This window comes from Burkholderia sp. ABCPW 14, from assembly GCF_001523835.1.
In the GTDB taxonomy this organism is placed as follows: Bacteria; Pseudomonadota; Gammaproteobacteria; order Burkholderiales; family Burkholderiaceae; genus Burkholderia; species Burkholderia mayonis.
This window is the reverse complement of sequence record NZ_LOVS01000001.1, coordinates 1-57,671: the sequence shown is the minus strand read 5'-3', so window position 1 is coordinate 57,671 and position 57,671 is coordinate 1. Positions and strand designations below refer to the sequence as shown.

Sequence of the window (57,671 nt, the reverse complement as noted above, 5' to 3'; positions counted from 1 at the left end):
AGGTTAGGCGTTGGTGGACGGCTCCACGACTTCCAGCAGCAGGTGGCTGGACGTCGCGCGAACCGTCAGGTCGTAGCCGTCATTGACAACACGTACGAACAGCGGGTGGTCCGCATCGAAGTGTTCGGCAAAATCATCGCCGCCCAGCTCATCGTGCGCACGGTCGTACCACGTATCGAATGCAACCTTGGTGGGATTGCATTCCAGTGCATAGGCGATGTAACGTCGATAGCCCGACGGATCGGCTTCGCCGTGTTCGGCCAAGAAATAAACCCCGTGATCCTTGACCAGCAAGACGGAACATTGGTGCGCGCGTGCCTCGAAAAGGACGGGACGTAGGTCAGCAGCCGTGAATCGCAGCATGGCGCAGACTCCTTTGAAAATGAGATGGAATGCCGCGGCATGCGCGGCAGGGGAACGGGGAGTGAGCTTTCCTCATTCGAGGAAAGCCCGCCAGAGTGATGGCCTAGCTGACGCGGCGATCATGCACACCGCTTGCGCGAGGGCTTGGCCAGGACATCGATGCGAATGGCTCTCCAATGTCCGTCATCGATCAGCCGTTCGAGCACTCCGCCGAGCATGTCGACATAGACTTCGTCGATCCGGTCGACCACGGTACCGTCCCGGTGTAGCTCGATGACGTAAGCGTCGAGCCCGCGGTCGTAGAGCATGGTGACTCGCCCGTCGAATTTCATCGTGGTGACTGAAAACGCGATCGACGGTGGCGTGGTGTCGTCCGGCGCAGGATCGACGCAGACGAAATCGCGGGCACCGGCATCCACCAGCAAATGACTGATACGGCGAAAGCGATCGGGTGCCGGTAACTGCTCCAGTTGTTCGATCAATGCCGCCAGCTCCACACAGCGCGGCGTTGGAAGGGGCAACTTGGTCGTCGCGCCACCGAGGATGACGGACTGGACGGTGTAGGTTTGGCCGCCTGTCGTTTGACGGACTTCTTCGACGGGAGCATCCAGGCGCGTACCGTCGAAGTGGTGCCGTGCATACGGCGTGACCGCGACCTTGACGCCTTCCTCCGGATCGTGGCTGGCCAGTTGGCGATCGACGACGGCGAATTGGGCACGTGCGGTTTGCACGATGATGGCGTGGTCGGTCTTGGCAATGACCTTGCCTTCGAACGGCTGCGGATCGATCACGAAACCCAGCGCGGAAACGGGGGGTTGATTGTCGTAGATGCGAAAGTTGAACGACCGCACGTTGCGAGGAAGGAAGGGGCCGACGAGCGCCTGCAATTGGGTACGAAGGAAAGCATGGTCCATGGGGAAGCTCCTTGAACAAGGGGGAGGAAACCCAGGGACGCCGCCCCTTTGGGGCAGAACGCCCCCAGGGGAGAAACGACGCGAACGCGTCGGGAAAGAAAGATGTGGGAAACGCCGTTCAGAAGGCGAACAACGGAAGACCGTCAAGCGGACGTGCATCCGCATCGAAGATCAGGATGCGCACGTCGGCCTCGCCGGCCTGATGCAGCAGATCGATCAGCGTATCGGGCATACGCGCTTCGCGATGCTCCTCGCGCAGTTCGGCGGCCGTTTGCACGCCCACCGCACGCAGGTGTTCATCGGTCCATGGCGTCGCGATCAGCTTGCAACCGATGGCGTGGTTGGCGGGTACGCGAAACGCTTCGACCAGCAATCCGCTGGGCTGACCGGCATCGGCCAAGCGAGTGAGATAGCGCCAGCCGTCCTCGCTCAGATGACGGCTGCTGATTTCCCAGCACCGACTGAAGACGCCGGTGTCGAAACGGATCTGTTCGATCGTGCGCTGTGCCGCTTCGAGCGAATAGACATCACCGACATGCGCCAGCGCGTCACCGAGTCGTCCGGTGATTTCGTAGACGACGTTGCGAACGATGCCGAATCGTCGACACGGGATTTCCAACGCTTCAGGTATCGAGAGCTTATCGGCAACGAGACCATAGTCGTCGCAGAAAATGCAAAGGTTGCCTTGCACATCATCGTCGGACAGGTGCGCCTGCGAAGCATGCAAGGGACGATAGCAAGGCAGACGGTCGTGATCGTCTTCGGTGATGCAGAGCACGCGGCGAACAGTCAGTGCGTAATAGCCGCGATGAAAGGGATTGCGGTGATCGGCCATGGGGACCTCCAGGATGAAAGGCGGATTCCCATCCCCGCATCGGGCATGGAAACCCGATGAGGGAAGAAAGGCCTGCGATCGTCCGCATGGACGGGCAGGCCCGGGGATGACACGCCACGGGACGCGGCGCGAAAACGCCTTACCAGCCGGCGTAATGCAGAAGCAGCGAAGCGATGACCTCACGCCGCTCGGCATCCAGTCCGCCGAGATCGGACAGACCGTGGACGCCAACGCGGCGCAGCAGCGCACCGCCATCGCGCGCGTCGTAGACACTCACCATCGCGGCGAGAAAGACTTTTTCGCCGGAACTCATCGGACCGATGGCTGCTTTGATCAATCGCAGGTTGGGACATAGATCCCATTTGGTGAGGGCAAGATCGAACGCCTCGCGGGTGCCCTGGCCGAAGAACCGCGCACCGGCCAGCTCCACGCCGTGCTTCCAGGCGTTAAAGAACGCTTCGGTCGCGTTACGTTCACGAGCTTCAGCTTCCGCGAGTGTACGAAAGACATCGTGATGGTTCGGATGCATGGATTACCTCGACGGGATGTCAGGGAACAAAGCGTTGGGTCCAGCAATTGGCGACCAACGCGCGTTCGGCGAGATCGCGTGTCGGGAAATACTCGACGGACTCGCGCGAGATGGGACCTTCGTCATCCGCGGTGCCGATGTAGTAGCCGGCGACGCTGCGAAGCACATGCAACGGCAATCGCTTGCCGGTGTATCGCCAGGCGAGCGCACCGAAGTGCGGATTCGTCAGCGGGGTGGAGCACGATGAGACATACGGGGTAGCCATGAAGCACTCCTTTCAAGGGGTAGCGGACAGCCACCCATCCCGACGGGAAGCAGTGACATCCGGTCGAGGGACCACGAGCATCGTCATCCGGTGGGGATGAGCGTCCGCGGCGAGCGATGCGAAGCGGACTGGCGGACAGTCACTGCGATGACACGCAGCGCAGCCTTGAAGACCATCGGCTGCCTGGGCACAGGTCGAGGGGATCGACCGCGTACGGCATGAACATGAAGCAGTTGATCATGACGAGCGACCAGGAATGGGCATTCCGCAGCAGACGCATTGATGGCCGTGGGGCTGGGAAAGGTCAGCGGCCGTCCCTGTACACTTGTGCGTCGTCAGTATTCGATGGGAACGAACGGGGAAAGAGCCGACGCTCAGTCAGGAAGGAAAAATCGGATGGACCTAGAAGATGGCGAGACCTCTTACGAGGAGGCGAAGCAACGGTTTTTTGATCGCGTAGCAAGTGGCGCCGTGTCGCTGGACGGCATCATGTCTCCGTTGACGCGCACGCTTGCCGAACGCTTTGGCGCGGAGAGCGTCGATATGACCTTCGGGTGGGCGTGCACCCCGATGGAGTGGACGTGCCCAGCCTGCGGGCGATCCAAGCCGGAGATCGTTCGTCTGAACACCCACGGACACCTGATGTGCCGGCTGGTCGAGCATCACGACCACATGAAGGATCTCGTCAAGGTGGAATTCGAGCGTCAATGCAAGGCGCAGAAGGTCATCGTCGCCGACGAATTCGCGAAGCGCTTTGCTGCGCGTGCTTCGCAGATGGTGTCGGCCTATGACAACGCCTTCATATGTGACGACTGCAATGCGGCCGACCCTACCGCCAAGGCTGCCGTGGGTACCCACAAAGACTTCTCGTACTCCCCACAGGAAATCCGGCGATTCGTTCGCCCGCGTCCTAATAGTCCTCACGAGGTCGACGTGAAGGAGGCGGCGCGGATCTGGCATGGTCATGAGCAGACGTTTGCATTGCGGCTCAAAATCGTCGAGCGCATCGCAAGCATTGCGGCAAGCAACACGCATTGGTATCAGGAACTCCCGTACATGCAGCGGGCGGAAAACGTGCGTCAGCATGCCGAGTATGTTCAAAGCGCATATGGCGTTCCGGGTGCCATCTACGAATTGGCCGGCGACAAACGTCGGCCTCCGCCCGAGGATGTGAGTGCGTGGCGGCGTGTGGCTCATAAACGTTCGCGCTTGCGACCGCGTGACGAAGATATCGGCTATCTGGCCAAGGTCACGTTTGCCAAGCACTGGAAGGCGGTGGATGACGCGTGGCGCTGTCCGACGTGTAATCGCACCAAGCTTGAAACCGTACGCAAATCCAAGAAGGGCGATTGGAGCTTCGTCCTGTCGGACCGATCCTTCTATGCGCCGGACGAACGATACGGCAGCAAGCGAGCCGTCGTGTGCGGTGACTGCGGCTTGTTGGCGTCCCAACTCGGCAAAGAGGCATGCCTGACCGCCGGGGCGGCGACAGAAAGCAACTACGCGCAATTTCTGTCGGTGTCAGATATCACGTTGGTGGTCGCTCCACAACCGCACGGGCGCCATAACGTCAAGAACGATGACGCCGATGAACTGGTTCTGCGCCTCGTTGAGCGAATCAGCCTGCTCGAGCAATAGTCCTGTAAAGAGGGTGTGAGAGCGCGCCGAGCAGAGTGTCGTACCTCACGTCGATGTGAGAGTAGGGGGCCGGACGCGTAGCTATCCGGCTTGGAGGAAATGGCCACAGTGTCCTGCGATCGACGCGCGGCTGCCGTAAGCCTGTCGTTCGTTCGCAGCAATACACCCGGCTCGTATCGTGGCGAGAGCCGGTACGTGCTGGCGCACATCCGCGCACAAAGGGGGCCCGTTGGTTCGCCGGTGGGCGCCGGCGGCGATCAGACGCGACCGCGACGGGTCGCCTGACCGCACGCGCCGCATGCGGTCAGGCGACCCGTCGACGGGCGAGCCGGAAACAGGATCAGTGTATTCCAGAGGATTGGAGACATGAGTACCTTCGCACGCGCGCGGCGTGCGCACACCTCGCAGAAGGTCGGTGGCTAGGGGGAATGCGTGTCAGTCGTCGTGACCGAAGGAGCGGCCACGGCGGGATGTGTCTGCGGCACGACGTTTCGTCTTGGACTTTTCAATGGGCAGGGTGCCCTTGCAATCGGGATAACGCGTGCAGGACCAGAATAGACCGCGCTGACTGGTGCGTTGCCGCATCGCGCTGCCGCACAGCGGACAGGGTGGCGATGGCGGTAACTTGATTACCAGCGTCGTCTGCGCATATTGCTGCACGAGCTGCGTTATCCACGTCGCCTGCCGCGTCACGAACGCGTCGAGCGTCAGGTCGCCCGCCTCGATGCGTTCGAGCGCCTGTTCCCAGATTGCGGTGGTGCCGGGATCGGCAATCGCGGCGGGGATCGCGTCGATCAGCGTAAACGCAGCATCCGATGCACGCACGGCGCGACCTTTCTTGAGCAGATAGCCGCGGGCAATGAGTCCCTGGATGATGCTGGCACGCGTCGCCTCGGTGCCGATGCCGGTGGTGTCCTTGAGGATCTGTTTCAGGCGCGGATCGCTGACGAGTTTCGCGACGCCCTTCATCGCCTTGATCAGTTCGCCTTGCGTGTACGGGCGCGGTGGCTGCGTGGTGAGCGCCTTGAGCTCGACCTGTTCCATCGCGCAGCGCGTACCGTTCGCCAGCGCCGGCAAGGTTTGGCTGCGCGGCGTGTTGTCGTGGTCGCCTTCGCCATCGTTCGATGCTGACTCGTTCAACACGCTGCGCCAGCCGACTACTGCAACCCGCTTGCCGGTGGCGATCAGTCGTTCTGGCCCACTCGAGAACTGCGCGACGGTGCGGTCGAACTCGTGATGCGGCAGGAACTGCGCCAGATAATGCGCGCGGATCAGCCGGTAGACAGCCTGTTCGGTGTCGGACATGGCGGCGAGATTCACCGGTTCCAGCGTCGGGATGATGCCGTGGTGCGCAGTGATCTTGCCGTCGTCCCATGCACGCGAACGCTGTGTCGGATCAAGTGTGGCGATCAACGGGCGCAGCGACGGATCGGTGGCAACCAGCGCGATGAGAACGTTCGGCACATCCACCAGCATGCTTTCGGGAAGATAGCCACAGTCGGTACGCGGATAGGTCGTCGCCTTGTGCGTCTCGTAGAGGGCTTGAGCGATATCGAGCGTTTCCTGCACGTCGAGTCCAAGCTGCCGCGAACACGTTTCCTGCAAGGTGCCGAGATCGAACGGCAGCGGCGGCGCTTCGCGTACGCGTTCGGTGTCGACGGCGATGACTTCGACGTCGCGCGCGTTCTGAAGCGTCGCGTGGGCGCTTTGTGCCACGTGCTGCCGCAGGCAACGCCCGGCGTCATCGGTGCTGCCGTCCGGCGCCTGCCAGTGCGCGGTGAAGCGTTGGCCATGTGACGAAAGGGCCAGTTCGATGGCCCAGAACGGCACCGGTACGAAGCGCGCGATCTCGCGATCGCGATCGACGACCAGGCGCAATGTCGGGGTTTGCACACGGCCCACCGACAGCACGCCGTCGTAACCGGCCTGCCGCCCAAGTACCGTGAAGAGGCGGCTGAGATTCATGCCGACCAGCCAGTCGGCGCGCGAGCGGGCCAGTGCGGCGTGATAGAGCGGCATCGTCTCGGAGCCGGGGCGCAGCGCGCCGAGTGCCTGCCGGATCGATGCGTCGTTCAGCGCCGACAGCCACAAGCGCTGAATGGGACCGTGATAACTGCACAACGCGATGAGCTCGCGAGCGATCATTTCGCCTTCGCGATCGGCATCGGTCGCGATGACGAGTTCGTCGGCCTTCGCGATCAGTGCCTTGACGATGGTGAACTGTGCCGCCGTCTTCGGATTAACCTCGATGCGCCACGGATCGGGAAGAATGGGCAACTGATCGATGGACCATTGCTTGTACTGCTCACCGTAGGCTTCGGGTTCGGCCGCTTCGACGAGATGCCCGATGCACCAGGTGACCGTGATGGCATTGCCATGAAAGCAACCATCGCCGCGTTGCTTCGCACCGAGTACGCGGGCTATATCCTTGCCCTGCGATGGTTTCTCACACAGGAAGAGGCGCATTGCGACACCTTCGATCCATCACCATGACGGTGATGACGATGGCAGTGCACGACGCGAAGACAGAGCCGAAAACGGAATCGCCGAGTGGCCGCATTGGGGGATGGTACGCGCCACTGGCGCACGGCGAGCGCCAGTCGTTTGGCGCAGGCGCTCGCGAGGCATCAGCTATACCACGGGTATAGCGACGGAGGACTATTCGTCCGGTGCGTCTGTCCGATCGTCGTGATCGGCGTCCCGTCCCGGTTTGGGGCTGAGCGCAATCGCCTCGATGCGATAAGGAAGGATCGCGACGCAGCGCGCTTCGATCACGAAAGTCACGCGCGGGTTGTCGTCCTTGTCGGTCCACTTGTCCTGCACGATGCGGCCGTCAACGAGCACACGCATGCCTTTCTGATAGAGCGTGGCCCAGTGTTCGGCCTCGTCGTGCCACAGCTGCACCGGCGCCCAGAAGCCGCCGCGATCCTCGTATCCGTCTTTCACGGGAACCGGGTTGTCGAAATACACGTTCAGGCGCAGCAGACGATCGGGATCGTCATTGCCGTGTGGGAATTCGCGAAACTCCGGCGCAGAGCCGATGTTGCCTTCGCCAATAAAGCGGATGCTCATGATGGGTACTCCTTGGAGTGGGCCTGTCGGGCGACACGGCGGTGGTAGATGTCATCGGCGTGCGCCATCGCGGAGGCGCCGGCATGCGCCTGGCGGGCGAGGGTGTGGAGCAGGCTGATTTGCATGTTGAGTGCGATGCGCTGCAGCTCCATCGCGTACAGGTCGTCGATCAGCGCCGCCGGCGCGCGGAGATCGTCGAGCAGTGCATCCCACAGCGCGACACCCATCGCGGACCGGTCGAGGTTGCGCCAGCGCAGGAAGGTCGTGCCTGCGCCAGTGGTCTGCTGGGCCAGGTAGATCGGCAGTCGATCGAACGGTGGGCGACGCGCCTGCGGCAGAAGGGTGCGTTCGGCCAGCGCGATGAGCGCGTCGCGCAGTGCCTCGCATTGGCTGGCCCAGACGTCCAGATCCCCCTTACCTTTAAAAGGTTTTAAAAGGCCTTTTAGGTAGGCCGCGTGTTCCAGCCGCTGGAAGGCTGCCTGTTCCAGCGGCACAAAGCGACGGGATGCGCCGACGTCCTCGTGCATGCTGCTCACGATGCCTCCGCATCGTCGGCATGATGATCATCGTCTGCGGTTGCCGCAGCCGGTTCCGTTGGGATCGCGGTGGATGCCGGACGCTGCGCCAGACCACTGCGACGTACGATCGGTGGTGCAAAGCGCGAGCGACGCGTGCCTTCGAGCACGTCCTGCGGCAACTCGCCGAACTTCTCTCTCGCAGCACGCGCTGCAGCATTGTTTGCGGCGAAGTCGTCGCGCTGCGTGCCGGAGTAGCGGTATTGCTGGGCCAGGCTGAAAAGACTGCGCAGCGCGTGCGCGCCCTCGTTGAGCCAACGTTCCAGCGTGCGGCGATCGATCATCGCGGTGTGGTGCGCCAGGATCAGGCGCCGCGCGAGATCGTCGTAGTCGGCGAGCAGATACACCGCCATGAAGCCGAGTTGCGCGTTGATGAAGAGCGGCAGCCGTACCGGCTGAATGTTGAGGTTGTCGCCGAGCGTCAACGCGGGCGGCACGTCGGCCAGCGCCTGATCGACCTGTTCGCGCAGTGTTTGCAAGGTGGCCTTGGTCTGCGTGAGCTTCTCCTCGATGCGCAGCATCCACCCGTCGGAATACGGATCGTCCTGTTCGGCGCCGCGCTTCATCTTGTTCATGATCGCGACGAAGCCGCTGAGTCCGATGATGCCGGGTCGTCCTTCGGCCGCGGCGCGTCCGTGCCAGATACGCGCGGCGTGGTGCGTGTGCAGCGTCAGTTGCATCGCGCTGCGCAGCGCGCCGAGATTCAGTTGCAGGGAGGAGGGTTCGTTCGCCATGGGGACACTCGTCGCGAGGAAGGACGGGTGTCACGATGACGATCGCTGGGAAGGCCGTCAGTGAACAAAGGGCATGGCGCGGCGGCCGGATTAGCGCCGACGAAGCACACGACGGAGTGAGCTATACCACTGGTATAGCTCACGGCCACTATCGATGGATGCGTGCGACGCGCGTTACGCGTCGAAGAGGGAGGGCGTGTCTTCCGCCGGCGTGGAGGGTTGCGTGCTGGACGGTAGACGCACCACCGGCAGTGCGGCGTACAGCTCGCTGACATAGTCCAGTCCGCCCCACTGTTGCGTGTCGCCGATCACGTACAGGCGGCACTTGGCGCGGGTGATGGCGACGTTGAGCAGATTCGGCGCACCGGTTGCCCACGCGCGAGCGCCTGCGCCTTGCTGGCCGGGCGCCGTGCCCAGCACGAGGAAGACGATCGCGGCCTCCTTGCCCTGAAACGTATGGACGGTGCCAACATCGATGCCGTCGAATTTCCCACGTCGCGCGAGATCGCTACAGGCGTTCGCCACCTTGCGGAACGGCGAAATGACGTAGACGCGGGCAGGCTTGTTGTCCTCGCCACGCGCCGGCTCGCGCCGAAGGGCGATGAGGCACTGGCGCAGCACATCCAACTCGTCTTCTGACACGGGATGGCGTACGCGCGTGGATGCCACGTCGAACCAAGCGCTGTCACCGAGGACACAGGAAAACGGCGTGGGAAGCGGTTGCCCTTCATCATCGACGCGCCCCTGCACCATCTGGCCGGCGTAGGCGATGCGGTTGGCGACCGAGAACATGGGATCGTCGCAGCGTCGATGCGTGCGCAACGGCATGCCGGTCCAGATGCGCGTATCGCCGCCGGTGTCGTCGGCCGACGTGCTGACCCAGGAACCGAACGGCGTGATGCGGTCGGTGAGCGTTTGCACCGACTCGTCAGCGGGCGACCAGGCTGAATCGACCTGATGGCGGTGACGCAACGCCTCGGTGAGGCGCAACGGTACGGTGAAGACCGGCTCGACTTGCAGTGGATCGCCGACGATCACCGCGCGACGGCTGCGCCAGATCGCGCCGGCGGCCGATTGCGGCGTGGCCTGGCCCGCTTCGTCGATCAGTAGCCAGCCGATGCTGTCCTGTTCCATGCCGACGAACAGCCGATCGAACGAGGCGAGCGTCGTGGACACGACGGGCACCACGAAAAAGAGCACGTCCCATAGCAGCGGCCGTTGATCTGCGGGCAACTTGTCCTGCAGCGTGTTGGTGAGCATCCCGTTCACGACGCGCAGGTTGCCGATGAACTTGCCGGCGTTGGCGAGGATCGTGGCGCGATGCAGTTCGACGGCGGCAAGGAACAGCCGCGCACGCAAATGATCGAGTGGGGCGCTGACTGCGATGCTCGCGCGATGACGGATGTCAGAGGGCAAGGACCAGAACGCATCAGTCGGAAAGTGCTTCGCACCGGTCGCATAGCCCGCATCGAGCGCCTGCTGGTGGGCGTGACACTGCCGCATCAAGGCGGCGAACTCACGCGATAGCGCTTGATGCCGTTCACGCTCACGCCGAAGGGTGGTCTCCGACTGCGCGATCTCGCGGCTGAGTGCGCTGAGCGTTGCGGTGGTTTCGCTCAGTGCACGCGTCGGGGCCTCGAGTGCCTGGCGTCGCGCGATCATGCGTGGCGTTTCGCGGCCGAGCCATCGCATCAGGCGATCCCAGAGCGAGGGCAGATAGGCGGCTTCGCACTGCGCGAGGACCGCCTGATGGCTTTGCATCAGCGCACGCAGGTCGGTCTGCTGTGCGCGCGACGCGGCCAGAGACTGTTCACTCGCCGTAACCGTGTCCGTCGCGATTTGGAGGGATGCCTCGAGCGTCTCCCGTTGCATGCGGCTGCGATCCAGCTCGCGTGCGGCTCGCTCGGCGGCCACCAACACGGCGCGCTGCTTTTCGACCTCGGCGTGCGCATCGAGGAACGCGCGTTTCGCGGCTTTCCATTCGGCCTGATAGCGCGGGTAATCTTTGTTGGCCTTCTCCAGGATCTGCTTCATCGTCGGCGGACGATCGTCGCGGGGTTCGGCAAGCTGGATCGGATCGTTCGTCGTTGTCGCTTCCGCCGCGTCATCGCCGTCATCGTCCGGCGCATCGGTCGCTGGGTTGGCAGCGGCTGTCGACGGTTTGGCCTTGCGTTCGTCACGGAAGAAACCCGCGGCAAACGATCGCCGATTGCCGACGTTACCCAGTGCGGCGGCGATGATGCCCCAGCCATCGATGGGCTGTTTTTCGTCGTCGAGCACTTTCTGCGCACGGAAGATTTCGCGGATCACTTCGTCGAAGTAAGCGACCGGTTCGAATTCGCGGCTGATCTTGGCACGGGCCGGCAATTCCTGCGTGATGTTCTTGACGGCGTTGTTGTTGTTGCTGGTGACGACGATGGAGGTGCCGTCGATCACGGCGCGCTTGAGCGGCGAAAACTTCATGCCGGCCATCTGCAGCGGCTCTTCGAACAGGGCCGCGGGTTTGTCGAGTGTGGCAATCCGCCTGGCGCGCTCCGTGACGATCTCGGCGATCACGTCGCAGAGCAGCGTGGTCTTGCCGGTGCCGGGCGGGCCGTTCACGCCGAGGATGCCGCTGTCCGGGCTCAGCGTGCGCAACACCTCCGCGACGGCAGCCTGTTGGGCGAGCACCAATGGGTACTTGGAAGACGCCGGCCAGCGCGCGGACGGCAGGTGCGCGGCGCTGACCAACTGCGCCATGGTGGCGTGTTCGGTGAGGATGTCGATTCGTCCTTCGGGCTTGATGGCCGCGCCAAGGTAGCGGGTCAGGGCGGCGCCGAAGGGTTGCTGCTTTTCGGCGCGATCGATCAGGCGGTCGAGATCGTCCAGGTAGAACGAATTGAGGAATTCGGTGGCCGCTTCCTGATTGTCCTTGAGCTTGCTGTGCTTGATCCGGCTGGTGCGCACGACGACACGCCAGTCGAGCGTGGCTTTTTTTGCGCCCTCGCCGAGCAGCGCACAGACCACGTCACGCTCGGCCTCGAGGTCCTCCCATCGCAGCGCTGTGCCCGATGAGGATGCCGTGGTGTCGTCACTTTCATTGGCCGGCGCAAGGCGATGGCAGCGCTGCGCGAACTCTTCCTGCGCACGCTGTAGGCGCGCGTTGACGTTCTCCAGCGTACCGGTCTCGCGAAACGCGTCGACGCCGTGCGCGTAGCTCGCCGCCAAGTAGCTGCTGGGCAGCGGCACACCGTGCTCGTTGACGACGAAGGCGGCCAGCCACCCCTGGCCGCTCACGCGCTGAATTTCGCGTTCGCTGAGGTCATCGTTGGGCAGGATGCCGCGCAACACCAGGCGGGCGAGGTCCTCCACATCGGCCACGCCCACGTAGACGACATGCAGGAAAGCGTGCGGCTCGGTCGGTGCGAATTCTTCGCGATGCCACGGCAGTGTGCTTTGCGGGCCGCGACGGCGCAGTGTGGTGACCTTGATTTGCGGCGTATTGTCCTTCGCCGTCGGAGTGGTCGGGATATTGAAGATTTCCAGGTCGCGCCAAAACCGCAGGACGCGCAGAGGTTCGTCGTTCGTGTTGTTCAAGGCCTGCCTCGCGTAGATCCGGGGTGGGGCGCGTGGTGACGACAGGCATGAAGACGGAGAGCGCGAAGCAATGTCATGGTGCCTGCCATGGCAACCGGGGCGTCCCCGCTGACGGGGCCATTATGCCAGTACCGGAGAGCGCGCCGACCGGCGTGCGCGGGCAACGTGAGAACGCGTACCGGAACATGCACGGGACGGCAGGGCTTGCCTAGCTATACCAGTGGTATAGCCTTCGGCGGATCACGATGGAATGGGCGTTGCCTCGACAGAACGTCGGCGGTGCGAAGGGGTCATGCGGAGCCATCGGCATGGGTGTGCCTCGTCACCCGCAAAGCTATACCAGTGGTATAGCCGCCCGTGGTTCGCGATGGAACGCGTGCGGGCCAGTTTGATCATCCAGCATCGTCCGGTGGCAAGCGCAAGAGTGCACGAAGGTGCGCGAGGTGTTGCTGCACGACGTTGGTATCGACCGGTCGCGCGCTCGGCGTAGGGATGGCCGGTGGTGTAGAGGCAGGTGAATGGCTTGATGGTGCGCACCACGCCTGAAACTCGCCGCGCAGCGCCTTGCCGATAATGCCGAACAGATAGCCGGCGGGCTTGCGTACGGCGTGCGACTCGAGTCGCGCTTGCCATTCGTCGAGCACCGCCTGGCGCAGGGACGGATCGACCTGTTGCAGCGCCGCCAAGGCGCCGTTTTGCTGCTCGGCGCGCAATGTCGCGAAGCGTGCCGGCAGACGCAACGCGTCACGCGCGCGCGGTACAGGAGTAGGTGTATTAGAAGAGGGGTTTATACGTACTGTACGGTCCGCGTTCGGATTCCGAAGACGGTCTTCTGGCGCGGGTTTTCGACCGTGTTCGGAATCCGAAGGCCGTTCATCGTAAATCCGAAGACGGTGTGCGCCACCGTCTTCGGATGCGTGCTGTGGATAACTGGGCGTCTGCGGCGCTGCGTCGTCGATCGTGTCGTCGGTATCGTCGTGCAGACCCTGTTGCGTCAATCGTTGCGTGATGATCTGCAACCGCGTCGGCAGGACGCAACCGGATAGCAGCGGATCGGTCGCCAGTTCCTCGAGGACGCGATCGCCGATCGATTGGATCGCTTTGCTCGCGTGGCTCAGCGCGCGGCTGATGAGATCCAGATATTCCACGTCGAGTTGGATGGCTTCGAAGGGCGACAGCGGTTCGTCGTGCAGCACGTATAGATTGCCCTGATGGCGTCCAGTCGATTTGTCGCGGCGACGCTGGACGAGGCTCAGCCATCGCGTCAGTCGCAGGATGGTCAAGGCGCGGGCGACCGTCTCTGACGACGCCTTGTTCGTACAGGGCATCGACGTGAGATACGGGGCGAGTTCGTCGTAGGTGGGAAACGTCGTGATGCCGTCGCGCTGCAGTTGCATTCGGATCACCTGCCACGCGTTGCGTTCGAGTGGCGTCAGCCGGTGATCAAGAAAGAGCGCGCGCGGTACGGTCTCATGGCGGTTGCCGCTGAACAGAACGGCGTCACCCGACCGTGCCGTCGGCTTGCCAGACGGGTCGGCAGGGCGAGCCGCCATGGCCTATACGAGCCCTTCGGCAACCCACCCCTGCATGACGTTCCAGAGGACCGCCATCGGCAGATTCAAGGCTTCGGCGGTGTCCATGCACAGCTCCAGCATCGCCATGTCGTCGTGTGGATCGACGCCTTCGGCCTTGATGCGCGGTTGCCATTGTTCCCACACCGCTTTCTCCTGCGCCTCGCTGAGGACGGGCCAACGGCCCTTGCGCTTGGGCATACCGAGCATGTCGCGACGCAGAGCGACTTCCTGATGCGTGAGGCCATAGAACTGGCTGACCATCTCCGTGCTCGCACCCAGCCGGAGCATGCGGTCAACGGTTTCGATTTCCTGTTCGACATCGCGGGCCTGATGCAGCAAGCGACGCAAGACGTCGACGTTGACCTGTACCTTGCACCAAGCCACCGACGCATTGACCAGGAGACTCACCATCTCCGGGTGCTTCAGCGCTTCGAGCGCGTCGTCGCCAAAGCCCATGGCTTTGCAACGGCGCAGTTGGCCGTGGCGAAGATCATGCAGGGCTTGGGCAATCACGGCCTGGTTCAAGGGGTGGGGTGTCGACATCAGGAGGCTCCATGCGTGCCTTCCGCTGCGCCGGGTGGAGCGTGGAGATGGTCGTGCAGGCGGCGGGCGAGACGTACCAGTCGATACAGTTTCACGAGAGCAGCATCGCTCAGACGCATCAGCGGGTGCGCGAGCGTGCCGCCCAGCAGCAAGGGAGCCAGATCGTCGGCCAGGTGCAGACTGGCCAAGGCCGACTCCGTCGAGGCGGCCGGAACGTCCGGGGCCACCACCGTGAGGGCGAACAGCAGTCCACGCACCGCACGCGCAAAAAACGGTAACGGTGACGTGCGATGTGTGCTGGTATCGTCGATGCGGTAGCCGATGCCGTGGTCAGTCGCGACCACGCAAGCATCCATGTCGGCCTCGGCGGCGATCTCGCGCGCGAGTTGCGCGATGTGGGTACGTAGCGGTTGTGGATCGTCGAGGCTCGGCGCGATAACCCATACGTCCGAGATTGGATAGAGCCCGCCCGCCTGCACGGGTACGGCCTGAATCACGGTCGTGGCGAAATCGGACGGCGTGTCCTCGCCGGTATGCTCAGCGACCAGTTGTCGGAGCGCTTGCAATCGTCCGGTGTCGAGCGCTGGCGATACGACGTGCTGCTGCACGGACCCGGCATCGTCGTTCGGCACGGACGATGGCCGTGGCTTGGTCGGTGTCGAGGGCGAGGGCGTTATGGGTGGGGGCGCGGCATCGCCAGTGGAGGAACCGGCCATCGGAGAAGGTGTGCTTGCATCGGGCGGAGGTGAGCCTTTTCGGGCGTGAGGCGAAGCGGTGTCCGGTGGTGCGGCGGGTTCCCGGGCGAGGGCGCGCTGCCGCGTCTCGGATTCCGCGAGGTCCAGGCTCAGCGCGTCGTAATCCACGCCGAGCCGTTCGGCCATCTGCCCGATCAATTCATCCTGCATGCGCTGCACGGCAAAGCTGGCAACGTCGCCGTCGAAGAGTGCGAGCACGTCCTGGAACAACAAGGCGAAATCCGCTTCCTCGCCGTCTCGTTGCGACCACGTGCGTGCAGCCGCGCGACGCAACGCGACGAGCTTTTCAACTTGCGGTCGGCCGAGTCCGCCGTAGAGCAGGGTCGGGATGGCGGGCAGCAGATACCGCACCGCTTCCTGCATGCGGCTGATGTGAGGCTGGGGCGTGGGATAGCCATCGTGGGTGAGCCGTCGGGCCAGTTCCGATTGCGACAGCGGGCCGCCGCTTTCCTGCTCGTACAACTCGCGGGCTTTCTCCACCGCGAGCGCACGTTCGATGAAGGTGAGCGCACCGTGCAATTCGTTCTCGGCGAGATGGCCGGTGAGTGCGATGATCTCGCCGCGCGGCGACCAGGGACGGAACAGGCATGGAATGCGAAAGAACCGTTCGTCGTGCGTGTCCGTCCACAGCTCGTTCAAGATCGCCAAGCGTGTGTTGCCGCCGTTACGAATGATGTAATGCGTCTCGCCCGGCCGGCGCGTAATTGCTGGTGGCGCATCCAGTCCGCGCTCACGGATCGACGCTTTGAGATCGTCGTAGCGGGGATTGCGTGTCACGCGCGGATTGAGTTCGTAGGGGCGCAACTGATCCAGCGTCACGACCATCGGCGTGTCGGCGATCGGGTCGGTCAGCGCGGATGCTACAGGGCCGTTTCGCTCGAAGCCGTCGGCGAGCAGCTTCGCGGCCATGTCGTCGGGCGTGAGCGCGGCCATGGACGTCAGTCCTTGTCCACGGTGGATGGCGATGGCGTCGCTGGCGCCAGCCGAAGCGCGAGCTGTTGGAAGCGCTCGCGCCAGGCCGGAAAGAGCTCGTCGCTCACCGCGTGCATCGTGGCGAGTGCGGAGGGCGCGACACGGCCGGACGGTGCGCGATGTTCGACACGATGGGCGGGCAGCGCCAGCGTGGACGCGCGCGGATACGCTTCGAGCGCGGGAACGCAGGTGGTAAGCACCCGCACATCGGTACGTGCCACGAAGAGGTCGCGCAGCGTTTGCCGGATGAGTCGTGCGTTGCGGGATACGGCGGGCATGCGGTTGATCAAGAGATGCAACGGCGGCGGCGTGATACCCAGGTGTCGGTACGGCGCGATGTCCTCCAGCAGTCGCAGCGTGCCGCGCCGGAATTCGCGGGCGGACAAAAGCTCCGGTGTGACGGGCGACAGCGCGAGATCCGACGCGAGTAGGGCAGCTTCGAGCAGCACGCTGCGTGCGCCTTGCGTGTCGATCAGCAGCAGGTCGTAGTGCGGACGGAACGCCGGCAGCAGATGGCGCAGGCGAAGCCGTCCGTCGGCCGCATGCAGCAGCAGCGAACTCAACTGACCGCGATCGTCGTTGGACAGAATCAGATCAAGCCGGTCGAGCGCCGTGCGGGAGATGAGCCGGTCGGTATTGGTGTCGTTGAACGCGAGCAATTCGTAGGCGCCGGCCTCGGCGCGCGCCTTCACGGCGAAGTAGCTCGATAGCGTGGGTTGCACGTCCAGATCGAGCAGCAACACGCGCAGTCCCGCGTCGGCGGCAAAGCCGCCCAGATTGGCGGCCGTCGTCGTTTTACCGACCCCGCCCTTGGTGGAAATCAGGGAGACGACAAGCATGGCCTATCACCTTGTGCGAGTCGTCAAGCGCGTTGTTGCTTGCGTTCTTCGATCCATTGATCGATTTCCCGCGAGTCCCAGCCGACGGCACGGGCGCCCAGCGGAATCGCTCGGGGAAACTTGCCCTGATGCATGAGGTTGTAGATGTGCGAACGCTTGAAGCCGGTACGGCGTTCGACGTCCTTGCGGCGGAGGATGCAGTGTTCGACGAGTTCGTCGGCAGGCGCGTTGGGCTCGATGAGACGCGGCATAGCAGTCACTCCTTGGCGCTCGGTGGCGCGGGTTGGGGGTGACTGGTATGGGAAGGCAAACCGATGCGCGATACCGTCACCAATCCGGAGCGCGGCACGACCCTATAGTGCTGCCGCGGAACGGGAGCACGTGGAGAGGTCCGCAGAGGGATGTGGAGTGGCTATGGACCGATGCGCTGTCGCTCGTAGGCCGGGAGCGAATCACAGCGGATGCCTGATCCCGCGCGTGACACTACGGAAACAGGTTGCTCGCTCGTTTGCGCAAGAACGGAATTCGAATCGATGCGCTTGCCCAAATTGTGGGATATGAGCCGGTTAGGAATGCGCGGTCTGATGATCACTTGGACCGCGAGATTTAAAGCCCTCGTATGCTTATGTCTGGTCTTATCCATTTTTCTACCTTCTTGACTTCAGCGATGCACAGATACTCCTTGCACGACAGGTATGACGCTCATCGAACCCTAGGTATTGCGCGATGCCGACACGGAATGAAGGAAGCGTTTCCAGAGTGGATCATTCTATCTAATTCGCCGATGTCGCGTGCACTGTGAGCGAGTTCAAAGAACCGGAGTTGCTCGCACGAATTTGGGGCGAACTTCACCGCTGAGAGTCGCAGGCAAGCTGAGTTTCCACGAAATGTTTATTCGGAAAACACGTTATCGCGACATCGATGACGGTCTGTCGCGACGGGACTATCCGGGATACATTAGAGCGAACGGTCTAATCATCGCGCCATTATGATGTCGGTCTGTGATGGACGAATTCGCTGCTCGGTGTACTGGTTTTGATGTGGCTATTCCCGATAGCGCATGCGTGCTTTGCTGATCGAATAGGAACGGGAGGGCAATCGACGCAGGGGCCGATAATCGCAAGCAGTCTGGAGCGGGAAACGCCGGCGTCGCAATGCGAAGGGTTTGGGCGTGAGGGAATGAAGCGAGCGGCGATCACGCCGCCCGCCCCTCAAATGACGATGATTGCTATCCGAGATAGTTGGCCCAATCCTGCATCAGGCCAGCGCGCTTCATGAACAGGTCGCCGCGTGCGTATGCTGCTTCCGTCTGGTCGCCGATGATATGGGCAAGTGCTGCTTCCGAGACTTCGCGGGCATAGTCGGTGGTCTCACGAGCCCAGTCCTTGAAGGTGGATCGGAAACCATGAACGGTCAAATCTTCTCGCTTCATCCGCTTCAGCAGCTGCAGCATAGCCATGTTGGACAGGTGCCCGTTCCCCTTGCTGGCTGGAAGCAGAAACTCGCTGGCGCCGAAGTCGATCAGCGGTTTGACCAATTCCAACGTGGCTGAAGAGAGCGGAACGCGGTGCTCACGCTTAGCTTTCATGCGTTCAGCAGGAATCGTCCAGATTTTCGCTTGCAGGTCGAATTCTGATTTGCGTGCGGCAATGATTTCGTTCGTGCGGCTCGCGGTCAGGATGACCAATTGCAATGCGCGGGCGGCGGCTCCTTCCTGTTGCCGCAAGAGCTGCATAAAAGCGGGCGCTTCGGCATAGGGAAGGGCTGCGTGGTGGTTCGTTTTGCGAAGGCGGGACGGCTTCGCTAGAAGGTGGTCCAGATGACCTTTCCAGCGGGCGGGATTGGGGCCGCTCCGATAACCGCGCACAGTTGCCCACGCAAGAATCGACTCGATACGCCCGCGAAGGCGGGTGGCAGTTTCGGTTTTGTCGGCCCAGATGGGTTCCAGCACCTGCACGATCTCATCGGTTTCGATGTCAGCTACCATGAGCTTACCGATGACCGGATTGGCATAGGCTTCGATGGTGCTGCTCCACTGGGCCGCGTGTTTCTCGTTCTTCCAAGACTTGCGATGCGCTTCGATGTACTGGTTCGCGCAGTCCCGGAAAGCGAGCGACTTCTTGCGCTCGCGGCGTTCTGACTGACGCTTCGCGATTCTCGCTTCGAGCGGATCAACGTCCTCGAGCAGCATCCGTCGGACTTCCTGTGCCTTGATGCGAGCGTCAGCAAGTGACACGGTGTGGGTCGGGCCTAAGCCCATGCCACGAGGCACGCCGCGCCGCATGTAACGAAACAGCCACGATTTCGCCAGCGTTCGGGTAACCTGTAGATAAAGGCCGCCACCGTCGCAATAGAAACCGGGCTTCTTTGCTCGTGCGACTTGCACCGCGGTTAGCCTGTTGAGCATACGCATACACAACCTCCTGACTTACAAAGCGACTATCAAATGGTTCCTGGCTTCCCTTGGCTTTGCCCGGATGTTTGCGGAATGAATGGCAACCCGAAACTTCGCTAGAGCGTTGAGCCGAAAGGATTTTTGGAACTCACTGGAGGTTGTTGGATTTCACAATGTGGGACACTCTCTCCGCCAAATTACTCCGTCTCCGCCAGAAATGGCGGAACAAGCCCCGCAAGTTCTCGGACTTGCGGGGCTTTTTCTTAGTCGGCCATCGCGCGGCCCGTCGTCAGGCCCTGCCGAGTTGCTCGACTGGCAGCGACGTACGTCCGCTCGCGTTGGCGCAGGCGGCTTGCGGCGTGTGCGACGAACAGCTGGCTTTTCGGAGCGCGACTGGAGCCGGCGACGAGCTCGGGGCGAGTCTCCATCGTCGGACGGTGGCATCCGCGCGAGGTCGTCGGCCGCGAATCACAACAAGAACCACTGCTCGACTGGCTCGCGACCCCGATACGTCGCCTGCCGAATTCGACCGACCGTCCTGCCTCGACCACACCAAAGTTCCGCTCGATGCCTTTGCGCTTACGTCGATTGGGGCACAGCCGGACCAGCGTGTCGCGTGCCGGCTGATCGCCGAGCGACCAGCCGGCGCGGTCATCGTTTTGCACCGTATGCGGCGTCACGCGATCGACGCGGCGCGTTGCCTCGAAGCCCGCTGCGCCAAAGTTCGTGTCGGCGCCGGCAAGGCGGGCGTGTCAGCGGGCCTCTCGATTGCCGCGTCGCGGCCCTGCCGTGCCACTGACGCGTACGGCGTGTGCATGGATCACCCGGCCACGCCGATGAACGCTCGACACATGCGTCAAATGACAGCGTGACACGCGAGTGCGGCGACGTTTCCGAAACGGCATCGCCTGGCTGTCCCGTCGATTATTGGCAATAATGCCGAAGTTATTCCATTGGTATTCAAAGTCGGCGATGGTTGATCGACAGTGTGAAAGCATTTCGCTCTCGAAATGCATGTCGATTAAGCGGAGCAGCGCGATATTTTCCGAAAGACGCCATCGTCGCGGCAAGCGGTCCGGGGCACACGGTCTTCCCTTGCGCGCCGGGATCAGGCCGAAACGGCCGAGACATATCGCGATCATCGAGGCGGATCGTGTTCGTCAAACACGATTTCCCGCATGACGGGAACAAGCGTTGTCGATAATAAGTGGTTCGAAAATCAGAGGCGAATTACGAATTGGCATTTACGCTCTGCTGAGGCGAGCGCAAGCTTGCGCCCGGCATCAATCACTATGCCGAAATCGACATCGTTCGGTTCGCCGCGCGCTTCCAGGCCACCTTCGCCGGCTGAGCGGCAAGCGCACCCGCGCGGGGCGGTCGTACCGCGCGGCCGCTGGCTTTCAACGGTTTTTCGAACACGAGAAAGGCTCGCTCACGAGCCTCGGACGACATGCATTCCCAATATCGAGGACGGCGTTCCGCCAAATGAAGATCCATTCCAAGAAGACACGTCCGATCGGGGCGATCGCGCTCGGCATCGCGCTGGCGATGCCCGCCGCAGCCTCCGCCCGCGAATTCTACGCGCTGGGCGACAGCCTGACCGACAATGGCCGGGTCGTCAGGCTGACCGGCATCCTGCCCAACGCCACGTCGACGATTTTTCGGAACGGCCGTTCGTCGAACGGCCCGGTGTGGGCCGAATATCTGCCGGACCTGATCGGCGCACGGTTCTCGCCAGACGACGATTACGCGATCAACGGCGCGCTGAGCGGCCACGGCGGCTATCTCAACATCATCGCGGCGCGTCCGACGTGGCGCACGCTGCCCGGATTCGTCGACCAGGTCGATCAGTTGATTGCCGCCCATCCGCGGCTGCGGTCCGACGACGTGGTCGGGATCTGGATCGGCACCAACGACCAGGATCTGACCAAGGCGAGCCTGAACGGTATCGAGCCGTTTCTGGGCGTGCCACGGCCGACCAGCATCGCGCAAATGAGCGCGTACACGCTGTCGAACGTCAATGCGCAACTGCAGCGATTGATCGGGATCGGCGGCCGTCAGTTCGTCATCCTGAACCTGAACGACGCCAACGGTTCGCGGCCGGGATACGTCGACTACAACAACAAGCTGCCGGCCGATCTCGTGCAGTTTTCGCGACAGGGCGTAAACGTTCACCTGTTCGACGTGTCGTCTCTCCTGAACCAGATGCGCCGGAATCCGTCCGCATACGGGCTGAACGATGCGCCGGATGTGCAGTGCCGCAACGTGCCCTCTTGCAGTGGCGGCTCCGTCGACCTGCAGAACACCTACCTCACGGCGGACGGAACGCACATGATGACGAGCGTGCATCAGTACATGGCGCGCTACATCGCGAATCAATTGAATGCGCCGACAGCGATCGCGACCGCGCCGGCGTTGGGGCTCGATGTCGCACGGGCGAGCGCGCTGTCGGCGCTGAGCAGCGCCGACGGCGGGCCGCCTGGTCCGCGGCGCGTTGCGCTGTCGGACAAGCTGTCGCTGTTCGCCGACGTCGGCTATACGCGCAACTTCCACGGCGCGGAAACCGGTATCGACGCGTTCGACAGCGACGTCGAGCTGTTCTCGATCGGCGCCGAGTACCGGCTGTCCGCCGAGTCGAGAGCCGGCACGCTCTTTTCGAGCGGCAACGCGAACGGTTCGATCGCGGGCGGGCAGGGGCGAATCGGGATCCATGCATACCGGCTCGGCCTCTACCACGCATTCGACCGCGCCGGCCTGTTCGTGCGCTCGTATGTCGGCGCCGGCTGGAACCAATACCGGCTGAACCGCAGCGCGGCGCTCGCGGGCTCGATCAGCGCGACCACCAACGGCTTCGACTTCGGCGGGCTCGTCAAGGCCGGGTATCTGTTCTCGCTTGGCGGTGCGCGGCTCGGTCCGGTCGCCGACGTCGGCTATACGCAGCTCGTCGCACGCGGCTACGCGGAGGACGGCGATCCGATCCTCGTGCAAAACGTCGGCGTGCAGCGGCTGAAAGGCGTGAGCGCAGGCGCGGGCGTGCGCTTCGCCGCCCCGCTCGCGACCATCGGGCTGCGCTTCGGCGAATTGTCCGCCGAAGCGCACCTGCGGCACGATGCGTTCAACAACCGGACGCTCGTCACCGCCCAGCGCTATGCGCCCGATCTGCCGATCAGCACGGCCGTCGACGGCGGGAGCGCGACCTATGAACGGCTGTCGGTCGCGCTGACCGTCGATCCCGCGAAGTCGTGGCGCGCAAAGCTGGCCATGCAGGTGGACATCGGCAACGCGCGGCGTCGTTCGTACAATCTGCTCGCGATGCTGGGCGGCACATTCTGAGCGAGCGGGCGGCGCGGATGCCGCCGGCTACTCGTCCGCGGCCGCGAAGCGCCGCGCCGCGTCGTGCGCGCCGCCGCCGACGAACCGGATGGTGGCGAGCAGCATGGCGGCCACGACGAGGCCGACGATGCCTATGACGAGCACGGAAGGATACGCGTTCGTCGCGGCGGTCACGAGTCCCGCGACCGGCAGGAACGCGGTCATGACCGACGTGGTCGCGCCGATGCCTTGCGCCAGCTGCTGCTCGGGGATCAGCTCGTAGCGTTTGTCGCGGAAGAAAATGCCGAAGAACGCGCTGCCGACGATCAGCAGTCCGAACGCCAGACAGAAGAGCCACACGCTCAGGTTCACAGCCGACAGGATGGCCGCGAGCGCGAGGCATAGCGTGCCGAGCAGCCCGAAGCCGGCGGGACCCAGATCCTTCACGAAGCGCGGAATCAGCAAGCAAAGCGCGAACGAAATTGCGCCGCCGGCGAGGTTGGGCATCGCGCTGTACGCGACCGGCAGGCCATACAGCCCGATCATCGTCGGCGCGATCAGCGACTGGAAGACTCCGAAGAAGACGTTCAGGAACCCGCCGGCGAACGTGAGTGCGAGCAGCTTCACGTTCGTCGCGAGCGTCATGAGGCGCGCGCATTCGGAGGCGAGCGTCCAACGGTCGGTGGCGGTGGCGACGAGGCGCGTGGTTGCGGGGCGCCAGGCGATCGATGCGGTGAGCAGCAGTCCGTAGCCGATCGCGAGCGCGCCGATCGCCGCACGCGGCGACAGTCCGGAAAAAGCCAGTGCGGCGACGCCCGGCCCGGCAAGCCGCGCGAGCGGCTCCAGCAGTTACGATCGCGTCTGGAACCGCTGCAGGCCGGCGGGCGCGAGCCGCTGCGCGGCGGTGGCCTCGTAGTACACGAGGGACAGGCCGGAAAGCAGCGACACCACGCTCGACAGCATCCATGCGAAATGAGTCTTGCCGAGCAGCACCCACGCCAGCATGAAGAACAGGCGCGAGCCCTCGACAGCGAAGGCGAACCGCTTGCCGGTACTTCTGTCCACGATGGAGCCGAACAGCGGCGAGAGCAGCGCGCGCGGCATGAATTCGACGAAATAGGCGATTCCGACCGCGAGCGTGCTGCCGCCGCTTTGCTGGTAGACGAGCAGCGGCAGCAGGAAGCCTTTCGCGTAGTCGAGCGCAAGTGTGAATACGCGCAGGACGGTGAACGGGTATTCGCCGTTGCCGGCCGGTCGCGATACGCTCATGCGTCGTCCTGATGGGATGGGCCGCGGCGCGGGATGGGGCGTCGGGCGAGCGCCGCGCGCGGCCCGTCAGTCCTGGGTCGCGCCCTCCGCGTGCGCATTGGACGGCAGGTATTGTCCGGGCGGCCTGAAGCGCGCCTTGAGACGGTTCGACAGCGTGTCCAGATACAGATAGATGACGGGCGTCGTAAACAGCGTGAGTATCTGACTGACCAGCAGCCCGCCGACCATCGCGTAGCCGAGCGGCCGCCGCAATTCCGATCCCATTCCGGACGCGAACAGGAGCGGCAGGGCGCCGAAGAGCGCGGTCATCGTCGTCATCATGATCGGCCGGAAGCGCAGCAGGCACGCATTGCGGATCGCCTCGAACGACGTCATGTTCTGTTCGCGCGTCGCGGCGATCGCGAAGTCGACCATCATGATCCCGTTCTTCTTGACGATGCCGATGAGGAGAATGACGCCGATCAGCGCGATCAGGTTGAAATCGTACTTGAACAGCCACAGCGTTGCGATCGCGCCGACCCCGGCTGAAGGCAGCGTCGACAGGATCGTCCATGGATGGATGAAACTGCCGTACAGTGCGCCGAGCACCAGATATGCGACGATCAGCGCGGACAGGATCAGCATCGGCATCGTCGCCAGCGTGCTCTGGAATGCCTGCGCGGTGCCCTGGAACGAGCTGACGACGGCGGGCGGGATGCGCAGCCCGGCCTGCGCGGCCTCGATGGCGGTCGTGGCTTCGCCGAGCGATACGCCGGGCGCGAGGTTGAAGCTGATCGTGACCGACGGGAAATGCGACTGGTGATTGACCGACAGCGGCTGTACCGAGTCGGTCGTCCAGCGCGCGACCGACGATAGCGGCACCAGCGCGCCCGACGGCGATTTCATGTAGATCCTGTCGAGCGTGCCCGGATCGCGCTGCAGTGACGGCAGCGTCTCCATGATGACCTTGTAGGTCGACAACTGCGTGAAGTACTGCGCGATCTGGCGCGAGCCGAACGCGTCGTACAGCGTGCCGTCGATCGCCTCGGGCGTGAGGCCGTAGCGGGCGGCCTGATCGCGGTCGATGGAGACGCTGAGCGCCGAGCCGTTCACCTGCTGGTCGCTCGCGACGTCGCGCAACTGCGGCAGGGCGGACAGCCGCTCGAGCAGGCGGGGCGCCCACGTCGTCAGTGCGCCGACGTCGGCGCTCTGCAGCGTCAACTGGTACTGGGTGCGCGCGAGGCGCGCGCCGATGATCACATCCTGCGCCGCCTGCAGGTACATGCGCACGCCGGGCACCTTCGCGAATTGCGGCCGCAGACGGCGGATGACCTCGTCGGCCGTGACGTCGCGCTGATTGCGCGGCTTGAGCGTGATGTACCAGCGGCCGTTGTTCACGGTGGTGCCCGCATACGCGCTGCCGCCGACGGCCATCTGGCAGTGCTCGACGGCCGGGTCGGCGCGGATGATCGCGGCGAGCGCCATCGAATGGCGCGCCATGTCCTCGACGGAAATGGTCTGCGCCGCCTCGGAAATGCCGGTGATCACGCCCGTGTCCTGCTGCGGGAAGAAGCCTTTCGGAATGCCGACGTAGAGGAACACCGACGCCGCGACCGACGCGAAGAACGCGCACAGCGTGATGAAGCGGTGCCGGAGCGCGAGGTCGAGGCAGCGCTCGTACGCGGCCGACATCCGGGCGAACGAACGCTCGAGCAGCCCCGCCCGGCCGGACTTGTGGCGCTGCGGGCGCAGCAGGTACGCCGCCATCATCGGCGTCAGCGTCAGCGCGACGAAGGCGGACACGAAGATCGTCATCGACAGCGTGACGGCGAATTCGCGGAACATGCGCCCGATGATGCCGCTCATCAGCAACAGCGGCAGCAGGACCGCGACGAGCGAGATGCTGATCGACGCGATCGTGAAACTCGTCTCGCTGAGCCCCTTGAACGCGGCCTGCAGCGGCGGCTCGCCCTGCTCGACGTGGCGCGCGATGTTCTCGACCATCACGATCGCGTCGTCGACCACGAAGCCGACCGCGATCGTCATCGCCATCAGCGAGATGTTGTCGAGGCTGTAGCCGCACGCCCAAATCAGCGCGCAGGCGCCGAACAGCGACACGGGCACCGTGATCGCGGGGATGATCGTCGTGCGCGCGCTGCCGAGGAACGCGTAGATGACGACGACCACCAGCACGACGTTCAGCAGCAGCGTCAGCTCGATGTCGAGCAGCGACGCGCGTATCGTCTGCGTGCGGTCGGCCAGCACGTCGATCTTCAGCGACGGCGGCAGGGACGCTTCGAGTTCCGGCAGTGCGGCCTTGATCTTGTCGACAGTGGCGACGGTGTTCGCGCCGGGCTTCTTGTAGATGCCGACCGAAACCGCGCGCTTGCCGTCGATCCACGCGGCCAGCGTGTTGTCCTCAGGGCCGAGAACCGCGCGCCCGACGTCGCGGATGCGCACCGGCGTGCCGGCCCGATAGGCGACGATCGCGTCGTTCCACTGCGCCGGATCGGTCAACTGCCCGTTCGTGTAGATCGTGTACGAGCGCGTCGTGCCGTTGAACACGCCTTTCGGATTGACGCCCGACAGGCCCGACAGCGCATGGCGCACCTCCTCGGACGACAGCCCGCGCGACGCGAGCTTGACCGGGTCGAGCTGGATGCGGATCGACGGCTTCTGTTGCCCGCCGATCGACACGCTGCCGACGCCGTCGATCTGGCTCAGGCTCTTCGTGAGCCGCGTCTCGACGTAATCGTCGATCGTCGTGAGCGGGAGCGTCGCGGATATCGCGCTTAGCAGCATGATCGGCGAATCGGCCGGGTTGACCTTCTGGAAGGTCGGCGGCGAGGGCAGATTCGCCGGCAGTTGCGCGGCCGCCGCGTCGATCGCCGACTGCACGTCGTTGGCCGCCGCGTCGATGCTGCGATCGAGGCTGAACTGCAGCACGATCGACGTCGAGCTGAGCGTGCTCTGCGACGTCATCTGCGTGACGTACGGAATTTTCGAAAACTGGGTTTCGAGCGGCTGGGCGAGCGTCGAGGCGACCGAGACCGGATCGGCGCCGGGCAAGACCGCCGAAACCTGGATGGTCGGGAACTCGACCTGCGGCAGCGGCGCGACGGGAAGGTGAAAGTACGCGGCCACGCCGGCGAACAGGATGCCGGCCGTCATCAGGCAGGTGGCGACGGGGTAGCGGATGAATACCGCGAACAGGTTCCGGCTCATGATCGGTTCGCACGCGTCGTGACCGCGGCCGCTTCGCGGCTTGCCGCCCGCCCGTCGCGGGCCGTCGCGTCGGCGGCGTCCGCGTCGCCTTCGACGTCGTGCGCCGGCATCATCGTCGCGGCGACGCGCGCGCCGTTCTGCAGCCGATACTGACCTTGCACGACGACGCGCTGACCGACCTGCAGGCCGCTTGTCACGGCGACATGGCCGAGTGCCCGGTGCGACACGCCGACCGGCTGCACGGCGACTTTGTCGCCGGCGCCGACGACGAAGACGAACGAACCGTCCGGGCCATTCTGGATCGCGTCCTCCGGCACCACCGTCACGTGCTTCAGCTCGTCGACGACGGTGCGCATCATGACCGACTGCCCGGGCCACAGCGCGCCATCGGCGTTCGCGAACGCCGCTTTCATCCGGATCGCGCCCGTCTCCGGATCGACGCGGTTCTCGATCGTGCTCAGGCGTCCGTGCGACAGGACCGTCGCGCCGTCGGTCGTCATCGCGACGGCGGCGACCCGGCCCCGGCTCAGCGCCGCATGGATCGCCGGCAACGCATCCTGGGACGCCGAGTAGACAACCGTGATCGGCGAGGTCGTGACGAGCGTGAGGAGCGCAGTGTCGTTGGCCTTGACGAGGTTGCCCTGATCGACGAGCCTGAAACCGATGCGCCCCGAGATGGGCGCGCGGATCGTCGTGTAATCGACGGCCACGCGGGCGTTCTGTATGGCCGCCTGGTCGCCGCGGACCTGCGCGCTCAGTTCGTTGACGCGCGCCTTCCACGATTCCAGCACCTGCATCGATGTCGCGTTTACCTCGGCGAGCCGCTGGTGACGTTCGAACTCGAGCCGGGCATTCGCGAGCGTCGCCTTGTCCTGTTCGAGCTTCGCGGCCGCCTGGTCGGCGACCGCCTGCAGCGTCCGGCGATCGATCTCGATGAGCACGTCGCCTTCGCGCACTTGCTGGCCCTCCTGGAATCGCACTTTCAAGATTTGGCCGTCGACCTGACTTCTCACGGTTACATCGTTGAGCGGCGCGACGGAGCCGACGCTCGTCAGGTAGACCGGCAGGTTCATCGTGCCGACGGCGGCGGCCGTGACGGGAATCGCGGCGTCGGCCTGCTTCGCGCCGGCTGCGCGCGCGTCGGTGGACGGTTTGACGAGCCACGCGAGGAGCGTGATCGCGGCGAGCGATATCAGTGCGAGCGCAACGAGTTTACGGCGCGTGACGAAGGACATGGGCATGCAGGTTGGCGTACAAATGAATGCGGCCGGCATCGCAGCGCGCCGCCGGCGTCAGGTGAACGGTCGGGAGCGTGTTCGGGCGCAAGCGTCACGGCCGGTGTGGCGTCGTTGCGTCAGCAAGCCGGAGATCGCATGCCGGGCGTTGCGGGTTCGCGCGGCGCCGCGCGGCGCCCTTCGCGACGTGGGCCTGCGGTACGGTTGTCCCGATCGAGCCGCCGGAGGCGAGGCCCCCCGTTTTCGGGCAAATATTCCCGCCGCTAGCCAACCCGTCGCGCTGACGAAATAGCCTGTCGTTGACCGCCTGTTCGATCGACTCGAATTTCATGCTGGGCCTGTCTGGAACAGGAATCTCAAAATAGCTATCGGCCATGAATGAAGCAAAAAACGCTCGCTTCGCGACGAGGATATTCTATTTTCTAATTCAATGGATTTGATGCTGTGCAGCGAAATGGAGCTGTATATATCGAATTCGTTCGGGCGGACAATCGCATTAATTCTTGCCCTTGAATCGAATGGCATGGCGAGCCGATCTTGCCGGTGAATGCAACCGGTTTTTCAAGTCGCGCATAATCATTTCGTCGAGCACGGCTCATATCTTCACGCCGGCATTTCAGCAGGGCGCCGGAACGGGAAACGGCGGGCAATGCCGCGCGCCTATGATGTGCGCGCATGCCGGCGACGCTCGTTCGTCACGGTCGGCGACGAACGTTCGGCGAGCGTGAGCGCATGCCGAAATCGACGGTAAACGGATCGCCGCTCGCCCCGTACGAGCGAGCTGATGGAATTCACTGGATTGACCCGCCATGTGTCCGGCGGGAGCAGGACCACGTCGGGACAAGCAGCTTCGGGACGTCGATGAACCTCGGAATTCATGTCGCGCCTTTCTACTGTAGAGAGATGACTGAAATGACCCGGCCATGGCCATAGCTACCTTTGCGGATCGGCGGGCGTTGTATGTCGTGCGCCGCCACGCGGTTTCGAACGCGGGCGGGCAGCTATTCGCGTTCCGCCTTCTGGGGGCGGTAACCGGATCAATCCGCACGCTTGCCATCATGTCTCGATCACACTCGGGTTGTGGCATTCAACAGGACCTTACAGTTTTTGTCAAGCCAATGCATATCGATATGAATTGCAGTGATGTCGTTGAAATGTTGCTTCGCACGCAAACTCGGGAAAATGGGGCGATCCTGCGACGCTTTTCCATCGGACAATGAGGGAATTGATTTTTTGGCGTCAGAAATTTTCTATATGAACTACAAAAATAAGCACTTGCGTATTAAGAATAAGTAATGTAAAAACACGCTGATCATGAGTTGATTCTAAAAATCGGTCTCCTTTTCGTAGCGCCGCAGAAGATCAAAATACGACATTCCGAGGGCGCATGCTTATATGCATGCGCGTGTCAAAAACGATTAAATGACAACGTCCATGAGAGAGCGTAGACGTGGTATTGCTTTTGCGCAGTCCTGCCATGATTTTCTGCGGACATCGGATTTGTCCATCGCGGCAATGAACGGTCTGCGGCGCACCATAGCGCCAGCGCATCGGGTGCTGGACACGTGCGGGTCAGGGGCGGCCGGATTGCTGGCATTGCGCTACGGTGCGGAACGGGTCGTGGCGCTCACGGCCGGAGAGGCATCGCTCGTCCGCGCCCAGGCCGAGGAGAATGGCTTCGATGGACGGATGTCGTTCATCGAAGCCGATCGGGCGGCAACGCTCGCCGATCGGGAAGGGCGGTTCGACGTCGTGCTGGGACTGACGCCCGCCGGACACCCCGAACTCGATCTGCATTACGGCTTCCGGCTGGGCGAATTCGCCCGCCGGCTCGGTACGGCGAACGTCGCCGTCGTGCCCAATGGCGTGCGCTACGGCGCGCAACTCGTCGAGTGGGGCGATGCGGGACTGCTCGAGGCGGATGTCGCGACGAGAAAGCGCCTCCTCGAATCGCGCTATGAAATCACGCTCGACTCGGTACTCGAGCGGGTCGGCGACGCGGCCGCGCTTCGCAGTCGCGTGCGCCCCGACACGCTGCGCGCGCTCTGCGCGCCGCTGTCGTTTCTGACTTGCCGTCCCGGCGATTGCTGCGACAACGGGGCGGCGGCGCCCGAGACGGTCGTGTTGACCGCAGCGCAGGGCGGCCGCGCCGACGGCGTGGTGTGGACGCAGGAACTGATACACGACGGCATCGTCGTCAAGCGGATCCAGGGATGCAGCTGGCTGGATGCGCGCGTCGATCTCGACGCAGGCGACGCGATCGCGGTGCCCGTTGCCGACATGGCGCGGGCGGCGTCGTTCGACGACGGTGAGGCCGCGCCGTGGCTTGCGCCCGCGGTGCGCGCGACGGGCGCGCCCGCGCCGCTCGTCTTTTGGCTGACCGGCATCTCGGGGGCGGGCAAGACGACGATCGCGACGTGCTTCAAGCAACACGCCGAGGCCGATGCGTGGCCGGCCGTCGTGCTGGACGGCGATACGCTGCGCGGCGGCCTCAACGCGGATCTCGGCTTCTCCGACGCGGACCGCGCGGAGAACGTGCGCCGCATTGCCGAGGTCGCCGCGCTGATGGCCGACACGGGACTGCTCGTCGTCGTCTCCTGCATCTCGCCCAAACGGTCGTTTCGCGAAACGGCGCGCACCATCGTCGGCGCCAAGCGCTTCGTCGAGGTGTTCGTCGATACGCCGCCCTCGGTCGCGGAGGCACGCGATCCGAAAGGACTGTATCGGCGCGCGCGCGCAGGGTTGGTCGCGTCCTTCACCGGGGTCGATTCCGACTACGAGCCGCCGCCGAATCCGCAGGTGCGCATCGATACGACGACGCAGGACGTGGAGAGCGCGACGCAGATGCTGCGCCGCTACTACATCGACGCGCGCCTGTCCGCCGAGCGTGCGGGCGCCGCCGAGGTCGCGGCGTAACGCCATTTCACCGTCCCTTCCTTCATCGACAGCGAAAAGCGAGACGAACGATGAGCGTCCATGACATGACTCGCGCGAACGACGTGGCGCCGCCGCGAGCGGATCGATTTGGCCGGCGTTTCGCGACGGCGGTCGCCGCCGAGATCGCCGCCGCCGATTCGCTGACGGCGCGGTTCGTCGACGTGGCCGCGCGCCGTCGCGATGCGACCGCGGTGGTGTGCGGCGACGAACGCTGGACTTACGGCATGCTCTCGGCGCGAGCATGCCGTATTGCCGAGGCGATTCGCACGGCGGGCGGATCCGGCAACGAGCCGGTCGCGCTGCTCTATCCGCACGGCGCGCCGATGATCGCCGCGATGTTCGGCGTGCTCGGCGCCGGAAAGTTCTACGTTCCGCTGATTGCCGACCATCCGCTGCCGCACCTGCAGGCGATCGTGCGCGAGTGTGGCTGCCGGGTCGTGCTTGCCGCGCCGGCGCTCGCCGAGACGGCGGCGCGTCTTGGCGTCGCGGCGAGCGTCATCGACGACGCGGCCCTGCCGGAAACGGTCGGCCGGCTGGACGCGCGCCGGGGCGACGCGGTCTCGTATCTGCTGTTTACGTCCGGCACGACCGGCGTGCCGAAGGGCGTGATGCAATGCGACCGCAACGTGCTGCACCACGCCGCCTGCTATGCGTCGTCGATCGGCCTCGGCGCCGACGACCGGATGACGCTGTTGCCGTACTACGGTTTCGACGCGTCGGTGATGGATATCTTCGCCACGCTGCTGACGGGCGCGAGCCTCCACCTCTGGGACGTGCGCGAATGCGGCGTCGAGGGCATCGGCGACTGGCTCGCGCGCGAGCGCATGACGATCTGGCATTCGACGCCGAGCGTGCTGCGCGCGGCTTTTCCCACTTTCACGCGGCCGGCCGGGCTGCGCTGGGTCGTGCTGGGCGGGGAGGCGGCGACGGGCGGCGACGTGGCGCTCGCGGCGCGGCACGGCGGTCCGCAATGCCGGTTGCTCAACGGTTTGGGACCCACCGAATGCACGACGGCGCTGCAGTACGTCGCGGACCCCGTCGCCGACGCGGCCGTCGCGCGTCTGCCGGTCGGCCGGCCGGTGCCGGGCGTCGAGGTCGCGCTGCTCGACGCCGGGGGCGGGATTTGCGCAGCCGAAGGCGAGCTCGCGATCGTCAGCCCCTTCGTCGCGCTCGGATATTGGGGGCGTCTGGACTTGAGCGCCGAGCGTTTCGGCGAGACGGGGCGCCCGGATGGCGCGCGGCGGTACCGCACGGGCGATCTGCTGCGAATGACCGAGTCCGGATGCTACGAGCACCTGACGCGAGTCGACGATCAGATCAAGATCCGCGGCTTGCGAGTCGAGCTCGGCGAGATCCAGGCGGTGATCGGCGGACACGACGACGTGCTGCAGGCGATCGTGCTGCCGCGTCTCGACGACGTTACGCAGCAGCAGACGATCGTGGCCTACGTCGTGTTGCGCGAATCGTCGGGCGACGCGGCGGCTCTGCGCGACTACGTCGCGGGCCGCCTGCCTGCCCACATGGTGCCGCGCGCGATCATCCGCCTCGACGCGATCCCGCTGCTGCCGAACGGCAAGCTGAATCGTCGCGCGCTGCCGGCGCCGCCGCGAGCCGACGCGGCGGCGGGCGATCGCAAGGGACCGCGCACGCCGCTGCATCGACTGCTCGCCGCATGCTGGGCAGACGTGCTGCGGCGCGACGCGGTCGGCATCGATGAGAATTTTTTCGAACTCGGCGGCGATTCGTTGCTCGGCACGCAGTTGCTTTCGCGCGTGAAGCGCGACCTCGAGCTCGATGCGCGGCTCGGCGACCTGTTCCGTCATCCGACGGTCGAGTCGCTCGCCGCGCACCTGCTGGCTTCCCGATGACCCGTCCCGCGCCCGGAGAGATTTCGATGCGATCAACCGATTCAGCGAGACGGACATGACCGACAGCGCGCAGGACAGCATCGACGAAGCGACGCGAGCCGCGCGCGTCTCGTGGTTCGCGACGCTGCGCGGTCCGTTCGCTTACCGCGCGTTCGCGTCGATCTGGGTCGCGAGCCTCGTCGGCAACATCGGCGGATCGATTCAGACCGTCGGAGCCTCGTGGCTGATGACGTCGATGGCGCCTTCGCCGACGATGGTCTCGCTCGTGCAGACGGCGTTCACGTTGCCGATCGCGCTGTTCGCGCTGATGTCGGGCGTCGCCGCCGACGCGTGGGATCGCCGCACGGTGATGCTGCTGTCGCAGTCGATGATGTTCGCGGTCGCGCTGTGCCTCGTCGTGCTGATGGCCGCCGGCGCGATGACGCCGGCGCGCCTGCTGGTCTGCATGTTCGTCGGCGGCTGCGCGGGCGCGATGTTCCAGCCCGCGTGGCAGTCCGCCGTGACCGAGCAGGTGCCGGCGCGCGAGCTGTCCGCGGCGATCGCGCTCGACAGTTTCTCGATGAACTTCGCGCGCACTGCGGGGCCGGCCCTGGGCGGCTTCATCGTGGCGGCCGTTTCGCCCGATGCGGCGTTCGTCCTCAGCGGCCTGTCGTACGCGGGGCTCATCTATGTCCTGTCGCGCTCGATCCGCGGCGCGGCCGCGCGAAAGCCTGCGCGCGCGCGTCTCGCGACGTTGCTGGTTCAGGGCGTTCGCTATTGCTTCCGCACGCCGGGCATTCGCGGCACGTTGATTCGCAGCAGTGTGTTCGGGTTTCTCGGCAGCCCCGTCTGGGCGCTGCTGCCCCTCTTTGCGAAGACGCAGTTCGGCGGCGAGGCGCGCACCTACGGGGTCCTGCTCGCGTCGTTCGGCGCGGGCGCCGCGTCCGGCGCGCTGGGCGGCGCGGCATTGCGCGTGCGGCTCGGTCGCGAGGCGCTGATCCGGCTGTGCACGCTGACGTTCGCCGCCGGCATGCTGATGACGGCGTGGAGCCCGTGCCAGGCGGCCGCGATGCTCGGCCTTGCCGTCGCGGGCGGGAGCTGGGTCGCGGTCGTCTCGACCTACAACCTCACGATTCAGACGGCGTCGCCGGCTTGGGTGGCGGGACGATCGCTGTCGCTGTTTCACTCGTTCATCGTCGGCGGACTCTCGATCGGCAGCTACCTTTGGGGCATCGCCGCAACGGGCAGCTCGATCAACTCGGCATTCGCGGTATCGGCGCTGATGATGGTGGCGTCGATATGCCTCGCGTCGTGGTTTCCGTTGCCGACGCGCGAGATGATCGGCGAGGACGCGCACGGCGAGCCGCAACGGACATAGCACGGTGTCGGCAATGGAATACGAATCGAGCACAACAGCGCTTCACGAACACCGCCATCGCCGCCATCGCCGCCATCGCCGCCATGCGGCGCGGCGGTGCGGCGGCCGGCGCGCGGCCGGGGCACTGCGCGCGGCCGTCGCGCTGCTGCCCGCGCTGCTGGCCGCATGCGCGGTCGGCCCCGATTATCGGCGTCCCGAGGTATCCGTGCCGCAGGCGTGGCGCCTCGGTCCCGAGTACGCGAACTGGCATCCGGCGGAGCCCGCGCATGCGTCGCTCGACGGCGCGTGGTGGCGCGCGTTCGGCATCGAACAGCTCGACGCGCTCGAGCAGCGGGCGCTCGAGCACAACCAGACGCTGCGCGAGGCGGCCGCGCATTACGACCAGGCGCGAGCCGTCCTCGCTTCGGCGTCGTCGGCGCAACTGCCCGAAGTGGGCGTCGGCGCCGAGGTGGACCGCCGCCGAATCTCAGCCAACCGTCCACTGACGGAATACGGCTCGCCGAACTCCTCGACGGTGCAAAACGATTTCAAGGCGGGCGCGTGGGCGTCCTGGGAGATCGACCTGTTCGGCCGCGTCAGGCGTTCGGTGGAGGCGGCCCGGGCGGACGCGCAGCAATCGGCCGACGACTTCGCGAACGTACGCCTCGCACTGACCGCGCAACTGGCGTCGGTCTACTTCGGGCTGCGCGCGGTCGACGACGAGCGCGACATCATCGAGCGCTCGATTGCCTGGCAGCAAAAGGCGTTCGATTTCGTGAGCGCGCAGGAGCGGTTCGGCGAGGTGTCTCGCCTGAGTGTTCTCCAGCAGCGCACGCAACTCGATGCGACGCGCGTTCAGCTGCGCCTGCTGATGACGCTGCGCGCGCAATACGAACACGCGATCGCGACGATGATCGGCGAGCCTGCGCCGCAGTTCACGCTGGCGCCGAACCGCGATCTGTACACGCTGCCCGTCTTGCCGACCGGTGTGCCGAGCGAACTGTTGCAGCGGCGGCCGGACGTCGCGGCGGCCGAGCGGGCGATGGCGGCGGCCAACGCACGCATCGGCGTGGCCCGCGCGGCGTACTTCCCGAGTCTGACGCTGTCGCCGGAGATCGGCTGGCAGAGCGCGCAGTTCGCTTCGCTCGCGACGGTTCCGAGCCTCGTCTGGTCGATCGGCGCATCGGTCGGCCAGGCGTTGTTCGACGGCGGCCGCAGGACGGCGCAAGCCTGTTTCGCGAGCGCCGGTTACGCGGCCGCGAAGGCGCACTATCGGTCGGCCGCGCTGACCGCGTTCCAGGAGGTGCAGGACGCCGTGACGAACCTGGCCGTGCTCGACGCCGCGGCGCGGGAATCGCACCAGGCCGTCGACGATTCCCGGCGATTGCTGGCGCTCGCGACCTATCGTTATCGCGACGGCATGGTCGCCTACCTGGACGTGATCGACGCGCAAAGACAGATGCTGACGAACGAACGTGAACTGGCGAGGATCCGCGGCAAGCAGGCCGGCACGGTGGTGTATCTGGCGAGGGCGCTCGGCGGCGGCTGGCGCGATCCCGTGGTTTCGGCGAACAGGTAGGCGCCCGAGAGTTGGGCGTCCGATAACAATCGGAGTGGACGAGGAATCGATGAGCACGACGACGGTTGCGATTATCGGTGCGGGATTTTGCGGGGCGACGTTGGCCATGCATCTGCTGCGACGGCCTCCGGTGCGGCCGATGCGGGTGCTGCTGATCAATCGGTCGGGCGCGATGGCTCGCGGCGTGGCCTACGGCACGCGCGCACTCGGCCATCTGCTCAATGTGCCCGCGGGCCGGATGAGCGCGATGGCGGGGGACGATGACGATTTCTATCGGTACGCGAGCGGGCGCGATCCGCGCGTGGCGCGCAGCAGCTTCGCGCCGCGGCGCCTATACGGTGATTACCTCGAGACGCGCTTGACCGAGGCGATCGAGCAGGCCGGCAGGGACGTCGAATTTCGCAGCGTGGTGGGGAGCGCGGTCAGGATCGCGCCGGCCGATGACGGCGCGCGGGGGACGATCACGATGGACGACGGCGAGGTCATCCATGCCGACCGCGTGGTGCTGAGCAGCGGCAACGAAATGCGCCGAGATCCGTTCATCGCCGAATCGCAGCGGGGGTTCTACGACAGCCGCGCCTACGTACGCGATCCGTGGCGTCTCGGCGCGCTGCGCGACATCGCGCCGGATGCGCCCGTCCTGCTGGTGGGCAGCGGGCTCACGATGGTGGACGTCGTGCTCGATCTGCGCGCCCGTGGTCATACGGCTCCGATCTACGTGGTGTCGCGCCACGGCCTGTTGCCGCAGGCACATCGCGACATGGACGCGCCCCCGTACTACGACGACCGGCTGGCAAGCCGCATGCTCGCGCGCGCGGACGTGCGGCATTACGTGCGCGCCGTGCGCGAGGCCGTGCACGAGGCGATTCGCTCCGGCGGCGACTGGCGCGACGTGATCGGTTCGCTGCGCGCGGCGACGCCGGCGTTGTGGCGTCAGTTGCCGAGCGACCATCGCCGGCGCTTCTTGCGTCACGTCCGGCCGTATTGGGACGTGCATCGCCACCGCTGTGCGCCCGAGCCGGCCGCGCGTCTGCGCGCGGAATTCGAGCGGGGCGGCGTCGTCGTCATGGCGGGGCGGGTGACGGGCTATGTCGAGCATGCGGCCGGTGTCGGGGTGGCAGTGCGTCGACGCGGCGCGGCCGTCGAAGCGCATCTCGAAGTCGGCGCGGTCGTCAACTGCACGGGGCCGGCGCCGGACTTCAGCGGGCGCGCGGGGTCGCTGCTCGGCAACCTGTACGCGGACGGCCTGATCGTACCGGATGCGATCGGCATGGGATTCGGGATCGGGGAAGACGGCGCGGTGCTCGACCGCGATGGCTCGCCGTCGGCATGGCTCCACTATGTCGGACCGCTGCTGCAGGCGCGCGATTGGGAGGCGACGGCGGTGCCCGAGCTGCGGCAGTACGTGAAGCGTCTTGCCGACACGCTGCTCATGCCGCGCAGCGAAGGGCTGCTGATCTAGCGGGGGGCGGATCGGGCGGCCCCGTCCGTTTCCGAAAGGCGGTCGAATCGCGAGTTCTTCCGCACAAAGTGCACAAAATAGGACTACATATGAACCAATCATATGAAATGGTCGAAGGCGCGCTGGCGCTGCGGCTGCGCGCCGGGCTCGCCGCGCATCTGGACGTGGCGGGCATCGACGTGGACGAACCGCTCGTCGATCACGTCGGCGATGCGTTGTCGCCGGAGGCGCTCGTCGACGTCGTGCGCGCGTGCGGCGGCACGAATGCGACACGCATCGACGTGCTCGCATGTGCGACGCTGCGCGAGCTGGCGGCATTGGTCGAGCGTACGGGCGGCGTTGCGAGCGAGCCGGACGCCGTGCCGACGGGCGTGCACGCGGATTCGCCGTTTGCGCCGGAGGACGACGACGACGCGGATGCCGACGCGCCGGCGTCTCCCTCGCAGGAAGATTTGTGGCTGGCTTCCGAGGTTCAGGATGAGGGAGCCGCCTACCATCTGTCGATGGCGCTGCGCTTCGACGCTTCCGTGGACAGTGAGCTGATGAAGCGCGCGCTTGCGGAGGTGGCCGCGCGTCATCCGTCGCTGCGGACAACGTTTCGGCACGGCGCCGACGGTCTGCGGCAGTGTGTGCGTTCCGGGGCGGAGGTCGGCTGGTCCGAGGTCGCGTCGTCGGCGTTGGACGAAGCCGACGACGACGAGCGCGAATCCCGCTTGCGCGGCGCGTTGACGCGATTCGCGCAGCAGCCCTTCGACCTGCACGCGGGGCCGCTCGTGCGCGCCTGCCTGTACCGCGCGGCGCCGGATCGCGACGTGCTGCAGGTCGTCGTCCACCATATCGTCTTCGATGCGCGGTCGCGGATCATCGTGTCGCGCGACATCGTCGACGCGTACCGCGCGCTGCGGGCGGGAAGGGTGATCGCGTGGAGCGGGACGCCGGCTTCGCCCGGCGCGTTCGCGCGCGGCCAGCGCGCCGCGTTGACGCCCGAGCGGACCGCCCGGCTGCGCGAATACTGGCGCGTGCAACTGGCCGACGTGCCGCAGGTACTCGATTTGCCGACCGACTTCACGCGCCCGGCCGTGCGCGATGGCATCGGCGCGACGGCGATGCGCACGCTGCCGGCCGCGCTCGCGGAACGGCTCGCGGCTGTCGGCGCGCGGCACGGCGCATCACTGTTCATGACGCTGATGGCCGCCTGGCAGATCCTGCTCTGGCGCTGCAGCCGGCAACACGAGTTCGCCGTCGGGACACCGATGGCGGCTCGCGACGGCGGCGCGTTCGAGTCGACCGTAGGCTATCTCGTCAATACGGTCGCGCTGCGCGCCCGCGTGCTGGCGGACGAGCCGTTCAGCGGCCTGCTCGCGCGAGTGGCGAAAGCGACGCTCGATGCATATGAGCACAAGGCGCTGCCGTTACGCGAGGTGATCGAGCTGGCGGGCGCGAGCCGCAACCCGAGCCACACGCCGCTGTTCCAGGCGATGTTCGAGTTCCACAACGAACGGCCGGGCGCCGAAGCCGGACGGGCGGAGCCGGTGCGCACCGTGCCGCACGACGTCGGCGCGGCCAAGTACGACCTGAGTCTCGAGATCGCGTACCGCCACGACGGCCTCGCCTGCGTGATCGAGTACGCGACGGCGCTGTTCGGGCGTCGCTCGATCGACGGCATGCTGGCGCAGTACGAGGTGCTGCTGGAGCAGATCGCGACCACGCCCGACGCGAGCGTCGCGTCGCTTTCGTGCATGCCCGGCGACGAACTGGAAAAGGTCACGCGAACCTGGAATGCAACCGCATTCGAGCGGACGGGATCGCCGTTGATCCACGAGCGCTTCGATGCCCGCGTGCGCGCGCGCCCCGATGCGATCGCGCTGTGGTCCGACGCCGCGTCGATGACGTTCGCGGCGCTCGGCGAGCGCGTCGATGCGCTCGCCCGCCGGCTGCTGGAACGCACGGGCGGCGAGCCGAAGCGCGTCGCGCTCTGCTTCGAGCGCTCGTTCGACATGGTGATCGCGATCCTCGCGACACTCAAGGCCGGCTGCGCGTATGTGCCGATCGACCCGCAACTGCCGGCCGAGCGGGTGGAGTTCATGCTGAACGACAGCGCGGCGGCGATGCTGCTGACGATCGAGCCGATTCGCCGCGAGCGGTTCGCGTCACTCGAGCTCGAGACCCTGTGCGTCGACGAGCCGGCGCCGCCGTGCGCCGCATCGCCGTGCGAAGCGGCGCACGCCGTCGATCCGCGGGCGGCCGCCTACGTGCTCTATACGTCCGGGTCGACCGGCACGCCGAAGGGCGTCGTCGTCACGCACGCGAACGTGACGAACCTGCTCGATGTGCTTGAGGCGAGCTATCCGGTGGGCGCGCGCGATCGCTATCTGCTGAAGACGAATTACGCGTTCGACGTTTCGGTGCCGGAGCTGTTCGGCTGGTTCGTCGGCCAGGGCTCGCTCGCGATCCTGGCGCCGCAGGCCGAAGGTTCGCCCGACCTCATCATCGATGCGGTGATTCGGCACGGCGTCACGCACGTGAATTTCACGCCGTCATTGCTGCGCCAGTTCGTGACGGAGGCGGCGGCCGACGCGCGCTTTGCCCGCGAGCACCGGCTCAAACACGCGTTCGTCGTCGGCGAGGAACTGACGAGCGCACTCGCGAACGACACATTGAGCGCACTGCGTCCCGCGTCGCTCTACAACCTGTACGGTCCGACCGAGGCGACCGTGTTCGCCACCGGCTACGCGTACACCGCGTCCATTTCGAACGGCAAGGTGCCGATCGGACGTGGACTCGGCAACATGCGCGTCTACGTGCTGGATGAGCGCATGCGGCCGATGCCGATCGGGATGCCGGGCGATCTCTACATCGCCGGCGAGGGCGTCGCGCGCGGCTACCTGAATCGCGAGGAACTGACGGCGCAACGATTCCTGCCGGACCCGTTCACGCCGGGCGGCCGCCTCTACATGACGGGGGATCTCGCGCGCTGGACGCGCCGCGGGGTGCTGGAGTTCCTCGGGCGGACCGATCAGCAGATCAAGATCCGCGGCTATCGCGTCGAGCTCGACGAGGTCGCGAGCGTGCTGAACGCGCACCCGCTCGTCGACGAAGCGGCCGTGATCGTGAAGCGAGAGGCGGACGGCGCCGCGCAGCTTGTCGCGTATGTCGTGCCTGCGGGCGGCATGGAGCGCGCATCCGCGCCGGACGAAAGCGCGCGCTTCAGCGATGCTCTCGTCGGCGCGCTCAAGCAGCGTCTGCCGGACTACATGGTGCCGGCGGCCTGCGTATTGACGCCTTCGCTGCCCAAAGGCATCACGGGCAAGCTGAATCGCAAGGCGCTCGAGGCGCTCCCGGTCCGTGCGCCGGCCCGGCATGCCGCGCTCGGCGCGGTCGCGCCCCGCAACGAGGCCGAACGCGCATTGTGCGGAATCTGGCAATCCGTGCTGCGCGTGCCGGCGCTCGGCGTGACCGACAATTTTTTTGCCGTCGGCGGCGATTCGATCCTGTCGATCCAGGTGGCCGCGCGCGCGCGTCAGCAGGGCATCGCGTTTTCGGCGCGCGACATCTTCCGTCACCAGACCGTCGAGCGCCTCGCGGCGAACGTGCGATGGGAGACGCGGGAGGGGGAGCGACGGGCGAGCGACGGCGACATGCCGCTGCTGCCGATTCACCACTGGTTTTTCGCGGTCGATTCGACGCACGTCGATCACTATCACCAGTCGCGGCTCCTCGATGTGCCGGCGGGCGTCGACGCGGACTTCCTCGAAGCATGGCTGGCGGCGCTCGTCGCGCGTCATGATGCGCTGCGGCTGCGCTTCCGGAACGCGGGGGCGGGCTGGCGCGCGCACTTCGCCGGAGCGCAGGCGCGCGACGCGACGGTGCGCCTGACGGTATGCGACGTCGCGTCGGCGCAGACGCCCGATGCGGCTGCCGACGCGTTCTTCTCGGAGGCGCGGCGCAGCGTGCGTCTCGCCGACGGCCCGCTCTTCGTCGCGGCACTGGTCGCCGCCGGGGCGCAGGGAAGGGGCTGCCTGCTGCTGACCGGACATCACGCGGTGGTGGACGGCGTGTCCTGGCGCATCATCGTTGCAGACCTGCGACGGGCGTTCGCGCAATGGACGGCGCGGGGCTCCGTCACGCTCGGGCCAAAGAGCGACACGTATCAGGCATGGGCGCGAGCGATCGTCGCGGCGGCGGACAGCCCGGTGCTGCGTGCCGAGCGCGAGCACTGGTTGCGCGTGCTGCGAGCGCAGGCATTGCCTCTGCGGCCCGATCACGGCGTGGGCGCCGATACGACGCGTCGCGCGACGCGCATTCAGTCGTTCGGCCTGAATGCGGCCGACACCCGCGCGCTGCTGGCCGACACGCATCGCGCGTATCGGACGCAGATCATCGAGCTGTTGCTGGCCGGCCTGCTGCTCGCGACCCGCCGGTGGCGAGGCCACGACACGCTTCGCGTCGCGCTCGAGGGGCACGGGCGCGAAGCCGACGTACTGGCCCGGTACGGTGCCGAAAGCGCGCTGCTCGACGTGGGCGAGACGGTGGGCTGGTTCACGAGCTATTACCCGCAGGTGGTGTCCCTGGCGGGGGCCGCGGGGGCGTCCGACCCGGTGGCCGCGGCCATCATGGCGGTCAAGGCGCAGTATCGCGCGACGCCGCATCACGGCCTCGGCTACGGCATCCTTCGCCACGTGACGGGCGATCCGGAGCTGGCGGCCGCGGAAGCCGCAGGCGCGCCGGAGATCGTCTTCAACTACCTGGGGCAGTTCGACGTCGCAGACGACGAAGCGGCCGGCATCGCCGTGGTCGACACGTCGGCGCGCGACGACATCACGGCGGCGAGGCCGCGCGAGCACGAGCTGGGCATCAACGGCGAGGTCAAGGACGGCTGCCTCGCGTTCGAGATCGACTACTCGGCGGAAGCATTCGACGACGAGACGATCGCGGCGTTCGGTGAGCACTTCATGAATGCGCTGCGGGAGATCGCCGCGCACTGCAACACGCGGCCCGCATGGCGCCCGACGCCCGAGGATTTCCCGCTCGCCGTCGTGACGCAGGACGAACTCGATGCCTGGCACGCGCGTCATCCGTCGCTCGAAACGCTGTACCCCGCGACCGCGATCCAGTGGGGAATGGTGTTTCACAGTCTCCTGCCGAATCAGGCGAGCGCCTATACGAACCAGATCTATGCGAACGTCGGCGGCACGTTCGACGCCGCACGCTTGCGGCGCGCGTGGGAGGCGCTCGTCGAGCGCCACGCGGCGCTGCGCACCGCATTCGCCGGATTCGAGCGCGAGCAGCCGCTGCAGATCGTGATGACGCATGTCGCATGCCCGTGGCGCGAAGTCGATCACCGGCACCTGACGCCCGAGGCGCGCGATGCGGCCTTCCGGGCGCTGCTCGCGGCGGACAAGGCAGCGCCGTTCGATTTCGAATGCGCGCCGCTGATGCGCTTCCATCTGGTGCGCCACGACGCCGCCGAATACCGCTTCGTCTGGACATATCACCACGCCGTGCTCGACGGGTGGAGCGTGCAGCTCGTCTGGTCCGATTTGCTGCGCGCGTACGAGGCGCTGGCGGAAGGGCGTCCGACGGCGCGGCCGGCCGCCGTGCAGTTCGACGCGGTGGTCGCGTGGCGTCAGCGGCGATCGAGCGAGGCGGACAGGCGTTACTGGCGCGAGCAGATCGGCGCGCGCACGCATCGCACCGTGCTCGGCATCGAGCAGGCCGGGCTGTCGGCGGATGCGCAGGCGACGCCTGTCGTCGTCACGCGCTCGCTCGACGAAGCGGCGACGCAGCGTCTCGTGGAGGCCGCGCGCACATGCCAGGTCACGTTGGCGGCCATGCTGCAGGCGGCCTGGGCGCTGATGCTCGGGCGCCACGGCGGCGAGACGGCGCCTGTGTTCGGCGTGACGACGTCGGGACGCGCGATCGACCTTCCCGGCATCGAGACGATCGTCGGCCCGCTGATTGCGACAGTGCCGGCGCGCGTCGACATCAATGCGTCGACGCCGCTGCGCGACTGGCTGCGCGCGGTGCACGACTGCCACGTCGAAAGGGAAGCGCACGCGCAACTCGATCTCATCGAGATTCAGCGCGAAAGCGGCGTGCGCAGCGGACAGCCGTTGTTCGACAGCCTGCTCGTCGTCGAGAACTATCCGCTTGCCGAGCGCAGCGCAGCGCGCATTCTCGGCCTTCGCGATTATGGGTGCGCCGAGGAAACGCACTACGGCCTGACCGTTTCGGCTACACCGGGGCCGCGTTTGCACATCGAAATCAATTTTGATCGTTCGCGGTACCACATCGAGGATATCGAAGTCATGGCAGACAACCTGAAAGCAGTGCTGAACCGCATTCCCGGCGGCCTCGAGCAACCCGTCGGCGATGTGCTCGGCGGCGGCGTCGCACGCGCGCGGCCCCACGGAGACGACGAGACGCCGCTCAGTTGCGTCGCGCGGCAGGGCGACCTGCGGCTCGGCCGCCATCTGGTGCCGCACCTCGTCGAGAATCACGCGGCGAGCACGCCCGAGCGCCGCGCGCTCGTCTACAACGATCGCGCATACAGCTACGGCGAACTGAACCGGGCCGCGAACCGGATCGCGAATCGGCTGATGCAGTCGTTCCCGGATCTCGGCGCGGATTCGCTCGTCGGCGTGCGCATCGCGCGCAGCGACCGGCTGGTCCTGACGATCCTCGCGATCTGGAAGGTCGGCGCGGCCTACGTTCCGATCGACCCCGTCCTGCCCGAGCAGCGCATGCGCGAGATGCTCGACCTGGCGAACGCGAAGGCGCTCGTCGTCGATGCGGCCGTGGCGGCCGCCGAGCCGGCCGTCGCCGGCGTGCCGCGCATCGTGTTCGACGACCTCGTGAAGGACGATCCGCTCTTCGAGGACAATCCCGATGTCCATCTCTCGGGCAACGATCTCAGCTACGTGCTGTTCACGTCGGGATCGACCGGCAAGCCGAAGGGCGCGATGATCGAGCACATCGGCATGCTGAACAACATCGCGAACAAGGCGCTCGACCTGTCGATGGACGCGGACAGCCGCGTCGCGCAGAACGCGTCGATGAGCTTCGACGTGTCCGTCTGGCAGATGTTCATCGCGCTGACGAAGGGCGGCACGACGTTCGTCTACGACGACCGCGTCGTCAACGACATCGCCGGGCTGATTCGGCGGATGGCCGCCGACAGCGTGACGATCCTCGAGGTGGTGCCGACCTATCTGCTCGCCGTCGTCGAATATCTGGAAGCGCATCCCGATTGCGCGCGTCCCGCGTCGATGACGTTCCTGATCGTCAACGGCGAGACCGTCGATGCGACGCTGATCCGGCGCTGGTTCGCGCTGTTTCCCGCGACGAAGGTCATCAACGCTTACGGCCCGACCGAGGCGTCCGACGACATCACGCACCACCTCATGTCGCCCGAGGACGAGATCGTCAATCCGGTCCCGGTCGGCCGCGCGCTCGCCAATTTCGACATCTACATCGTCGACGACGCGTTGCGCCCGGTGCCGATCGGCACGCGGGGAGAGATCGTGGCGACGGGCGTCGGCATCGGACGCGGGTACGTGGGCATGGCGGGCGCCACCGCGCAGGCGTTCGTGAAGAGTCCGTTTCCCGACCGCTACAAGGGACGCCTCTACCGGACGGGCGACCTCGGCGAGATGCGCGAGGACGGCGTGCTGATGTTTCACGGCCGCAAGGACAGGCAGGTGAAGATTCGCGGGATGCGCATCGAGCTCGAGGAGGTCGAGGCGAGCCTGCGCGCGATTCCGGCCGTCCGGCAGGCGGCCGTGCTCGCGATCCGGCCCGAGAACCGCGAGGCGTTCCTCTGCGCGTACGTCGTGCCGTGCGACGGTGCGCGCGAGGTGATCGTCGACATGCTGAAGGCGAAGCTGCCGCCGTACATGGTGCCGTCCGTCTTCCGGTTCGAGGCGGAACTGCCGCAACTGCCGAGCGGCAAGGTTGACCGCAACCGGCTGCGCGAGCAGTTCCTGCACGAAACGCCGCGCGCGAGCGAGACAGCGGTCGCGCCGCGCACGCCGGTCGAGCGCCGCCTGACGGAAATTCTCCGCGACGTGCTCGGCCACGACGCATTCGGCGTCCGCGACGATTTCTTCGAGCTCGGCGGCGATTCGTTCAAGGCGATTCGCATCGCGGCCAAGTACGGCCCGCCGCTCGAAGTGACCGACATCTACGATCATCCGACCATCGAGGCGCTTGCCGCGCATCTCGAGCGCGCGCCCGATGTCGAGCGCTCGATCGTGCCGATGGCGGGCGATCCGGCGACGGCGAAGGCGGTCGTCGTCTGCGTCGCGAACGCGGCGGGCGGCCCGGTCAACTTCGTCGAGATGAGCCGGGCGATGGCGGGGCAGGCGCGCGAGCTGGCGGTGTTCGCGGTGAAGCTGCCGCGCAACGCGGTCGACAGCGATGCAGCGATGCTGGAAGAGGTGACGCGCCTGTCGAACGCGGTTTGCGACGATCTCCTCGCGGCGAGCGGGCTGCCCATCATCGTGTTCGCGCAGTGCAACGGCTCGGCGCTCGCGATCGCCATTGCGCGCGAACTGAGCCGGCGCTCGGCCGACATACGCGCGCTGTGCATGGGCGGCGCGCTGATGCGCACGACGATCGGCAAACGCGACGCGCGAACCGACGACGAGATCCTGAATTTCCTCGGCGGCATCGGCTCGACGCTGCCGGGCAGGCCCGACGAGCAGGCGTTTTTCCTGCACGACTTTCGCTACGACAGCTGGCTCGCCGACGTCTACTACAACCATCTGGTGGACGAGGCGGGCCGCGGCGCGCTCGCGCCCCTCGACGTCCCGGCCTGGTGCCTCGTCGGCACCGAGGATCCGCTCGTCTCGAACTACGGGACGCGCTACCAGGACTGGTCCCGCATCGGCAGCCGCGTGAAGCTCGTCGAATACGCGGGCGTCGGCCACTACCTGCTGCGCGATTGCCCCGAAGCGGTCGCGCGTTCTCTCGGCGACGCGTGGGAAGAGGTGTCCCGCAGGAGCGTCACGGCATGACGACCCATGGCCATCGCATCGCATTCGTGCATATCCCGAGAACGGCCGGCACGACGTTCGGCGTGTACCTCGACGGACTGTACGCGGGCACGAACGTGGCGAAGTTCTATGCGGACGAGTCGCACCCGGTCGTCAACGAGAAGGTCGATGCGTTTCGCCGGCTCGACGCCGGCGAAAAGGCGTCGTTCGCTCTGCTGCGCGGCCACTTCGTGTACGGCTTCGACGACGGCGAGAGCGGCTGCCGCTACGTCACGCTGCTGCGCGAGCCCGTCTCGCGTCTCGTGTCGTACTACTTCTATGCGCTGAAGGAGCCGATGAACTATCTGCATGCGTACCTGCTCCAGCGGCGCATCGGGCTCGAGCAGTTCCTGACGAGCGATGCGAGCATCGACCTCGACAACTACCAGGTGCGCGCGGTTTCCGGCGCGACGTTCGCGTCGTCGCGCGAGCGCGTGACGGACGCGCATCTCGAGATGGCGAAGCGCAACCTGGTCGAGCGGTTCGCGGCGTTCGGGCTCACGGAGCAGTTCGACGCGTCGATGCGGCATTTTTCGCGGCAATTCGGCTGGCCGCTTCCGACGCAGGAGCGGCGCAACGAAGGCGCCCATGGGCGCGGCGTGGCGCTTGACGACGCGTGCCGCGCCTGCGTCGAGGAGAAGAACCGATTCGACATCGAGCTGTACCGCTTTGCGAAAGCGCACTTCGAGTCCGCCGCCGAGGGCGTTGGTCGCGGTGCGGATCGTTCGGCCGATCGTGCGGCTGATCACACGATTCATACGACAAGGAGCTGACGAGATGGAAAAATTGGACATTCGGCCGCTGAGCGGGACCATCGGCGCGGAAGTGCGCAACCGCACGCTCGCCGGGATCGTCGAGAGCGGGCGTGTCGACGAGATCCGGCAGGCGCTGCTGCGGTACAAGGTGCTGTTCTTCACGAACCAGCCCGATTTGAGCGTCGAGACTCAGATCGCGTTCGGCAGGCTGTTCGGCGAACTCGAGACGAATTTTCCGTCGTTCACCGCGAAGCCCGACGGCAGCCCGAGGTCACGGTGTTCGACGGCGCCGTGTCGACCGGTCGCGCGTCGATCTGGCACACGGACCTCAGCATCGCGAAGTTGCCGAGCGCGATGGGGATCCTGTGCGTGAAGGAGACGCCGGACAGCGGCGGCGACACGATGTGGGCCGATCTCGAGGCCGCTTACGCCGCGCTGTCGCCGGGCATGCAGACGTTTCTCGAAGGGCTGCGCGCGGTGCACGACATGATGACCCAGCAGTATGCGGAGCGGCCGGGCGCGTTCCAGACGCAGGGCCGCTCCGACATCGATCTGTCCAACGTGTTCGGCGCCGAGCATCCGGTGGTGCGCGTGCATCCGGAGACGGGGCGCAAGTGCCTGTTCGTCAATCCGTTCCTGACGTCCCACATCACGGGCTTTCACTCGGCCGAAAGCGCGACGATCCTCAACTACCTGTATGCGCTGATGGAGCGGCCGCAGTACACGGTGCGCTGGCACTGGTCGAACGGCGACGTCGCGCTCTGGGACAACCGGTGCACGATGCATACGGCCGTCGACGACTACGGCACCGGGCGCCGCTTCGCGCGGCGCGTCTGCGTGCGCGGGGATGCGCCCCACGGCGTCGGCGAACGCAAACCGGTCACGGCCGCCGCCGCATGACGGGCGGTGGCCGACACGATCGCCGCGGGCAGGCCGCGGCAGATTTTTCAATTTAGCGCGAGTCCCATATGGCAAATCAGTTAATTCACTCTGGCGTCGATTTTTCCGGTTCCGTGTTTCTTGCGTCGAGCAACGTCCGTGCGAACGCGCACCGCCTGAACTGGCGCTCGAAAGTGCTCATCAGCGGTCATGCGGACGATTTCAAGGGCAAGCGGGTGCTCGATCTCGCGAGCCACGACGGCCGCTTCATGCACGCGGCGCTCGCGCACGGCGCGACGAAGGTGGTCGGGGTGGAGGCGCGCGCCGACCATATCGACAGCGCGCGGTCGAATCTCGCGCAAGGCGGCCACGGCCGCGATCGCTACGACGTGGTCTGCGCGGACCTGGTGGAATATTTGAAGTCGGTCGAGACGGGCGCGTTCGACACGATCCTCTGCTTCGGCGTGCTGAGCCATCTGATCGAGCACGTCGACATCGTGCGCGAGGTCGGCCGCATCGCGCCGGGGGCGTTCATCCTCGACACCTGGGTCGCGCGCGAGCGCTGGAATCTCCGGGAGCGGCTGCGCAACCGTCGCGTCAACGCGTTCGTCCGGCGCACTCAGCAGGGCGGATTCGGGAGCGTGTCGGGGCTGGCGCGCGTCCGGAGCTGGCTGAACGACGTCATCCCGGGCGAGCACAGCCGCACCGGCAATCTCGTGTTTCTTTACGAGGACGCGGCGGCGCCCGGCGCGACGGTGCGTCAGAGCGGCCTGATGGGCTGGGCGAACCGGTCGCTCGTCGAGATGCTGTTCGATCACTACGGGCTGACCCATGAACGCGTCGACTGGCGCGCACAGGGGGTCGCCGACTGGAGCGAACTCGAAGACTATCGGCACAACAGGCGCGAGAGCTGGGTCGCGCGCGCCCGCCGCGCGTGAAATTCGACCGGAGAACGTCGTGAAGACATTCAGAGAGAAAGTTCGGGCGAGATGGCCGAACTACGATGACCGGCGCGGCGTTTTCCTGCCTGGCGCGACGCCGGACGAGATGCGGCGCGTGGCGTGCGAGACGCAGCTCGATTGCAAGCTGACGTGCCGCACCCACCTCCACGCATACGGCGAGTATCTGCCGAAGCTGTACTTCGAGGGCAACGTCGCCGACTGCGGCTTCACGACGCTTCCGGCACGCTATGTGATCAAGCCGCGTTGCCAGACCGGCGTGCTGATGCTGATGGACGACGGCGTCGACTTGAAGAGCGGCAAGTCGGTCGGCCATGACGACATTCGCGCGTTCTTCGCGCGGCAGTGGTGCTATCGCGGGCTGAACAACGACGTGCTGGTCGAAGAGATGATCGAAAACCGCGACGGCTCGCCGTGCGTGTCCCAGTTCAAATGCCTGACGTTCCACGGCCGTGTCGAATACATCCACTACGTGACCGTGGGCTACGACCTCGGCTGCGTCGCCTACGACTACGACCGTGACTGGAACCGCGTCGCGCTGTATCACAGCGCGCAGCCTGTCGAGCGCGGGATTCCCTGCCCGGAGAACTTTCCGGCGGTGATCGCGCTCGCCGAGCGCCTGGCGGATTACTACCGGGACTGGACGGGCATCGAGCACGTGCGGGTCGATCTGTTCGATTCGGACAAGGGGCCCGTGTTCGGCGAATACGCGGGCGGCACGAATGGCGGGGAAGGGTTCACCGAGGACGCGCAAGCCCTGCTTGGCGCGCTGTGGTGAGCGGCGCAAGCGGCGCATTGCCGCCGCATGGTCGGAGGTACGACACGATGAACGAGCTGCCGTCACGTCCGCACCGGCCGGTGCGCGTGCTGCGCGTACTGGCGTCCCGTCACGCGGACTCGACGCGGATGGTTCGACCGCGGGATTTCGAGACGGAGGTCGTCGCGCAGGCGGCGAGCGTGTCCGACGTCGGCGACCGGTGGCGCTACGTGCCGCTGTGCGTCGACTGGCGGGACGCGCGGCTGCTCTATAGCCGCTGGGACGACGATTGCGCGATGACCGACGCGCCGTTTCTTTACCAGCGTCAGCGGCGCACCGCGCGGTTCCTGCTCGACGTGCCGTTCGAGCATCTCGACACGCCCGGCCGGGCGGCCCGCATGACGCCGACCTTCATTTTCTCGGTCGGGCGCTGCGGCTCGACGCTGCTGTCGCGGTTGCTGGCCGCGGCCGGCGAGCAGTCGGTGTCGGAGCCCGACGTGCTGACGAGCGTTGCGCATTTCGACGACGACGCCGAGCGCGCGGCCGCGGACGGCGCGCGCGAGCGGATCGTGCAGAGCTGCGTCGCGGCGTTTGAGCCCGCGTGCGGGCGCGCGCCGGTCATCAAGCTGCGGGCGCGCTGCAATCGCGCGATCGACGTGTTTCTGAACGCGATGCCGCATGCGCGCTACGTGTTCATGTGCCGCAACCGCGACGACTGGGTGCGATCCAGTTCGCGCGCGTTCGACGACAGCGGCGAGGCGCTCGCCGATCTGCTCAAGGCATCGGTCGAAGCGTTCGACCGGATGCACGCGGCGGGCGTCGATCCCGTGCTCGTCTGGTACGAGGATCTGCTCGCGGATCCGGTGGGATCGCTGCGGCGCATCCTGCGCGCGCGCGACGATCTCGACGCGCGCCGCACTGCGATCAAGCAGGCCCTCGGGACCGACGCTCAGGAGGGCTCGGGCCTGTCGCGCGCGTCGCTCGCGACCCGGACGGGCGACGTCGGCGCGCTCTCCGCGTTCGAGGCGCGCTGGCGCGAGATCCGGCCGGAGCGGCTCTTGCGCGAACACGGCTTGTCGCGCCTGCGCTAAACCTTTTTTCGAACAGGAATGACGATGAATCTCGACAACCAGGTGCTGGAAAGTCGAAAGCGGGTGCTGAAGATGCTGCAAGGCGTCGATGGCGGACATTTCGGCGGCGCGATGAGCGTGCTGGACACGCTCATCGTGCTGTACCACCGGGTGCTCAGGCGCGACGCGGGACGTCGGGCCGAGGGGCTCGACGATCGGCTGATCCTCTCGAAGGGGCATGCGTCGGTCGCGCTGTATGCGGTGCTCGCGTCGATCGGCGCGCTGCCGGAGGCGGAGCTCGCGACGTACGGCCGGGGCGGCGGCCGTTTGCCGTGCCACCCGGACATGACGCTGTTCGACGCGGTCGACTTTTCGACGGGATCGCTCGGACAGGGACTGTCCGTCGGCCTCGGCATGGCGTTCGCGCTGCGCGGTACCGGCGCGCGCGTATGGGTCGTGCTCGGCGACGGCGAATGCCAAGAAGGTCAGGTGTGGGAGGCGGCGCAGTTCGCGTCGCGCTACGGAGTCGACAACCTGCATGCGGTCGTCGATCTGAACGGCTTTCAGGAGATGGGCTGGCGCGGCATCGACGGCGTGGTGCCCGATCCGCTGCCCGACGCGGCGCGCAAGTGGGCGGCGTTCGGCTGGCACGTGCGCGAAGTGGCGGGGCACGACGTCGCGCAGCTCGAGACCGCGATGTGCGGGATGACCGCGCAGCGGGGGCGGCCGAGCGTCCTCCTCGCGACGACTGTGAAAGGGCGCGGCATTCCCGCGTTCGAGTTCGATCCGGGGCTGTCGCACTGCACGTCGCTCACCGACGATCAGTTCAGGCACGCGGTGGCCGTGGCGGAGGGCGTCGTATGAGGCCCGCCGCACATTGCGTGCAAGCGCTCGTCGAACGCGCCGAGTGCGATCCCCGGATCTGGGTGCTGGACGGCGATCTCGCCGATTCCTACGGTGCTGACCGTTTCGCGGCGATCCATCCGGACCGGTTCCTGATGGCGGGGATCGCCGAGCAGTCGATGGTGTCGACGGCGGCCGGGATGGCCGCGTGCGGCCTGCGGCCGTGGGTGTTCTCGTTCGCGGCGTTCCTGTGCTACCGGGCATACGATCAGATTCGCGTCGGTCTCGCGCAGACCGGGATGCCGGTCACGCTCGTCGGTTCGCACAGCGGCGGATGCGGCGGCCCGAACGGCAAGAGTCACCTGGCGCTGAACGATGTCGCGGTGATGGCGTCGCTGCCGAACATCGATATCTGGGCGCCCGCGAGCGATCGCGACACGCGCTTCGTCGTCGATGCGGTGATGGAGACGGATCGGCCGGCGTACATCCGGTATCCGCGCGAGCCGTGGGGCGAGCTGCCGGGGGAGCCCGCCGTGTGCCGCTGGATCGGCGAGCGCCATCGCTTCGCGCTGGTGAGCTGCGGGCTGTTCACGCACGTCGCGGACGACGCGGCCCGGCGGCTGCGCGCGCTCGACATCGACGCGGGCGTGATCCACGTGACGCGGCTCGCGCCGTTTCCCGCCGAGGCTTTCGGCGCGCTCCTCGGCGGCGTCGACGGGATCTGGGTCGTCGACGACCATACGCGCTTCGGCGGCCTTGCCGATCTGCTCCGCTCCAACGGCCATGAGGTCCGCGAGCCGGTGTTCAACTGGCCGGCGAACTGGAGCGGCGACGTCGGGCCGACCGCGGAGCTGCTGCAGCGCCATGGCCTGTCCGGCCCCGATATCGCCCGGCGGATCGCGGCGGAACTGGCGCGGAGAGGCTGACGATGCCGGTCGATCTGCTCGTGACGGGATCCGGCTCGCTCGCGGAGGCCGTGTTGTTCGATCTGATGGCGATGCCGGCGCTCGCCGAGCCGATGACGATCGTGCTGGCGGGGCGCAACGTATCCCGGCTCGCGTGGCTCGCCCACGCCTCGAATGCGCGTGCGTGTGCGCTCGATACGCATCACCGGGTCGCGTGCCGCGCGATCGACTGGGACGCGCCGGACGATCTCGCGCGGCTTGTCGATGATTGCGCGCCGAAGGTCGTATTCCACGCGGCGTCGCTGCAATCGATGTGGGAGATCGCGAGCGGCGGCGACGCATGGGCGGCCGAGATTCGCGCGAGCGGCTACGGCGCAACACTGCCGCTGCAGCTCGCGCTGGCGCTGCGCGTCGCGCGCGCGATCGGCGAGCGCACGCCGTCGAGCCGTCTCGTCAACGCGTGCTATCCGGACGCATCGAACGAGATCCTCTCGCGGCTCGGCCACGACGTGTTGTGCGGCATCGGCAACATCGCGACGCTGGCGGCGACGTATGCTGCGCAACTGGGCCTCGATGCGTCGTCGCGGCTCCGGATGCTCGCGCATCACCGGCAGGTCGCCGCGGCCATCGCCGGGTTCAGCCGCCTGCATCCGCCGCGGGTGTGGATCGACGGCGCGGCGGCGAGCGCGCCGGATGCGCTGCCCGACGTGCGGCTGCCGGCCGGCCCGTCGCTGAATCTCGTCACCGGAGCGACGGGCGCGCAGTTGATCGCCGCGGCGCTCGGCCGCGTCGAGCGGTACGTGGGGCACACGCCCGGGCCGCTCGGCCTTCCCGGCGGCTATCCGGTGACGTTCGCCGGCGGCCGGCTCGAGCTGGATCTGCCGCCCGGCTTGACGCAGGAAGACGCCGTCGCGAGCAATCGCGAATGGGCGTGCGAGGAGGGCGTCATGATCGACGCGCACGGGGGCGTCCGGATCGCGTCGGAGCGCGCGGCCGGCGCCGGCGGGACCACGCTGCCATTGTCGTATCACATCGAAGAGATCGAGGACATCGCTCGGCACATGATGCGCGCGAAGGCGGATTTGCAACGCCGTACCGCTTGACTGGCACGTCGCAGCCCGTCGCGCGTTCGCGGCGGCCCGCCGGGCGCGGAACGGGAACCTGGAACAGGAATGGAAGATGGAATTGAATAAACGTAGCGATGGTGTGGACCTGTTGCGCGGGATAGCGATCCTGCTCGTGCTGATCCTGCATTTTCACCTGACGTACAGGCTGCACGTCACGCCGTTCGATGTCCCCTGGCTGTCCGACGCGATCAAGGCGATCTCGCGCAACGGCAACTACGGCGTCACGATGTTCTTCGCGGTATCGGGCTTCCTGATCACGTCGACGTCGATCAGGCGCTTCGGCTCGCTGGGCACGATCCGCCCGACCACGTTCTACCGGTTTCGGGCGTCGCGCATCCTGCCGTGCCTCGTGTTCGTGCTGGCGGTGATCGTCGCGCTCGGATCGCTCGGCATGCGCTCGTTCGTCAACAAGCCGGACACGGCAGGCGTGTTCGTCTCGGTGCTGTCCGTGCTGACCTTCTGGCACAACGTGTTGATGTCCAAGGTCGGCTACTTCAACTACAGCATGAACATCCTCTGGTCGCTGTCGGTCGAGGAGGTGTTTTACCTGTCGTTTCCGATTCTTTGCCTGCTGCTGAAGCGCCGCCGGTACATTCTCCTGTTTCTGTGTCTGCCGATCATCGCCGCGCCGATCTACCGGAGCCTGCACGCGGACGACGAGATCGTGGCGCTCTACGGCTACCTGTCGTGCTTCGACGCGATCGCGATGGGATGCTGCGCGGCGCTGCTGCCCGCGCGCGCCATGTCGCGCGGCTGGAGCAGGGCGATCCGGTGGATCGCCGGCATCGCGATCGCGGCGACGTATCTGTCCGGTCCGATCATGCAGCACGTCGTCTGGGGCGTCTCGGTCGTCGCGTTCTGCACCGCGGTGCTGCTGTACTCGTTCAGGAACGGCGCGCCGCGCGAAACCGCGGCGCCCCCGTTCGTCTCCCGCTTCATCGGCTGGTTCGGGCAGCGCAGCTATGAGCTGTACCTGTTTCACATCGTCGTGCTCGGCATCCTGCGCGAGTACGTCACGCGGGAAAACGTCGACATCTACGCGAAGCCGCTGTGGCTCGTCTTCTATCTGTGCGCGTCGGCGCTGGTTGCGCAGCTTGTTTTCAAGTGCTACTCGGAGCCGCTCAACGGCGCGTTCAGGCGGGGCGCCGTGCGCCCGTCGTCGGGCTATCTGCAGAAATGATCCGATTCCTGTCTTCACTTTGCCTCGGGAGTGTCGTCAGATGCATCGCAATCAACTGAATTTCTCGGGCGGCCCCGGCGCGCTGCCGGATTCCGTCCTTCAACAGGTTCAGCAGGCGGTCGTGGCGCTGCCGGAAACCGGCTTGTCGGTGCTGGGCATGAGCCATCGCTCCCGCTGGTTCTCGAATCTGCTCGCGCAGGCGCAGGCCGATCTGCGCGACCTGCTGGGCATTTCGAACGACTACGGCGTGGTGTTCCTGCAAGGCGGCAGCAGCCTGCAGTTCTCGATGATCCCGATGAACTTCTCGCTGCCGGGCGCTGCCGCGCCGGAGTATGTGACGACGGGCTACTGGAGCCGGAAGGCAATCAGCGAGGCGTCGCGCGTCACCGCGATGCGCGTGGTCTGGGACGGCGAGGAGAGCGGCTACCGGACGCTGCCGTCGCTCGCCGCGCTCGACTGGGATGCGCGCGCGCCGTTTCGCCACTACGTATCCAACGAAACCGTCGAGGGGCTTCAGTTTCCCGTGGCGGCGGATCTGCCCGGCAGCCCGCTGATCGCGGACATGTCCTCGGACTTCATGTCGAAGCCGTTCAGCGTGGATGCGTACGGGATGGTCTACGCGCACGCGCAGAAGAACCTCGGGCCCGCTGGCGTGACGGTGGCGATCATCCGGCGCGCGCTGCTCGAGCGCGTTTCCGACACGCTGCCGCCGATGCTCGATTTCCGGACCCATGTCGAGCATCGGTCGAATTACAACACGCCGCCCGTATTCGCGATCTACGTGATGGCGCTCGTGCTGCGCTGGATTAGGGATGAAATCGGCGGCATGGACGCGATGCGCGACATCAACGCGCGCAAGGCCGCCGCACTATACGCGACGCTCGACGAGTTGAACGAGGTGGTCGACTGCCATGCGCAGCAGGCGGCGCGCTCGACGATGAATGCCGCGTTCCGCTTCAGGGACGTGCGGCTCGATGCGCTTTTCAAGGAGAAATCGGCCGAGGCCGGCTTGTCCGGCCTGAGCGGACACCGCTCGATCGGCGGCATCCGCGCCTCGCTGTACAACGCCGTATCGGAACAGGCGGTGAGCCGGCTGACCGCGTTTCTGAAGGACTTCGCGATCCGGTACGCGTGACCGGTCGGGGATCGCGGACGCCACGCGCGTCGCGCGATACGTTTGCTTCATCGAGGTCCGCTCAACCAGGAGGAAATTGATCATGCTTTCCATCATCGTGACATGGAGAAACCGGAATGAACTGGCGGGCGCGTTGCCCGGGCTCGCCGAGACCGCGAGCCGGCTGAACGGCGAGGTCGTCATCGTGAATTTCGGCGGCGACGCGCTCGCGCTGGCCCGCCAGACCGAAGGCTTCGAGCATGCGGTCCATGTCGTCGAACTGCGCGACCAGCGCTATTTCCACAAGACGAAGGCGCAGAATCTCGGCGCGCACGCGGCCCGTCGCGACACGCTGTTCTTTTGCGACTGCGACATCATCGTCGATCCGGACGTGATCGCATCGCTCGTGCGCAAGCTCGATGCGACGCCCGGCACGTTCGCGACCCTGAAGGGCGTGCGCGAGACCGAGCAGAATTCGCGGCAGGCGAAGAACGTTGTCCGCTTCGGCTATCGCCTGGACGTCAAGATCCGCAACGGCCGGGAGCTCGCGATCGTCGACAACGAGGAAGACGCGCAGGACGGCACGCGCCAGGCCCCCGGGCTCCTGTTCGTCAGAAAGCGGGACTTCCTGTCGGTGAACGGCTACAACGGGCGTCTGCACGGTTGGGGATGGGAGGATCAGGACATGATCTCGCGGTTGACTCTCGGGGCCGGACTGGTGCGGCACGTCGGCGGCCATGCGCTGCACATTTCGCACGACGACCACGCGCGCGTGTCGCAGTATCCGGTGGAGAACCGCTGGGAAAGCCGCGACAAGATGTTTCGGCAGGCGCTCGCCTACTACGACGACGACGATTTCCTCGGGACGTACGTCGAGGACGTTGAGCATTTCGCGGCGGACATGGGCGTTGCCTGCTCGTGAACGCCGCGTTCCGGGCCGCGACGGCGCGACACGGCGGTGACGACGGGCGCATGCGTCGCGGCCGCGCGGCCGGCGCCGTTTTCCGCAGGGGCTGCCGGCCCACGGGGCCGACCCCGCCGCACGGCAATCGCACCGCATGCGCTTCGAACCGGGGACTTCGACAATGAACGCGACGCTCGAACAATCCGCCTTGGGCCCGCCCGCCGGCGACGCGAGGCGGATGGGCCACCTCGACTGGCTCGAGGCCGAGTCGATCCACATCTTGCGCGAGCTCGTCGCCGAGTGCAGCAAGCCCGCGCTGCTGTTCTCGGGCGGCAAGGATTCGGTCGTCGTGCTGCATCTCG

The 57,671-nt window shown here is 66.0% G+C and carries 40 protein-coding genes and 3 pseudogenes; 21 read left to right on the top strand and 22 right to left on the bottom strand.

The window, feature by feature from the left end; genetic code table 11:
• Positions 1-3 precede the first annotated feature (3 nt).
• The 5 genes from WS62_RS00195 to WS62_RS00175 form a co-directional block, all read right to left on the bottom strand.
• A complete protein-coding gene (locus WS62_RS00195) occupies positions 4-363 on the bottom strand; it encodes a DUF3085 domain-containing protein (RefSeq protein WP_043294188.1) in 360 nt (119 codons plus the stop codon).
• Between the two features lie 119 nt (positions 364-482).
• Positions 483-1,277, bottom strand: a complete 795-nt coding sequence (locus WS62_RS00190; RefSeq protein ID WP_066566165.1) for a GTPase — start codon at positions 1,275-1,277, stop codon at positions 483-485.
• Positions 1,278-1,395: 118 nt separating this feature from the next.
• Positions 1,396-2,112, bottom strand: a complete 717-nt coding sequence (locus WS62_RS00185) for a DUF5983 family protein (RefSeq protein ID WP_066566161.1) — start codon at positions 2,110-2,112, stop codon at positions 1,396-1,398.
• Between the two features lie 139 nt (positions 2,113-2,251).
• Positions 2,252-2,641: a hypothetical protein gene (locus tag WS62_RS00180; protein WP_066566158.1), complete on the bottom strand. Its 390-nt coding sequence runs from the start codon at positions 2,639-2,641 to the stop codon at positions 2,252-2,254.
• 19 nt (positions 2,642-2,660) lie between these two features.
• Positions 2,661-2,906: a hypothetical protein gene (locus tag WS62_RS00175; RefSeq protein WP_066566155.1), complete on the bottom strand. Its 246-nt coding sequence runs from the start codon at positions 2,904-2,906 to the stop codon at positions 2,661-2,663.
• A 396-nt stretch (positions 2,907-3,302) separates the two neighbouring features.
• On the opposite strand from WS62_RS00175, the gene WS62_RS00170 reads away from it, so the two are divergent.
• Positions 3,303-4,544, top strand: coding sequence for a hypothetical protein (locus WS62_RS00170; protein WP_066566152.1), 1,242 nt, complete (start codon positions 3,303-3,305; stop codon positions 4,542-4,544).
• 435 nt (positions 4,545-4,979) lie between these two features.
• On the opposite strand, the gene WS62_RS00165 is transcribed toward WS62_RS00170, so the two are convergent.
• From WS62_RS00165 to WS62_RS35740, 13 genes are all read right to left on the bottom strand, one after another.
• Positions 4,980-7,010, bottom strand: a complete 2,031-nt coding sequence (locus WS62_RS00165) for a DNA topoisomerase III (protein ID WP_066566145.1) — start codon at positions 7,008-7,010, stop codon at positions 4,980-4,982.
• A 192-nt stretch (positions 7,011-7,202) separates the two neighbouring features.
• Positions 7,203-7,616, bottom strand: a complete 414-nt coding sequence (locus tag WS62_RS00160; RefSeq protein ID WP_066566143.1) for a single-stranded DNA-binding protein — start codon at positions 7,614-7,616, stop codon at positions 7,203-7,205.
• The gene (locus WS62_RS00155) at positions 7,613-8,143 is read right to left on the bottom strand and encodes a DUF3158 family protein (RefSeq protein WP_066566176.1); all 531 of its coding nucleotides are present in this window, start codon (positions 8,141-8,143) and stop codon (positions 7,613-7,615) included. The genes WS62_RS00160 and WS62_RS00155 overlap by 4 nt, the downstream gene beginning before the upstream one ends.
• A gap of 5 nt (positions 8,144-8,148) precedes the next feature.
• Entirely contained in the window at positions 8,149-8,925 is a 777-nt protein-coding gene (locus WS62_RS00150; RefSeq protein ID WP_066566140.1) for a PFL_4669 family integrating conjugative element protein, read from the bottom strand.
• Positions 8,926-9,099: 174 nt separating this feature from the next.
• Positions 9,100-12,501 (bottom strand): DEAD/DEAH box helicase, encoded by a 3,402-nt coding sequence (locus WS62_RS00145; protein ID WP_066566137.1) that lies wholly within the window; start codon positions 12,499-12,501, stop codon positions 9,100-9,102.
• 392 nt (positions 12,502-12,893) lie between these two features.
• Positions 12,894-14,054 carry an STY4528 family pathogenicity island replication protein gene (locus WS62_RS00140; RefSeq protein ID WP_066566134.1) on the bottom strand — a complete coding sequence of 387 codons (1,161 nt, stop codon included), beginning with the start codon at positions 14,052-14,054 and terminating at the stop codon, positions 12,894-12,896.
• A 3-nt stretch (positions 14,055-14,057) separates the two neighbouring features.
• Positions 14,058-14,618: a DUF2857 domain-containing protein gene (locus WS62_RS00135; protein ID WP_066566131.1), complete on the bottom strand. Its 561-nt coding sequence runs from the start codon at positions 14,616-14,618 to the stop codon at positions 14,058-14,060.
• Positions 14,618-16,306, bottom strand: a complete 1,689-nt coding sequence (locus WS62_RS00130; protein ID WP_066566128.1) for a ParB family protein — start codon at positions 16,304-16,306, stop codon at positions 14,618-14,620. The genes WS62_RS00135 and WS62_RS00130 overlap by 1 nt, the downstream gene beginning before the upstream one ends.
• 5 nt (positions 16,307-16,311) lie before the next feature.
• On the bottom strand, positions 16,312-17,184 hold the full coding sequence (locus tag WS62_RS00125) for a ParA family protein (protein WP_066566126.1): 873 nt from the start codon (positions 17,182-17,184) through the stop codon (positions 16,312-16,314).
• 23 nt (positions 17,185-17,207) lie between these two features.
• Entirely contained in the window at positions 17,208-17,435 is a 228-nt protein-coding gene (locus WS62_RS00120; RefSeq protein WP_015601714.1) for a helix-turn-helix transcriptional regulator, read from the bottom strand.
• 977 nt (positions 17,436-18,412) lie between these two features.
• Positions 18,413-19,597: a tyrosine-type recombinase/integrase gene (locus WS62_RS00115; protein WP_066566123.1), complete on the bottom strand. Its 1,185-nt coding sequence runs from the start codon at positions 19,595-19,597 to the stop codon at positions 18,413-18,415.
• 245 nt (positions 19,598-19,842) lie between these two features.
• Positions 19,843-20,259, bottom strand: coding sequence for a hypothetical protein (locus tag WS62_RS35745; protein WP_156440817.1), 417 nt, complete (start codon positions 20,257-20,259; stop codon positions 19,843-19,845).
• Positions 20,260-20,331: 72 nt separating this feature from the next.
• A complete protein-coding gene (locus WS62_RS35740) occupies positions 20,332-20,721 on the bottom strand; it encodes a hypothetical protein (RefSeq protein WP_156440816.1) in 390 nt (129 codons plus the stop codon).
• Between the two features lie 343 nt (positions 20,722-21,064).
• On the opposite strand from WS62_RS35740, the gene WS62_RS00110 reads away from it, so the two are divergent.
• The gene (locus tag WS62_RS00110; protein ID WP_066566120.1) at positions 21,065-22,912 is read left to right on the top strand and encodes an autotransporter domain-containing protein; all 1,848 of its coding nucleotides are present in this window, start codon (positions 21,065-21,067) and stop codon (positions 22,910-22,912) included.
• 27 nt (positions 22,913-22,939) lie between these two features.
• Here WS62_RS00110 and WS62_RS00105 read toward each other — a convergent pair.
• The 4 genes and pseudogenes from WS62_RS00105 to WS62_RS31995 form a co-directional block, all read right to left on the bottom strand.
• Positions 22,940-24,160: pseudogene (locus tag WS62_RS00105) on the bottom strand (hypothetical protein).
• Between the two features lie 66 nt (positions 24,161-24,226).
• The gene (locus WS62_RS00100; protein WP_066566117.1) at positions 24,227-27,364 is read right to left on the bottom strand and encodes an efflux RND transporter permease subunit; all 3,138 of its coding nucleotides are present in this window, start codon (positions 27,362-27,364) and stop codon (positions 24,227-24,229) included.
• On the bottom strand, positions 27,361-28,599 hold the full coding sequence (locus WS62_RS00095) for an efflux RND transporter periplasmic adaptor subunit (protein ID WP_066566115.1): 1,239 nt from the start codon (positions 28,597-28,599) through the stop codon (positions 27,361-27,363). The genes WS62_RS00100 and WS62_RS00095 overlap by 4 nt, the downstream gene beginning before the upstream one ends.
• A 94-nt stretch (positions 28,600-28,693) precedes the next feature.
• Positions 28,694-28,975, bottom strand: coding sequence for a hypothetical protein (locus tag WS62_RS31995; protein WP_082720573.1), 282 nt, complete (start codon positions 28,973-28,975; stop codon positions 28,694-28,696).
• A 547-nt stretch (positions 28,976-29,522) separates the two neighbouring features.
• Here WS62_RS31995 and WS62_RS35735 point away from each other — a divergent pair.
• The 19 genes and pseudogenes from WS62_RS35735 to WS62_RS00005 form a co-directional block, all read left to right on the top strand.
• Entirely contained in the window at positions 29,523-29,819 is a 297-nt protein-coding gene (locus WS62_RS35735) for a hypothetical protein (RefSeq protein WP_156440815.1), read from the top strand.
• Between the two features lie 280 nt (positions 29,820-30,099).
• Complete coding sequence (cysC, locus tag WS62_RS00090; RefSeq protein WP_066566112.1) at positions 30,100-31,515, top strand: adenylyl-sulfate kinase; 1,416 nt, start codon at positions 30,100-30,102, stop codon at positions 31,513-31,515.
• 50 nt (positions 31,516-31,565) lie between these two features.
• A complete protein-coding gene (locus tag WS62_RS00085; RefSeq protein ID WP_066566109.1) occupies positions 31,566-33,404 on the top strand; it encodes a non-ribosomal peptide synthetase in 1,839 nt (612 codons plus the stop codon).
• A gap of 55 nt (positions 33,405-33,459) precedes the next feature.
• Positions 33,460-34,761, top strand: coding sequence for an MFS transporter (locus WS62_RS00080; protein WP_066566106.1), 1,302 nt, complete (start codon positions 33,460-33,462; stop codon positions 34,759-34,761).
• A 13-nt stretch (positions 34,762-34,774) separates the two neighbouring features.
• Entirely contained in the window at positions 34,775-36,319 is a 1,545-nt protein-coding gene (locus WS62_RS00075; RefSeq protein ID WP_066566104.1) for an efflux transporter outer membrane subunit, read from the top strand.
• Positions 36,320-36,368: 49 nt separating this feature from the next.
• The gene (locus WS62_RS00070) at positions 36,369-37,781 is read left to right on the top strand and encodes an FAD/NAD(P)-binding protein (RefSeq protein WP_066566173.1); all 1,413 of its coding nucleotides are present in this window, start codon (positions 36,369-36,371) and stop codon (positions 37,779-37,781) included.
• A gap of 89 nt (positions 37,782-37,870) precedes the next feature.
• Positions 37,871-46,798 (top strand): non-ribosomal peptide synthetase, encoded by an 8,928-nt coding sequence (locus WS62_RS00065; RefSeq protein WP_066566102.1) that lies wholly within the window; start codon positions 37,871-37,873, stop codon positions 46,796-46,798.
• A complete protein-coding gene (locus tag WS62_RS00060) occupies positions 46,795-47,589 on the top strand; it encodes a sulfotransferase family 2 domain-containing protein (RefSeq protein ID WP_066566100.1) in 795 nt (264 codons plus the stop codon). Before WS62_RS00065 ends, WS62_RS00060 begins: the two co-directional genes overlap by 4 nt.
• Before the next feature lie 4 nt (positions 47,590-47,593).
• A pseudogene (locus WS62_RS00055) lies at positions 47,594-48,471 on the top strand (TauD/TfdA dioxygenase family protein).
• Between the two features lie 68 nt (positions 48,472-48,539).
• Entirely contained in the window at positions 48,540-49,388 is an 849-nt protein-coding gene (locus WS62_RS00050) for a class I SAM-dependent methyltransferase (RefSeq protein ID WP_066566097.1), read from the top strand.
• Positions 49,389-49,407: 19 nt separating this feature from the next.
• A complete protein-coding gene (locus WS62_RS00045; RefSeq protein WP_066566095.1) occupies positions 49,408-50,187 on the top strand; it encodes an ATP-grasp fold amidoligase family protein in 780 nt (259 codons plus the stop codon).
• A complete protein-coding gene (locus WS62_RS00040) occupies positions 50,181-51,257 on the top strand; it encodes a sulfotransferase (RefSeq protein WP_066566092.1) in 1,077 nt (358 codons plus the stop codon). The genes WS62_RS00045 and WS62_RS00040 overlap by 7 nt, the downstream gene beginning before the upstream one ends.
• Before the next feature lie 18 nt (positions 51,258-51,275).
• A complete protein-coding gene (locus WS62_RS00035; protein WP_066566089.1) occupies positions 51,276-52,100 on the top strand; it encodes a transketolase in 825 nt (274 codons plus the stop codon).
• Entirely contained in the window at positions 52,097-53,005 is a 909-nt protein-coding gene (locus WS62_RS00030; protein ID WP_066566086.1) for a transketolase family protein, read from the top strand. Before WS62_RS00035 ends, WS62_RS00030 begins: the two co-directional genes overlap by 4 nt.
• On the top strand, positions 53,002-54,087 hold the full coding sequence (locus WS62_RS00025; protein WP_197422734.1) for a hypothetical protein: 1,086 nt from the start codon (positions 53,002-53,004) through the stop codon (positions 54,085-54,087). The genes WS62_RS00030 and WS62_RS00025 overlap by 4 nt, the downstream gene beginning before the upstream one ends.
• Before the next feature lie 76 nt (positions 54,088-54,163).
• On the top strand, positions 54,164-55,291 hold the full coding sequence (locus tag WS62_RS00020; protein ID WP_066566082.1) for an acyltransferase family protein: 1,128 nt from the start codon (positions 54,164-54,166) through the stop codon (positions 55,289-55,291).
• Between the two features lie 40 nt (positions 55,292-55,331).
• Positions 55,332-56,426: a phosphoserine transaminase gene (locus tag WS62_RS00015; RefSeq protein ID WP_066566080.1), complete on the top strand. Its 1,095-nt coding sequence runs from the start codon at positions 55,332-55,334 to the stop codon at positions 56,424-56,426.
• A gap of 82 nt (positions 56,427-56,508) precedes the next feature.
• Positions 56,509-57,327: a glycosyltransferase family 2 protein gene (locus WS62_RS00010; protein ID WP_066566171.1), complete on the top strand. Its 819-nt coding sequence runs from the start codon at positions 56,509-56,511 to the stop codon at positions 57,325-57,327.
• A gap of 163 nt (positions 57,328-57,490) precedes the next feature.
• Positions 57,491-57,671, top strand: a pseudogene (locus tag WS62_RS00005) (sulfate adenylyltransferase subunit CysD); the annotation flags it as partial.

Coding starts and splice junctions, on each gene's coding strand:
- WS62_RS00070 (WP_066566173.1), top strand. CDS start 36,369: ATGAGCACGACGACGGTTGCGATTATCGGTGCGGGATTTTGCGGGGCG.
- WS62_RS00060 (WP_066566100.1), top strand. CDS start 46,795: ATGACGACCCATGGCCATCGCATCGCATTCGTGCATATCCCGAGAACG.
- WS62_RS31995 (WP_082720573.1), bottom strand. CDS start 28,975: ATGGCCGATAGCTATTTTGAGATTCCTGTTCCAGACAGGCCCAGCATG.
- WS62_RS00065 (WP_066566102.1), top strand. CDS start 37,871: ATGAACCAATCATATGAAATGGTCGAAGGCGCGCTGGCGCTGCGGCTG.
- WS62_RS00030 (WP_066566086.1), top strand. CDS start 52,097: ATGAGGCCCGCCGCACATTGCGTGCAAGCGCTCGTCGAACGCGCCGAG.
- WS62_RS35735 (WP_156440815.1), top strand. CDS start 29,523: ATGGCCATAGCTACCTTTGCGGATCGGCGGGCGTTGTATGTCGTGCGC.
- WS62_RS00075 (WP_066566104.1), top strand. CDS start 34,775: ATGGAATACGAATCGAGCACAACAGCGCTTCACGAACACCGCCATCGC.
- WS62_RS00085 (WP_066566109.1), top strand. CDS start 31,566: ATGAGCGTCCATGACATGACTCGCGCGAACGACGTGGCGCCGCCGCGA.
- WS62_RS00175 (WP_066566155.1), bottom strand. CDS start 2,906: ATGGCTACCCCGTATGTCTCATCGTGCTCCACCCCGCTGACGAATCCG.
- WS62_RS00020 (WP_066566082.1), top strand. CDS start 54,164: ATGGAATTGAATAAACGTAGCGATGGTGTGGACCTGTTGCGCGGGATA.
- WS62_RS00015 (WP_066566080.1), top strand. CDS start 55,332: ATGCATCGCAATCAACTGAATTTCTCGGGCGGCCCCGGCGCGCTGCCG.
- WS62_RS00010 (WP_066566171.1), top strand. CDS start 56,509: ATGCTTTCCATCATCGTGACATGGAGAAACCGGAATGAACTGGCGGGC.
- WS62_RS00190 (WP_066566165.1), bottom strand. CDS start 1,277: ATGGACCATGCTTTCCTTCGTACCCAATTGCAGGCGCTCGTCGGCCCC.
- WS62_RS00035 (WP_066566089.1), top strand. CDS start 51,276: ATGACGATGAATCTCGACAACCAGGTGCTGGAAAGTCGAAAGCGGGTG.
- WS62_RS00165 (WP_066566145.1), bottom strand. CDS start 7,010: ATGCGCCTCTTCCTGTGTGAGAAACCATCGCAGGGCAAGGATATAGCC.
- WS62_RS00195 (WP_043294188.1), bottom strand. CDS start 363: ATGCTGCGATTCACGGCTGCTGACCTACGTCCCGTCCTTTTCGAGGCA.
- WS62_RS00180 (WP_066566158.1), bottom strand. CDS start 2,641: ATGCATCCGAACCATCACGATGTCTTTCGTACACTCGCGGAAGCTGAA.
- WS62_RS00050 (WP_066566097.1), top strand. CDS start 48,540: ATGGCAAATCAGTTAATTCACTCTGGCGTCGATTTTTCCGGTTCCGTG.
- WS62_RS00185 (WP_066566161.1), bottom strand. CDS start 2,112: ATGGCCGATCACCGCAATCCCTTTCATCGCGGCTATTACGCACTGACT.
- WS62_RS00160 (WP_066566143.1), bottom strand. CDS start 7,616: ATGAGCATCCGCTTTATTGGCGAAGGCAACATCGGCTCTGCGCCGGAG.
- WS62_RS00095 (WP_066566115.1), bottom strand. CDS start 28,599: ATGTCCTTCGTCACGCGCCGTAAACTCGTTGCGCTCGCACTGATATCG.
- WS62_RS00120 (WP_015601714.1), bottom strand. CDS start 17,435: ATGCCGCGTCTCATCGAGCCCAACGCGCCTGCCGACGAACTCGTCGAA.
- WS62_RS00080 (WP_066566106.1), top strand. CDS start 33,460: ATGACCGACAGCGCGCAGGACAGCATCGACGAAGCGACGCGAGCCGCG.
- WS62_RS00150 (WP_066566140.1), bottom strand. CDS start 8,925: ATGGCGAACGAACCCTCCTCCCTGCAACTGAATCTCGGCGCGCTGCGC.
- WS62_RS35740 (WP_156440816.1), bottom strand. CDS start 20,721: ATGATCGCGATATGTCTCGGCCGTTTCGGCCTGATCCCGGCGCGCAAG.
- WS62_RS00115 (WP_066566123.1), bottom strand. CDS start 19,597: ATGCGTATGCTCAACAGGCTAACCGCGGTGCAAGTCGCACGAGCAAAG.
- WS62_RS00100 (WP_066566117.1), bottom strand. CDS start 27,364: ATGAGCCGGAACCTGTTCGCGGTATTCATCCGCTACCCCGTCGCCACC.
- WS62_RS00140 (WP_066566134.1), bottom strand. CDS start 14,054: ATGGCGGCTCGCCCTGCCGACCCGTCTGGCAAGCCGACGGCACGGTCG.
- WS62_RS00125 (WP_066566126.1), bottom strand. CDS start 17,184: ATGCTTGTCGTCTCCCTGATTTCCACCAAGGGCGGGGTCGGTAAAACG.
- WS62_RS00110 (WP_066566120.1), top strand. CDS start 21,065: ATGAAGATCCATTCCAAGAAGACACGTCCGATCGGGGCGATCGCGCTC.
- WS62_RS00130 (WP_066566128.1), bottom strand. CDS start 16,306: ATGGCCGCGCTCACGCCCGACGACATGGCCGCGAAGCTGCTCGCCGAC.
- WS62_RS00170 (WP_066566152.1), top strand. CDS start 3,303: ATGGACCTAGAAGATGGCGAGACCTCTTACGAGGAGGCGAAGCAACGG.
- WS62_RS00155 (WP_066566176.1), bottom strand. CDS start 8,143: ATGCACGAGGACGTCGGCGCATCCCGTCGCTTTGTGCCGCTGGAACAG.
- WS62_RS00135 (WP_066566131.1), bottom strand. CDS start 14,618: ATGTCGACACCCCACCCCTTGAACCAGGCCGTGATTGCCCAAGCCCTG.